The sequence below is a fragment of the Streptomyces sp. NPDC046557 genome, assembly GCF_040645975.1.
GTDB lineage: Bacteria > Actinomycetota > Actinomycetes > Streptomycetales > Streptomycetaceae > Streptomyces.
Genome location: NZ_JBEYZH010000001.1, coordinates 609,564 through 665,625 on the forward strand (window position 1 = coordinate 609,564; position 56,062 = coordinate 665,625).

The window sequence follows — 56,062 nt, forward strand, 5'->3', positions numbered from 1 at the left end:
CGGAAGACGTGGCCGGAGACCAGGCCGCCCCTACCTCGTCGCCGGCTGCCCTGACCAGTGGTCAGGGTGGAAGCGGACACGGTGCCCATGACGCTCCCTCCGCATAGGCGTCCGGCCAAATAACCGGTACCCATGGTCACTTCAAGCGGATCTGCCCGAAATCTAGGCTCATATCCGTGGTCACCGAGCTGCTCAGCGTAGCGGCTGGACGGGGCTGAGCGCCGCCACCGGGGACCCGCCCGATACCCACTGAAGACGGTAGGGAGCATCGTTGTGCAGCCGCTGAGCGAGTCCGAGATGAAACGGATCACAGAGGTCATCGACCGGGCCCGCGTGCCCTACCACACGCGCCCGTCGGCCGAGGATGTCGCTCGCCTCGTGGATGACCTCATCACCTGTGGGCAGCGGCTGCGCGAGCGCGTCGCCGCGATCGCGGTGTCCCGGCGCTCACCCCGGGCTGCGGGCGCTCTCGCCGACTGGGAGTATTTCGTGACGGCGGGCCCTCTGGACCCGGGGGGCTGCGCGAACTGGAACTACGCCCGCGGCCTGGGCCGCATCGTGTGCTCCATGGAGAAGGCCATCAGGGAGTACCAGCCGAGCACCGCGCTGTGACCGAACACGCTCGCCGGTTCCTGTACGTCGTGATCGTGCTCGGAACCCTCGCCGTGATCGTCGTCGGCACCCACTGACGACAGCCCCTGCCGGGGTGAACCATCCGGTCCCCGACGGACGGAAATCGGAAATGGGCCCTGGCAGGGGACGGCGGGGGCCCGCCGGGGCGGGGCGGCGGGTCCCCGGGTGCCGCTAGGCCTCGTAGAGCCCCTCGATCAGGTCGGCGTACTTCTCGCGGACCACGCGGCGGCGGAGTTTGAGGGACGGCGTGAGTTCGCCCGACTCCGGGCCCCACTCCTCGCCCAGCAGTCGGTACCGCTTGATCCGCTCCGTACGGTTGAGGCGGGCGTTGGCCGCCTCCACCGCACGGGCGACCTCCTCCCGGACCTCCGGGTGGTCGGCGAGCGCGGCCGGCGAGGTGGCCTCGATGCCGCGGGCCGCGGCCCAGACCGGGGCCAGCTCCGGGTCCAGGACGAGCAGGGCGACGAGGTAGGAGTGCCCGTCGCCGTGGACGAACGCCTGGCCGATCAGCGGGTGTTCCTTGACCGTGTTCTCCACCAGGGCGGGCGAGACGTTCTTGCCGTTCGAGGTGATGATCAGTTCCTTCTTGCGGTCGGTCAGCCAGAGGAAGCCGTCGTCGTCGAGCCGGCCGATGTCGCCGGTGGGGAACCAGCCGTCCTCGTCGCTCGCGGACTCCACCGAGCCGTCGGGGCGCAGATACCCGTCGAAAACGGTGGCGCCCCGGGTGAGGATCTCCCCGTCTGCGGCGATCTTGAGCTCGACGCCCTCGATCGGGCGGCCCACCGAGCCCAGCCGGAAGCCGTCCGGGCTGTTGACGGTGCACACCCCGGCCGTTTCGGTCAGCCCCCAGGCGTCCATGATCGTGATGCCCCAGCCCGCCCAGAACCGCACCACGTCGATCGGCATCGGCGCGGTGGCACTGGCCGTCCAGACCAACCGGTCCATTCCGGCCAGGCCGAGGAGCGGGTCCAGCGCCAGCTCCTTGGCCCGGGCGTACGAGGCTTCGAGTGCGGCCGGGACCGGCTCGCCGCGCTCGCGGTGCCCGGCCACGGTCCGGGCCACCCCGTTGGCCTCCTCGATGGCGGCCCGCTGCTCCTCGGGGAGCCCCGCCAGGACGGCCCGTACCGCCGCCGCCAGCTTCTCCCAGACCCGGGGCACGCCGAAGAACTGCACGGGGCGCAGCTCGCGCACGGCGTGCGCGACGGCGGCGGGGTCGGCGACGAGGCGGACGTGCGCGGCCCGCAGCAACGGCAGGTAGATCCCGAGGATGCGCTCCGCGATGTGCGCGAACGGGAGGTAGCAGATGTGCTCGGCGTGCTCGGGCAGGTCCGTGCGCCGGTCGAGGCGGACCGCCTGGAGCATGATGTTGCGGTGGGTGAGCCGGACGCCCTTGGGGTCGCCGGTGGTGCCGGAGGTGTAGACGACGGTCAGCGGGTCCTCGGGCAGCGTTTCCCGCCATGCCTTCTCGAACGCTTCGGCGCGCTGCGGCGGGATGCCGGTCGCGCGCAGGGAGCCGTAGGCGCGGTGCGGGCCCGCGTCGGCCGCCTCGGCGACGACGAGGCGTGCCAGGGGCACGCCGGGGTCGTCCAGCAACGGCTCCCAGCGCGGGAGTTCGCTGGCGCCCTCGACGACGGCGAGCCGGGCCCCGCTGTGCCGGGCTATGTGGGCGACCTGCTCGGGCGCGGAGGTTCCGTACACCGAGACGGGGACGGCGCCGAGGTGGACGAGGGCGAGGTCGGTGAGCCAGTGCTCGGGGCGGTTGCCCATCATCAGCAGCACGTGTTCGCCGCGCTCGACGCCGAGGGCCGCGTACCCGGCGGCGAGGGCCGCGACCTCCTGGCGGACCTCGCCCCACGAGAGGGTCCGCCAGCCGGCTCCTTCCCGCCAGGAGAGGGCGGGGAGATCCCCGTGGTCCCTGGCGTTGCGGGTGAGCAGGTCGGGGAGGGTGAGCTCCTCGGGCCGTCCGGGCAGGGGGAGTGTCGTGGTCATGGGCAGCTCCTGGCCGTTTCACATCGTTGGTGCGACAGCAATACTGTTGAACCCAAGCTGTGGAGCAGAGAGCGAGGCGCAGACGATGGCCGACCAGGCACCCGAGCCGATGCTCACCGTCGACGAGCTGGCCGCCCGGGCGGGTGTCACCGTCCGCACCGTACGGTTCTACAGCACGCGCGGCCTTTTGCCCCCTCCCGTGATCGGCCCCCGCCGGGTGGGCCACTACGGTCCCGAGCACCTCTCCCGCCTCGCGCTGATCGAGGAGTTGCAGCACCAGGGCATGACGCTGTCGGCCATCGAGCGCTATCTGGACGCGCTGCCCGACGACCTGAGCGCGCACGACCTGGCGATCCACCGGGCGCTGGTGTCGTCCTGGGCGCCGGACTCGGCACTGGAGTCCTCGCGCGAGGAACTGGAGAAGCGGGCGGGGCGGGCGCTGACGGAGTCCGACGTCCGGCGGCTGACCGCGATGAACGTGGTCGCCGTCTCGGGGAACGGGTTCCGGGTGGACGTGGGCCTGCTGCGGCTGGGGGTCGCGCTGCTGGACGTACCGATCGCACACGAGACGATCCTCGCGGCCCGGCGGGTGTTGCTGGAGCACACCCGCTCGGCGGCGCACGAACTGACGGCGCTGTTCCGGGACGAGGTGTGGGGGCCGTTCACCGAGGGCGAGAGCGACCCGGAGCGGGTGGAATCGATGAAGACACTGTCCGCGCACATGCAACCGATGGTGGTCCAGGCGCTGGTGACGGCGTTTCAGCGCTCGCTGCGGGAGGAACTGAGGGCGGCGTTCGCCCCCGAGGGATAGGTTCACGGGCATGGCGATCATTCACAAGACCTCTATGTCACCGGGCAAGCTGGAGCTGCTCGCACCTTGGCTTCAGACCCAACCGTGGTACGTGTCCGCGGGACGCGCGCCCGAGCCGGCCCACGCGGGTGGCTTCCGGCTCGACGACCCGCAGGGCGAAGTGGGCATCGAGTTCATGGTGCTCACCGACGATTCGGGCGACGGGACCGTCGCCTACCACCTTCCGCTCACCTACCGAGGGGCGCCCCTGGAGGGCGCCGAGGCGGCTCTCATCGGCACGTCGGAGCACGGCGTCCTCGGCCGGCGCTGGGTGTACGACGGCACCCGCGACCCGGTCCTCGTCGGGCAGTTGCTGTCGCTGGTGCAGGGCCGGGCCGCGGCGCAGGAGCAGAGCCGGTCGGACACGCCGGACCCGTCGGTCACGACGGAGTTCGACGCGCGGGCCCTGTTGGTCCCGCTCCTCCCCCCGGTCCGGCCGGGGGTCGCGCACACCGAGCGGGACACGGAGATCGCCCTGGGCGACGGCCCGAGGCTCACCGTGACGCGCGTGCTGCGGCCGCACGAGGCGACCGCAGTCCCGGAAGGGGCGATCGGCGGGGTCACGGCGGGCTGGACCTCCCCGGACGGCACCAGCCACCGGGGCCTGTTCGCCGCGCTGTACCCGGCGTAGCCCGGGCGTACGGCTCCGGGGGCGGCGTACCCCCGGAGCCGTATCCGGCGATCAGTCGGCGTACGTCTCGCCGCGCTCCGCCTTGCCCACCAGGGACGCCGGCGGGGTGAAGCGCTCGCCGTACTGCGCGGCCAGCTCGCGGGCGCGGGCAACGAAGCCGGGCAGGCCGCCCTCGTAGCCGTTGATGTACTGGATGACGCCACCGGTCCAGGCCGGGAAGCCGATGCCCATGATCGAGCCGATGTTGGCGTCGGCGATCGAGGTCAACACGCCCTCGTCCAGGCAGCGGACGGTGTCCAGTGCCTCGGAGAAGAGCATCCGCTCCTTCATGTCCTCGAAGGGGATCTCGGCGTCCGGCTTGGCGAAGTGCTCGCGCAGGCCCGGCCAGATGCGGGCGCGCTTGCCCGTCTCGTCGTACTCGTAGAACCCGGCGCCGCCGCTGCGGCCCGGGCGGTCGAACTCGTCCACCATCCGGTCGATGACCGCGTCCGCCGGGTGCTCGGTCCACGAGCGGCCCTCGGCCTCGAACGCCTTGCGGGTCTCGTTGCGGATCTTGCGCGGCAGGGTCAGCGTCAGCTCGTCCATCAGGGACAGCACCTTCGCCGGGTAACCGGCCTGCGCTGCGGCCTGTTCGATCGAGGCGGGCTCGATGCCCTCGCCGACCATGGCCACGCCTTCGTTGATGAACTGGCCGATGACGCGCGAGGTGAAGAAGCCGCGCGAGTCGTTGACCACGATCGGGGTCTTGTTGATCTGCCGGACCAGGTCGAAGGCGCGCGCGATGGCCTCGTCCCCGGTGCGCTCGCCCTTGATGATCTCCACCAGCGGCATCTTGTCGACGGGCGAGAAGAAGTGCAGCCCGATGAAGTCGACGGGGCGCGAGACGCCCTCCGCGAGCCCCGTGATGGGGAGCGTGGAGGTGTTGGAGCAGAGTAGGGCGTCCGGGGCGACCACGTCTTGGATCTCCTGGAACACCTTGTGCTTGAGCCCGGTGTCCTCGAAGACGGCCTCGATGACGGCGTCACAGCCCGACAGGTCGGCGGCCCGGGCGGTGGGCGTGATCCGGGCGAGCAGTTCGGCGCGCTGGGCCTCGGTGGTGCGGCCGCGCGAGAGGGCTTTGTCCAGCAGCTTCTCGGAGTACGCCTTGCCCTTCGCCGCGGCCTCGGGGGTGACGTCCTTGAGCACCACTTCGATGCCCGCGCGGGCGCAGGAGTAGGCGATGCCCGCGCCCATCATCCCGGCGCCGAGCACCGCGACCTTGCGCACCCGGCGGGGCTCGATGCCCTGGGGGCGGCTGCGGCCGGCGTTGACGGCCTGGAGGTCGAAGAAGAACGCCTGGATCATGTTCTTCGCGGTCTGGCCGGTGACCAACTCGGTGAAGTAGCGGGCCTCGATGGTCAGCGCGGTCTCGAAGTCCACCTGCGAGCCCTCGACGGCGCAGGCCAGGATGTTGCGCGGCGCCGGGTACGGGGCCCCGTTCAGCTGCTTCTTGAGGTTGGCGGGGAAGGCCGGGAGGTTCGCGGCGAACCGTGGGTTGGACGGCGTGCCGCCCGGGATCTTGTAGCCGGGGACGTCCCACGGCTGCTTCGACTCCGGGTTGGCGTCGATGAAGGCGCGGGCCTTGGCCAGCATCTCCTCGGGGGTGACGGCCAGTTCGTGGACCAGGCCGTTGTCCAGGGCGCGCCGCGGGTCGTACTGGGTGCCCTGGAGCAGGACCTTCAGCAGCGCGTCCGCGATGCCCATCAGGCGCACGGTGCGGGTCACGCCACCGCCGGCCGGGAGCAGGCCGAGCGTGACCTCGGGCAGGCCGATCTTCGAGCCGGGCGCGTCGAGGGCGATCCGGTGGTGGGAGGCGAGGCAGATCTCGTAGCCGCCGCCGAGGGCCGCGCCGTTGATGGCGGCCACGACGGGCTTGCCCAGCGTCTCGATGCGGCGCAGCGAACGCTTGATCGCGGTGCCGGTGTCGAACGCCACCCGCGCGTCCTCGGGGCGCAGCCGGATCATGTCCTTGAGGTCGCCGCCGGCGAAAAACGTTTTCTTCGCGGAGGTGTAGATGATGCCCCGGATGGAGTCCCGCTCGGCCTCGGCGCGGTCGGCGATCGCCGCGATGGAGTCCTTGAACGCCTGGTTCATCGTGTTGGCGGACTGGCCGGGGTCGTCGAGGACGAGGGTGACGACGCCGGTCTCGTCCTGTTCCCAGCGGATCGTGGTGGACTCGCTCATTTTCGCTACTTCCGTGTCGGAGGGTTCGGTGGTCACAGGACGATTCAGAGACGCTCGACGACGGTCGCGACGCCCATGCCGCCGCCGACGCAGAGCGTGACGAGCCCGTAGCGCTTGTCCCGGCGCTCCAGTTCGTCGATGACGGTGCCGAGGATCATCGCGCCGGTGGCGCCGAGCGGGTGGCCCAGCGCGATGGCGCCGCCGTTGACGTTGACCTTGTCGAGGGAGAGGCCCATGTCCTTGACGAAACGGAGGACGACGCCCGCGAACGCCTCGTTGATCTCGACCAGGTCGATGTCGTCGATGGTCAGACCGGCCTTGGCGAGGGCCTTGCGGGTGGCGGGGGCGGGGCCGGTGAGCATGATGGTGGGTTCGGAGCCGGAGACGGCGGCCGAGACGATCCGGGCGCGCGGCGTCAGGCCGTTGCGCTCACCCGCCTCGCGCGAGCCGATGGCGACGAGCGAGGCGCCGTCGACGATGCCGGAGGAGTTGCCCGCGTGGTGGACGTGGTCGATCTTCTCGATCCAGTGGTACTTCTGCAGGGCGACGGCGTCGAAGCCGCCGAGGTCGCCGATGTCCGCGAAGGACGGCTTGAGCTTGGCGAGGGTGTCGGCGGTGGTGCCGGGGCGGATGAACTCGTCGTGGTCCAGGACCACCAGGCCGTTGCGGTCGGTGACGGGAACGACGGACTTCGCGAAGCGGCCGTCCTTGACGGCCGTCGCGGCGCGCTCCTGGGACAGGGCGGCGTATTCGTCGACGTCGCGCCGCGAGAATCCCTCGATCGTGGCGATCAGGTCGGCGCCGATGCCCTGCGGCACGAAACCGGTGTCCCAGTTGGTCATCGGGTCGGCGAACCAGGCTCCGCCGTCGGAGGCCATCGCCACCCGCGACATGGACTCCACGCCGCCCGCGAGGACGAGGTCCTCCCAGCCGGAGCGGACTTTGGCGGCGGCCAGGTTGACGGCTTCCAGGCCGGAGGCACAGAAGCGGTTCTCCTGGACGCCGGCCACCGTGTCCGGGAGGCCGGCGGCGATGGCGGCGATGCGGGCGATGTCGGAGCCCTGGTCGCCGACGGGGCCGACGACACCGAGCACGATGTCGTCGATGGTGGCCGGGTCGAGGCCGGGGTTGCGCTCGCGCAGGGCGTGGATGAGGCCGACGACCAGGTCGATCGGCTTGGTGCCGTGCAGGGCGCCGTTGGCCTTGCCGCGGCCGCGCGGCGTGCGGATCGCGTCGTATACGTACGCTTCGGTGCTCACTGGTCAAGCCTTTCGAGGGGAGGTTAGCCGAGCAGCGAACGGCCGATGATCTCTTTCATGATCTCGGTCGTACCGCCGTAGATGGTCTGGATGCGTCCGTCGGTGAAGGCCCGCGCGACCCGGTACTCGCTCATGTACCCGTAGCCGCCGTGCAGTTGCAGGCAGCGGTCCGCGACCCGCTTTTGGAGTTCGGTGGCCCACCACTTGGCCATGGAGGCGTGGACGTGGTCCAGTTCGCCGTTGGAGTGGTCCACGATGCAGCGGTCCAGGAAGGCCCGGGTGACGGCGCACTCCGTGGCCATCTCCGCTATCTCGAACCGGATGTGCTGGAGCTTGGAGAGCGGCCGACCGAACGCCTCGCGTTCCCTCACGTACGCGGTCGTGATCTCCAAGAGGTGTTCGGCGGCGGCGATGCCCGCCACGGCGATACCCATCCGCTCCTGGGCGAGGTTGGTCATCAGGTGCAGGAAGGCGCCGTCCCGCTCACCGAGCAGGTTCTCCTTGGGGACCCGTACGTCCTGGAAGAACAACTCGGCGGTGTCCTGGGCCTTCTGGCCGATCTTGTCGAGGTTGCGACCGCGCTCGAACCCTTCCGCGCCGCGCTCGACGACCAGCAGGGACAGGCCGTGCGCCCCACCCTCCGGGGTCGTCTTCGCGACGACGATGACCAGGTCGGCCAGGATGCCGTTGGAGATGAAGGTCTTGGAGCCGTTGAGCAGCCAGTGGTCGCCCCGGTCCTCGGCGCTCGTGCGGATGCCCTGCAGGTCGGAGCCGGCGCCGGGCTCGGTCATGGCGATCGCCGTGATCGTCTCGCCCGAGCAGAAGCCGGGGAGCCAGCGGCGTTTTTGCTCCTCGGTGGCCAGCGAGGTGAGGTACGGCCCGATGATGTCGTTGTGCAGGCCGATCGCGAGCCCGGGCGCGCCCGCCCGGGTGAACTCCTCGGCAATCACTGCGGCGTAGCGGAAGTCGGCGTTCCCGCCGCCTCCGTACTCCTCGGGGACGGCGAGCCCCAGCAGGCCGTGCCGGCCGGCGGCCCGCCAGGCGTCGCGACTGACGACGCCGTCCTTCTCCCACTGTTCGTAGTGCGGCAGCACCTCCTTGGCGAGGAAGGCGCGTACGGTCTCGCGGAACGCCTCGTGGTCGGCGTCGAAGATGCGGCGTTGCATCGGGGCTCCCTAAAGCCGGCTCTTGACGGTTTCGATCAGGCGGGCCGGCTCGGGGCCGACGGGGGTGACGTTGAGCATGGTGACGCCCGCCGCGCGGAACGCCTCGACGCGCTCGCGCATGCCCCAGATCGTCGGGGAGTCGAATCCCCACGCCTCGGCGACCCACACCGCGTCGAGCCCGGCCGTCTCCGGCGCCGCCGCCTCGTCCGCGGCCTGGCGCGGATCGCCCGCGTAGTGGAGCGTCATCGAGAGTTCCATCAGGCACCCTTCCCGAGCAGGCCCGGTACGTCCCAGTCCCGGGCCACGGATTCCGTGTGCGCCCCCGGTTGCGCGGGCCCGCTGGTGACTTCGGCCGGGGTGGCGGAGAAGCGCGGCGCGGGCGCCGGCTGGGTGATCCCGCCGACGTCGGTGAAGGTCCCCCGGGCCGCGAGGTGGGGGTGGTGGGGCGCCTCGCCGAGGGAGAGTACGGGTGCCACACAGGCGTCGGAGCCCTCGAAGACGGCCGTCCACTCGGCGCGCGTCCGGGACTTGAAGCGTGCGGCGACGGCCTCGCGCAGCTCGCCCCATCGGGCGAGATCCTTGCGGGCGGGGGCCTGCTCCGTGATGCCGAGCAGGTCCACGAAGGTGTCGTAGAACTGCTGCTCCAGGGCCCCGACCGCCATGTATCCGCCGTCGGAGGTCTCGTAGGCGCCATAGAAGGGGCAGCCGCCGTCGAGCAGGTTGGCGCCGCGCCGGTCCTGCCAGCCGCCGGCCGCCATCATGCCGTGGATCATGGCGGTGAGGTGGGCCGTCCCGTCGACGATCGCGGCGTCCACGACCTGGCCGGCGCCGTCGGGGGTGCCGGCGTGCCGGAGGGCGGCGAGGACGCCGATGACGAGGTAGAGCGATCCGCCCGCGTAGTCGCCGACCAGGTTCGCGGGGACGGCGGGGGGCTCGCCCGGGTTGCCGATCATGCCGAGGGCACCGGTGACGGCGATGTACGCGATGTCGTGCCCGGCGGTGTGCGAGAGGGGGCCGTCCTGGCCCCAGCCGGTCATCCGGCCGTAGACGAGCCTCGGGTTGCGGGCGTGGCAGTCGGCCGGGCCGACACCGAGCCGTTCGGCCACGCCCGGGCGGAACCCCTCGATCAGTACGTCGGCCCGCTCGACGAGGTCCAGTACCCGGTCGGGGCCGCAGGGGGCCTTGAGGTCGATGAGCACGGAGCGCTTGTTGCGGTTGGTGACGTCGTACGCCGGGTCGACGGCGAGGCCGCCGCCCCCGGGACGGTCCACGCGGACCACGTCCGCGCCGAGGTCGGCGAGGAGCATCGCCGCGAACGGGCCCGGGCCGATCCCGGCCAGTTCGACGACGCGTACTCCGGCGAGCGGGCCGGTACCGGACACTGCCATCGAGCCCCCAGCGTTTCCCCGTGTGAGGTGGGTGAAGTGTGTGACACAACTGATGTAACACCAGTGATGCTAGGAACGTGTTCCACTCAGCACAAGAGCGGGCGCTCAGCCATCTGCCTCCCTCCGCGCGTCGAGCTCCCTGATGTGGCGTTTGAGTGCGACCGTGCGGTAGCTCTCCTCCACCCACTCGCACAGCACCTCGGCGGCCGGTGCCCCCTTCCCGTTCAACGGCAGGGAAACCCAGCCGGCCCGGCCGAGGCCGTAGCCCGTCGGTTCGGCGCCCGGAAAGGTCATCGCGTGGCCGTGCAGCGCCTCGTCCTTGAGCTTCACGGAGAGGCCGGGTGGCCGCGGGCCGTCGGTGTTGCCGAGGAAGACGAAGATCTTCTTGTTGACCTTGACCACGCATTCCTCGGGTCCCCAGGGGAACTCCTCGACCGCCTCGGGCAGCCCCAGGGCGAACTCCCGCACCTTCTGCCACTTGCGCACCGCGGCCTTCATCGACGCCTCCACTTACCGCAGGTCACACCTGCTCGTACGGACAGTCGGCTCTCACGCTAACCTCAGCCACCGACACCAGCCGGGAGGAGCGTCATGAACGAGCGGGTACGCCGTGCGGAACGGCAACGCGCCTACGACCTCGTGCTTTTCGGCGCGACGGGATTCGTGGGGACCCTGACCGCCGAGTATCTCGCCGCCCACGCCCCGGCCGGTTGCCGCTGGGCCCTCGCGGGACGGGACCGGGCCAAGCTGGAACGGCTGCGCGAGCGGCTGGCGACCCTGGACCCGGCGTGCGCGACCCTGCCCCTGATCCGGACGGACGCCTCCGACGCGCGGGCCGTACGGGAACTCGCCGCCTCCACCCGGGTCCTGGCCACGACCGTCGGGCCCTACGTCTGGTACGGGGCGGAACTCGTCGCGGCGTGCGCCGGGGCGGGCACCGACTACGTCGACCTCACGGGCGAGCCGGAGTTCGTGGACCGGATGTACGTCGCCCACGACGCGCGGGCCCGGGAGACCGGCGCACGACTGGTGCACGCGTGCGGGTTCGACTCGATCCCGGCCGACCTCGGGGTGTACTTCACGGTGAACCGGCTGCCGGCCGGGGTACCGCTGCGGGTCGACGGCTTCATGCGCTCCAACGCCCTGCTCTCCGGCGGAACCCTGGCCTCCGGCCTCACCGCGATGAGCCGGGGCCCGCAGACCCTGGCCGCCGCCCGGGAACGCCGGCTGTACGAGCCCCGGCTGCCGGGACGCCGGGTACGGGGTTCCGGGGGCGCGCCGCGCTTCAGCCGCGAGACCGGCGCCTGGGCGCTCCCGCTGCCGACGCTGGACCCGCGCGTCGTGGCCCGCTCGGCGGCCGCGCTGGAACGGTACGGCCCGGACTTCCGCTACCGGCACTACGCGGCCGTGCGGCACCTGCCGTTCGCGGTGGGCTCCACGGCGGCGGTCGGGGCCACGGCCCTGCTGGCCCAGGTGCCCGCCGCCCGGCGGTGGTTGATGGGCCGTTGGGAGCCGGGACGCGGTCCGGACGCCGAGCGGCGGGCGCGCAGCTGGTTCACCGTCCGCTTCGTGGGGTCGGGCGGCGGCCGACGGGTCTTCACGGAGGTCTCGGGCGGCGACCCCGGCTACGGCGAGACGGCGAAGATGCTGGCGGAGTCGGCCCTGTGCCTGGCCTACGACGCGCTCCCGGAGACCTCCGGGCAGCTCACCACGGCCGTGGCCATGGGCGACGCCTTGCTGGACCGGCTCCAGAAAGCCGGCATCCGCTTCCGTGTGGCGGCCGAACAAGCCGCTCAGTGAGTGTCCGCGGCCTCGCGCAGAGCGCGCCGGCACAGCGCGTCGGCACGCCGGGTGGTCTCCGGCAGCCGGTAGCGGGGGCTGAGCGCCAGGGTGTGGGCGCAGGCGTTGTCGAGCGAGACGCGGTGGCCGACGGAGACGTAGACCGCCTTGATCCCGTCCTGGGTGCGCAGCGCCCGCCCGACGACGGCGCCGTCCGCCGCGCGGAGCGGGGCGGCGTCACCGCGCCGGGCGCCGGGCTCCTCGTAGGTGAAGGTGAACGGGTTCTTCGCGACTCCGATGCTCGCCAGTCCGGTCACCACGCCGAGGTGGCAGGCGAGGCCGAAGCCGCGGGGGTGGGCCAGCCCGTAGCCGTCGCAGACGACGAGGTCGGGCGTGACGGTCAGGGCGTCGAGCGCGGACAGCACGGTGGGCAGCTCCCGGAAGGCGAGCAGTCCCGGCACGTAGGGGAAGCTGACGCGGCCCACGGCGGTGCGTTCCTCGACCACCTCCAGGGTGGCCGCGTCGAGGACCACGGCCGCGGCGGCCACCAGGTCCCGTTCGTCGTCGTAGGCGACGTCCACGCCGGCGACGAACCCCGTCCCGGGCGGTGGGCCGGGCTGGTCCAGCACCACGCTCCGGCGCAGTTCGTCCTGTATGGCGCGGGCTTCGGTCTCGTCGGCGGGGGTCTTGGCAGTCGTCATGAGGTGCGAGGGTAGCCTGGCGATCATGTTCGTACTGGAGCTCACTTACACCGCGCCCATCGAAGCCGTGGACGAGCGGATGGAGGCGCACGTCGCGTGGCTCGACCGTTACTACGCGTCCGGTGTCTTCCTCGCCTCGGGACGCAAGGTACCGCGTGAAGGCGGCGTCATCCTGGCCGCCGGCGTCTCCCGCGCGGAGGCCGAGGAGATCGCGGCCGGGGACCCGTTCACCGTCGCGGGCGTCTGCGCCTACCGGATCACCGAGTTCGTCGCCACGAAGACGTCGGCGGACCTGGCGGCGGTACGGGAGACCCTGCCGAAGGCCTGACCCGGACGGCCCGACGGCCCTACGGCCCGGGGCCCCGGGGGCCGGTCGGCCGGGGGGCCGGTCGGCCGGAGGCCGGTGGGCCGGGGGGCCGGTCGGCCGGAGGCCGACCCGCCGGCCCCCCGGCGAGCCCCGCGGGTCGGCCGCGCGGCGGGGGCCGTGTCGCCTCCTTCGGGGACGCGGGGCCGCCGTCGTCACGACCGGCCGTGTTTCACCGCCGCTCCAGCCTGCCCACCCGGCCCTTCTCCCCCGACGCCCAACAGCCGCCGTCCGGCGCGCAGTCGACGGTGTCGTACGAGCCGGCGTCCAAGGCACGCCAGGTCCGTCCCCCGTCCAGCGTCACGTCCGAACCCGTGGGCCCCACGGCCAGCGCCGCGCCGCGTGAGCGCGGGAACCAGGCCGCGCCGGACCGGTAGGCGGGCGGAGGCGTGGTGGACGCCCGCCATGTGCGGCCCCCGTCCGAGGTCAGGGCGGCGGCCCGCGGCGAAGTCTGGTCGGCGCGGTAGTCGCCGCCGACCGCCAGACCCGTCGCACGGTCGCGGAACGCGAGCGCGAAGACACCCTTGGCCGGGTCCCCCGCCGGGACGGGCGAGGGAACGGCGCTCCAGGTGCGGCCCCGGTCGGCGGAGCGCAGCACCCGGGAGACCGCGCCCCCTCCGGTGGCGATCAGGACATCGCGCGGCCCGGCGGCCACCAGGCACTGCCCGCTCGCGGCGAAGCCCGCCTCGCCCGGCAGCGCCTGCGGCATCCCGGCGGCCGGGAGGACCTGCCAGCTCCGCCCGCCGTCGTCGGTGGCGAGGAGGCGGAACCTGCCGTCCACCGGGTCGCTCAGGGCGAGCCCGTGTCGGGCGTCGAAGAAGGTCAGGCAGTCGTAGAAGGCCCGTGGGTCGGTGTTGCGGAAGCTCTCGGTCCATGTGGCCCCGCCGTCCTCGGTCCGCAGGACCCGCGAGGCGTCGCCCTCGCCGATGGACAGCGCGACCGCCCGCCGCTCGTCGAACGCCTCGATATCGCGCAGCTCCAGCCCCTCCGCCACCGCTGCCGGCGGCGAGACGTCGCGCCAACTGCGGCCCCCGTCCGAGGTGCGCAGCACCGTCCCCTTGGACCCGGCCACCCAGGCCGCGGAGCGGCTGACCGCCGCGAGACCGCGGAAGCGGACCGCGTCCTTCCCCGTGGCCTTGAGCGCCCAGCCGGTGCCGCGCGGGTCGCGCGGGGCGTCGCCCGGACCACCCGTGTCCGCCTGCGCGGGCGCGGCCGACAGGGTCACCGCCAGCGCCGCCACGCACATGCCAACTCCCAGAAGTCTCATGGCGCGGGAAGCTAACGCACGCCGGATTCCCCGTCCAGGGTGCGTCGGCGCGCCCCCCTTCCTAGGCTGACGCCATGCCTCTTGAGGACGAGCATCCGCAGCACCCGGCGCAGGACCCGAAGCCCTACGCGGGCCGGCACGTCACCGTCACGTACGAGAGCGCCCGCTGCCTGCACGCCGCGGAATGCGTCGGCGGACTGCCCGAGGTCTTCGACTCCGGGCAACGCCCGTGGGTGCGGCCCGACGGGGCCGCCCCGGAGCGGGTCGCGGAGGTCGTCCGCCGCTGCCCCTCGGGGGCGCTCCAGTACCGGCTCGCCGACGGTCCGGCGGAGGAAGGCGACCGACCGACGAGCGTCGAACGCTCTTCCGCCGGCCAGTTGGTGCTGCGCGGAGAACTGAGCGTGACCAGGCCGGACGGCACCGTCCTCCGGGAGACCAGGGCCGTGCTTTGCGCCTGTGGGGTGAGCGGTAATCAGCCGTATTGCGACCACTCCGGGGCGTGCGGCGATGACTGATCGCCGTGCCACAGCCCTGCCGTACGGTCACTCTGTGCGATCGGACGGTAGCGATCAAGCCACTCGGTGACACAGCTCACTCGGATGCGCCTGCACGGATTTGCACTTTCGGGCGTCTATCCGGTTGCCGGGCCCACCCCAAGCCCGGCAGCAGATCCGCCGCAAGGGAGCGAGCCTTGATCACTGTCATCGAGCAGGCCGTGCAGGCCCGACTGGTCGCGACCGCACCGAAGGTCGAGACCGTACCCGTCACCCTCTGCTACGACCGTTCGGATCCCTTCGCCGTCCGGATGGCCTTCCCCGGCCCGGCGACGCTGGAGGGCGTCGAGGTCTCCTGGACCTTCGCGCGCGAGCTGCTGGAGGCCGGGCTGCGCCGCCCCGCCGGCTCGGGCGACGTGCGCGTACGCCCGTACGACGGTGAGCGGACCAGTATCGAGTTCCACGCACCGGAGGGCGTGGCGATCGTGCTCATGGCAACCCCTGATCTGAACCGGTTCCTGGAGCGGGCCGCGATGGTCACGCCACCGGGACTGGAGCACCTCTACCTCGATCTCGACCACGGCTTGGCGGAGTTGCTGCGCGGCCCCCGCTGACGTCGCTCCCCGCCCGGACGCCGCCCTCTGCCGTTAATGCGTTGCGGGCGGCTCGGGCCGCCCGTAGCTTCGTAGACGCCCCATTGCCGTCGAAACGGAGCAGGACATTGCTCTTCTGAGGTTCGAGACACCGACCACGATCACCTTTCCCCACCCGTCGGCTGTCTCCCCACGTTGCCCGCACCACTTCACGCAACCTGGAGACCTCCATGAGTCATGCCCCCACTTTCATCACCTGCTCCGCCCTCTCCTTCGACTGGCCCGACGGAACCCCCGTCATGGATGGCTTCCACCTGACCGTCGGGCCCGGTCGAACCGGTCTGGTCGGCCTCAACGGGGCTGGAAAGTCGACCCTGTTGAAGCTCATCGCGGGCGAACTGACCCCGTCCGACGGACAGATCTCCGTCGCCGGAACGGTCGGCCACCTCCCGCAGAACCTCATCCTCGGTACCGCGCTGCGCGTCGACGAGGTGCTCGGCATCCGGGCCACCCGCGCCGCCCTGCACGCCATCGAGGCCGGCGAGGCCACCGAGGCGAACTTCACCGCGGTCGGCGACGACTGGGACGTGGAGGAACGCGCCTCGGCCACGCTGGACGCGCTCGGCCTCGCCGGGATCGGCCTCGACCGCACGGTCGGTGAGCTGTCGGGCGGGGAGTGCGTGCTGCTGCGGCTGGCCGCCTTGCTGCTCGCCCGCCCCGACGTCCTCCTCCTGGACGAGCCCACCAACAATCTGGACCTGCGGGCCCGGCGCAGGCTCTACGCGGCCGTCGAAGCCTGGTCCGGTGTACTGGTGGTGGTCAGTCACGACCGGGAGCTGCTGGAGCGGGTCGATCAGATCGCCGACCTGCGTGACGGCGAAGTCCGCTGGTACGGAGGGAACTTCACCGACTACGAGGAGGCGCTGGCCACCGAGCAGGACGCGGCCGAGCGGATGGTCCGGGTCGCGGAGGCCGACGTACAGCGGCAGAAGCGCGAACTCGCGGACGCCCACATGAAATTGGCCCGGCGCAAGCGTTACGGCCAGAAGATGTGGGACACCAAGCGCGAGCCGAAGATCGTGATGGTGGCGCGGAAGCGCGCCGCCCAGGAGTCGGCCGGCAAGCACCGCATCATGCACACCGAGAAGCTGGCCGACGCCCGCGAGCGGCTCGACCAGGCGGTGGAGGCGGTGCGCGACGACGACGAGATCCGCATCGAGCTGCCCGCGACCCGGGTGCCGCCGGGGCGGCGGGTGTTGACGCTTGACGACCTGCGCCCGGCGCACGGGCCCGCGATCACGGGCGAGTGGGAACTGCGCGGGCCGGAGCGGATCGCGCTGGTGGGACGCAACGGCTCGGGCAAGACGACCCTGCTGCGGACGATCTCCGGCCTGCTCGCCCCGGTATCGGGCGAGGCGACGGCGCACGTGCCGACGCGGTTGCTGCCGCAGCGGCTGGACGCCGACGTACTGGACGACGACCGTTCGGTGGTGGAGAACGTGGCGCGGTTCGCCCCGCACGCCACGAACAATCTGATCCGGGCGCGGCTCGCGCACTTCCTGTTCCGGGGCGCCCGGGCGGACCGGCCGGCCGGCACCCTGTCGGGCGGCGAGCGGTTCCGGGCGGCGCTGGCGGCGCTGCTGCTGGCGGAGCCGGCGCCGCAGCTGCTGATGTTGGACGAACCGACGAACAACCTGGACCTGGCGAGCGTGCGGCAGCTGACCGGCGCCCTGGAGTCGTACGAGGGGGCACTGCTGGTGGCGAGCCACGACGTGCCGTTCCTGGAGTCGCTGCGCATCACGCGCTGGCTGCTGCTGGACGCGGAGGCGGGGCTTCGGCCGACCACGGCGGAGGAGGTGCACGAGTCGCTCTGGCACGGCTGAGCACCCACGCGGGGGGGCACAGCGGCCCACCGGGCGGGCGGGATACCGCCCGCCCGGCCGTCAAGACATGAGCCGAGGACCACCGGAGGGCGTGATTTCATTTCCGATTTGCCCGGTCGGGCAGGCTCCCGCATGCCCTCAAACTGCGGAGATAACCGGACGTAATCACCCATAGGCAGGGGTGGGGCTTGGCGGGTCCTTGATGCCGTGCTTAACCTACGACTCCGTAGGCTACGGAACCGTAGGTAATTCGCTTTCCCCCCTGGAGTACCCGTGACGATCACCTCCCCCCACCTCGGCAGCTCGGAGGCGTGGACCGACGCCAAGTTGCTGTTCGCGCTGGAAGAGGTGGTCGAAAAGGAACTCAACCGCCACCTGACGGTCACCAAGGACTGGATGCCCCACGAGTACGTCCCGTGGAGCGACGGCCGCAACTTCCCCGGCTTCTTCGAGGACGGCGAGGCGTGGGACCCGAAGCAGTCCAAGGTCACCGACATCGGCAAGATCGCCCTCGTCGTCAACCTGCTGACCGAGGACAACCTGCCCAGCTACCACCACGAGATCGCGACGCTCTTCGGGCGCAACGGCGCGTGGGGCACCTGGGTGCACCGCTGGACCGCCGAGGAGGGCCGCCACGGCATCGTGATGCGCGACTACCTGCTGGCCTCGCGCGCCGTGGACCCGGACAAGCTGGAAGCGTTCCGGATGCAGCACATGTCGGAGGGCTTCGAGTCCGACAACCGGCACTCGATGCTGCACTCGGTGGCGTACGTGGCGTTCCAGGAGCTCGCGACCCGCATCTCGCACCGCAACACCGGCCACCAGTCCGGTGACCCGGTCTGCGACCGGATGCTGGCCCGGATCGCGCAGGACGAGAACCTGCACATGATCTTCTACCGAAACCTGCTGGGCGCCGCCTTCGAGCTGGCCCCCGACCTGACGATGCAGGCCGTGCGGGACGTCGTGGTCAACTTCCGGATGCCCGGGCACGGCATGCCGGGCTTCGAGCGGATGGCCGCGCAGATGGCGATCGGCGGGGTCTACAACCTGCGGATCCACCACGACGACGTGCTGAGCCCCGTGATCCGGTTCCTGAAGATCATGGACATCGACGGTCTCGGCCCGGAGGGGCAGCAGGCCCAGGAGGAGCTCGGCCTGTTCATGGGCGGCCTGGACTCCGAGGCCCGCAAGTTCGACGAGCGGCTGGCCGCCCGCGCCGCACGCATCGCGGCACGTCAAGCCTGACCTTCCCGACGAGCCCTGGCAGGCCCCGCGCTTGCCGGGGCTTCGCCATGCCCCGCGCGGCCCCGGCTCAGGGCGCGGCCCCGGCTCAGGCGCGGGGGCGCAGGGCGAGGCGCTCGGACTCGGAGAGGCCGCCCCAGACGCCGAAGCGCTCGTCGTTGGCCAAGGCGTACTCCAGACACGCCACCCTTCCCTCGCACGCCCCGCACAGCCGCTTCGCGTCGCGCAGCGAGGAGCCGGGCTCCGGGAAGAAGAACGCGGGGCCGGTCTGAGCGCACAGGGCGAGGTCGTACCAGGCGGGTGCGGCGGTGGTCGTCGGGCGCTCGCTCGTGTTCATCGACATGACGGAGATCCTGACCGTCGCCGATGGACGTCCGATCAACGCCTCATCAACGACGGCCGCGCGGCGCCCCGGCCCGGACGGCTACTCCTGGCGGCGCAGCCAGTCCTCAAGGACGACGAAGTCACCGTCGGTCAGGCCGGTGCGCGGGTCGACGCGGTACGGCAGCGCAGGCCCGGGGTGGTACGCGGCCACCCAGACGCGATCCTCGGACGTGATCTCGTCATCGACCCAGACGAAAGGACGCCCGGCCGCCCACGCGACGAGGGAGCGGGTCTTCCAGTGCAGCCGGCCCACCCCGGGCCCGGCAGCGCCCGGCAGGTCGGGCAGGTCGGGCAGGTCGGGCACATCCAGCAGGGGCAGGTCGGGCAGCCCTAGCCGCCGACCGACGAGCGGGTTGGCGTCCGCACCCCATGTCGTCGCCCACACCGGCTCGCACGGCAGTGTCGCGAGCCGTGGCGCGAGCGCGGGATCGAGCCGGTCCAGCAGCGGGTTGCCGCCGGCGCCGCCCGGGACCGGATAGGTCGGGTAGGCGGCGCCGCCGAAAGGGATCAGCGGGCCGTCGATGTCGAGGAAGAGCAGCGGGTACCGGTCGGAGCGCGTCACCGTCGCACCCTACGCACCGCGGGCCCCCGCTCGACACGGGATGTCAGTGGTCCGCCGGCTTGGCGCGGCTCGGCTGGACGCGTTTGGGTTCGCCCGGCATCTTCGGATAGTCCGGCGGGTATGGCATGTCGCCCAGGCCGTGCTCGTGCTCCTGGCGGTCCGCGAGCTCCAGGACGGTGTCCAGGGTGAACGCGTGCTCATCCATGTCGGCGTGGACGTCACCGAGTTCCGCGAAGCGCCCCGGCATCGTCACGATGTCGAAGTCCCGCGGCTCGGCGTCGTCCACTTCCTCCCAGCGCAGCGGTGCCGACACGGGGGCGTGCGGGCGGGGGCGGACGGAGTAGGCGGAGGCGATGGTCCGGTCGCGCGCCGTCTGGTTGTAGTCCACGAAGATCCGCTCGCCGCGCTCCTCCTTCCACCAGGCCGTGGTGACCTTGCCGGGCATCCGCCGTTCCAGCTCCCGGCCCAGGGCGATCGCACACCGCCGGACCTCCGTGAACGTCCACCGCGGGGCGATCGGGACGAACACGTGCAACCCACGCCCGCCCGAGGTCTTCGGCCAGCCGCGCAACCCCACCTCGTCCAGCAGCGCCCGCAGTTCATGGGCGGCGGCGACCGCGTGGTGGTAGTCGGTGCCCGGCTGCGGGTCCAGGTCGATCCGCAGCTCGTCCGGCCGGTCGGTGTCCTCGCGGCGCACCGGCCAGGGGTGGAAAGTGAGGCAGCCCAGATTGGCGGCCCACAGGACGGCGGCCGGCTCGGTCGGGCAGATCTCATCGGCCGTCCGCCCACTGGGGAAGGCGATGTGTGCGGTCGGGATCCAGTCGGGCAGGTTCTTCGGGGCCCGCTTCTGGAAGAAGGACTCCCCCTCCACGCCTTCCGGGTACCGCTCCAACGTCGTCGGACGGTCGCGCAGGGCGCGGACGATGCCGGGGGCGACCGCCAGGTAGTACTCGGCGACGTCCCTCTTGGTGAGACCGCGCTCGGGGAAGTACACCTTGTCCGGGCTGGACAGCCGCACCGTCCGCCCGCCCGCGTCCAGCTCGATCGCATCACGCGCAGCAGCCATGTCCGCCACGGTAGGCGGCCCCCGCCCGGCCCGCACACCGGGCGGATCCGGCCGGGCGCGCACACCGCGCGGCTCCCGCCGGGCCGCCGCAGAATCAAACGCATGGACCTGCCGGTGATGCCCCCCGTGAAACCGATGCTCGCGAAGTCCGTGACGGCCATTCCGCCGGGCATGCAGTACGAGGCCAAGTGGGACGGCTTTCGCGCCATCGTCCACCGCGACGGCGCCGAGATCGAGATCGGCAGCCGCACCGGCAAGCCGCTCAACCGGTACTTTCCCGAACTCGTGACGGCCTTCAAGGAGAATCTGCCCGACCGCTGCGTCGTGGACGGCGAGATCGTGATCGTCCACGACCGCCGGCTCGATTTCGACCGCCTCACCGAGCGGATCCACCCCGCCGCCTCGCGGGTGAAGATGCTCGCCGAGACGACCCCGGCCAGCTTCGTGGCCTTCGACCTGCTCGCGCTCGGCGACGAGTCGCTCCTCGACACCCCGCTCGCCGCCCGCCGCAGCGCCCTGACCCGTGCCCTCTCCACCGCTCGACCCCCCGTTCACCTCGCGCCCGCCACCACCGACTCCGCACTCGCGCACGACTGGTTCGAGCGGTTCGAGGGCGCCGGACTGGACGGGGTGATCGCCAAGCCCCTGGATCTCCCCTACCGGCCCGATGCCCGCCTGATGTTCAAAATCAAGCACGAGCGTACGGCCGACGTCGTCGTCGCCGGTTTCCGTTTCCACAAGAGCGGTCCGATTGTCGGATCGCTCCTCCTGGGCCTTCACGACGCCCACGGCACCCTCCAGCACGTCGGCGTCTGCGCCGCCTTCCCCATGAAGCGCCGCGCCGAGCTGGTGACGGAGCTCGAACCGCTGCGGATGCCCGACCCGCGAGGGCACCCCTGGGCCGCCTGGGCCGAGGAGGCCGCCCACGAGAGCGCCCGCCTGCCCGGCGCGCAGAGCCGCTGGACGGGCAAGAAGGACCTCTCCTGGGTCCCGCTGCGCCCCGAGCGGGTCTGCGAGGTCGCCTACGACCACATGGAGGGCGACCGCTTCCGCCACACCGCCCAGTTCCGCCGCTGGCGCCCCGACCGCCTGCCGGAGAGCTGTACGTACGCCCAACTGGAGGAGGTCGTCCACTACGACCTCGCCGAGGTCCTCGGCGCGCACGAGGACTGACGGGGCACGGGCGCGGTGCGCGGGTCGCGGACCCGACCGGCGCCGCTTGACAAACGAGATTGCCGAAGCGGCAAATGGTGTCATGCCCACCCGTGATCACGAGCGCCGCTTCGATCCGGTGTCGGACGGCGGTCGGGAGCCCACCGCGGACCTCGCCGACGTCATCACCGCCGTCGGCCCCCGGCTGCGTGCCCTGCGCCGCCGGCGCGGCACGACGCTGGCGCAGCTCAGCGAGGCCACCGGCATCTCGCTGTCCACGCTGTCCAGGTTGGAGTCGGGGCAGCGCCGGCCCACGCTGGAACTGCTGCTTCCGCTGGCCAAGGCCCATCGGGTGGCGTTGGACGACCTCGTGGGGGCTCCGGACACCGGCGATCCCCGTGTCCGACCGCGCCCCTTCGTCCGGCACGGCTGCACCTACGTACCGCTCTCCCGCGAGTTCGCCGGCGTGCACGCGTTCAAACAGATCCTGCCGCCCCGCGACCCGGCGCAGCCCGTGCCCGAGCCGAGGGTCCACGAGGGCTACGAGTGGCTCTACGTGCTCTCGGGCCGGGTACGGCTGTTGCTGGGCGAGCACGACCTCGTCCTCACGGCCGGCGAGGCCGCCAAGTTCGACACGCACACGCCGCACGCCTTCTTCAACGCGGGTACGCAACCGGCCGAGTTCCTGAGCCTGTTCGGGCCCCAGGGCGAGCGCATCCACGTCCGCGCCCGCCCCACCACCGCCTCCCCCTCCCCCTCCCCGGAAGGACGCCCATGAGCCCCGAACCCGCCGCAGGCGCCGAACGCCCCGAACGCGCCGTCCCCCGACCCAACGCGGTCGTCGGCGTCGGCCTCGTGGTGCTCGCCCCGGACGGCCGGGTCCTGCTCGGCCAGGCCCACGACGGCCGCTGGGAACTGCCCGGTGGCAAGGTCGACCCCGGCGAGGGCTTCGAGCAGGCCGCCGCCCGGGAACTCGAAGAGGAAACGGCACTGCGGGCGGCTCCCCGCGACATCGAAGTCCTGGGCGTCCAGCTCGACGCGCGCTCCGGCCTGACCCGCCTGACGGCCGCCGCCGTCACCCGCTCCGCCGAGGGCACCCCCGCCGTCACCGAGCCGCACAAGATCGCCCGCTGGTCCTGGTTCGCCCCGGCCGACATCCCCTCGGCGCTCTACGCGCCCTCGGCGGCGGTCCTGCGCACCTGGCGCCCCGACCTCACCCCCGCCCTCCCCCACGTCTCCTCGCACGACTACCTCGCCACCCCGCGGGACATCCCCCGGGCACAGTGAGGACGGCTCAGGCCGACGCCGGGCGGGGGGCGAAGTTGCCCTCCGCCAGGTCCTCCGCCAGGAGGCGCTTGGCGATCGCGTCCGCCGCCGCCCGCAGGGCCGCGCTGCGGGGCCGGCCGCCGTCCCGCTCCAGCCGGCCGCCCAGCCAGTCGGCCCACGCCGTGGAGATCACCGCGGCCTCCCGCTCCCCCGCCGGCGTGAGCGAGAAGAAGACGCCCTCCCGGCTCAGGTAGCCCTCCTCCACCATCCGGTCGAAGACCGGCAGCAGTACCTCCGGCGGCAGCGACCGGCGGGCCGCGACGAGACCGATGCTCGCGTGCCCGACCGTCCGGGTCAGCAGGTCCACCTGCATCACCGTCCACGCCCCCGCGATGTCCAGTCGGGTGTCGGAGCCGTTCACGATCGCGCGCGCCGTCTCGGGGCCCATGCCCCGGACGAGTTTGCCGACCGCCAGCTCCAGCAGTTTCGCCGAGTCCCCCGAGGCGGTGACCGGTGAGGCGAAGCCCTCGCCCATGTCCGTCGAGGAGGCTCGGGCACTGTCACGCAGCCGGACCTCCTTGAGGAACAGCGCGACGACGAAGCCCAGCCCGGCCACCGGCACCGTCCACAGGAACACCGTGTGCAGGGTCCGCGCGTAGGCGTCGATGATCGGCCCGGCGGCGGCCGGGTCGAGCGCGTGCACCCCTTGCGGGCTCCGCGCTGCCAGGCCCAGCAGCCCCGGGTCCCGGCCGGTGGCACGTGCCGCCTCCGCGACGCCCGCCGCGAGGTGGGGTGCGAGGGTGTTCGCGTAGATCGTGCCGAAGACCGCGGTGCCGAAGGCGCTGCCGAGCGTGCGGAAGAACGTCACACCGGAGGTGGCGGTGCCGAGATCGGCGTAGTCGACGGTGTTCTGCACGGCGATCGTCAGGACCTGCATGCACAGTCCGATGCCGGCGCCGAGCACGAACATGTACAGCGATTCCAGCCAGGTCCCGGTGCCCCGGCCCATCAGGGAGAGAAGGTACAGCCCGACGCCCATCACCGCGCAGCCCACGATGGGGAAGATCCGGTAGCGGCCGGTCTTGGAGGTGACGTTGCCGCTGAAGACGGAGGCGATCAGCAGCCCGATGACCAGCGGCAGCGTCCGTACGCCCGACACGGTGGCGGAATCGCCGTCGACGTACTGCAAGTACGTCGGCAGGAACGTCATCGCGCCGAGCATCGCGAAGCCGACGACGAAGCTGAGCACCGAGCACACGCTGAAGACGGGGTTGTGGAACAGCCGCATCGGCAGCATCGGTTCGGCGGCCCGCGTCTCGACCAGGCAGAACAGGGCGAGGGCCGCGGCGCCGGCCGCGAAGAGGCCGATGATCAGGGGGGAATCCCAGGCGTACTCGTTTCCGCCCCAACTGGTCGCGAGGATCAGCGCGCTCGCGCCGACGGCGACGAGTGCGATGCCCGGGTAGTCGATGACGGGCTTGCCCGTCGCCCGTACCGAGGGGATCGTCCGGGCGGCGGCGATCACCACCAGGATCGCGATCGGGACGTTGACGTAGAAGGCCCAGCGCCAGCTCAGGTGGTCGGTGAACAACCCGCCGAGCAGCGGCCCGATGACGGTGGCGACACCGAACACGGCGCCGATCGCCCCCTGGTACTTGCCGCGTTCGCGCAGCGGCACCACATCGGCGATCAACGCCATGGAAGTGACCATCAGGCCGCCCGCGCCGACGCCCTGCAGTCCCCGCCACAGGATCAGCATGGTCATGTTGCCGGACAGTCCGCACAGGAACGACCCGGTGATGAAGACGACCGCCGAGACCTGGAAGACGAGTTTGCGCCCGAAGAGGTCGCCGAACTTGCCGACCAGGACCGTCGCGACGGTCTCCGCCAGCAGGTAGGAGGTGACCACCCACGACATGTGGGCCGCGCCGCCGAGGTCCGCCACGATCGTCGGCAGGGCGGTGCCCACGATGGTCTGGTCCAGTGCCGCCAGCAGGACGCCCAGCATGATCGTGCCGAAGACGACGTTGCGCCGCCGCCGGTCGAGCACGGGTGGCGCGGCGGCCATGGCGGGGGCTGTGGTCACATCTCGCACTCTCACAGCGCCCCCGTGCCCCCGCATGCGGCGCGGGCCGTTCGGGTGACGGTCGCCCCGGCCGCACGGCGGATCAGCGCAGGTAGGCCAGGCCCGGGTGCTGGGCCGCGTACCCGTCGAGGAGCCGGCGGGCCACGGTCACGGAGTCCACGAGCGGGTGCAGGGCGAAGGCTTTGACCGCGTCCGCGCGCGAGCCGCTCGCCGCGGCGGCCAGGACCTCCCGCTCGACCGCCTTGACCGAGGTCACCAGGCCCACCGCGTGCAGCGGCAGCGGGTCGACGGACACCGGGTGGGCGCCGTTGGCGTCCACCAGGCAGGGCACCTCGATCACCGCCCGCGCGTCGAGCGCCGCGAGGGTGGAGCCGTTGGGCACGTTGAGGATCAGGGTGGCCCGCTCGTCCCGGGCGATGGCCCGCATGAGCGCGAGCGCGACCTTCTCGTAGCCGCCGGACTCCAGGTCGCTCTCCTCGCGCTCGCCGACGCCCGCCGCCTCCCGGTTCTCGGCCATGTACGTGGCTTCCCGCTCGGCCCGCGTCCGGTCCCAGGCGGCCAGCGCCGACCCGGGCGGCTGCCCCTCGCGCCCGGCCCGGGCGTAGAACTCGCGCTGCTGGTCGCGCAGGAAGGCGCCGCGGGTCCGCGGGGCCTCCTGGTAGCCGCGTACGGTGTCGCGGTTGAAGTAGTAGTAGTGCAGGTACTCGTTGGGGATCGCGCCGAGCGAACGCAGCCACTGCGCGCCGAAGAGCCGGCCCTCCTCGAAGGACTCCAACGCCTTGGTGTCGGCCAGCAGCCGGGGCAGTTCGTCGCGGCCCGCCACGCGCAGCCCCCGGACCCAGCCCAGGTGGTTCAGGCCGACGTAGTCGATCCACGCGTCCTCGGGCCGGACCCCCAGCAGGCGCGCGATGCGCCGGCCGAGGCCCACCGGGGAGTCGCAGATGCCGATGACCCGGTGGCCGAGGACCTCGGCCATGGCCTCGGTGACCAGGCCGGCCGGGTTGGTGAAGTTGATGACCCATGCCTCGGGGGCGGTACGGGCGATCCTGCGGGCGATCTCCCGGACCACCGGCACCGTGCGCAGGCCGTACGCGACCCCGCCCGCGCCCACCGTCTCCTGGCCCAGGACGCCCTCGGCGAGGGCGATCCGCTCGTCGGCGGCGCGTCCCTCCAGGCCACCGACGCGGATGGCGGAGAAGACGAAGTCGGCTCCGCGCAGGGCCCCGTCGAGGTCGTCGGTGGCGGTGACGGCGGGGGCGTCCGCCACCCCGGCGGCCTGGTCCGCGAGGACCCGGACCATGGCGGTGAGCCGGGCCGGGTCCTCGTCGTAGAGGGTCACGTGGGTCACCCGGCCCTCGGCGCGATCGCCGAGAAGTGCCCCGTAGACGAGCGGTACGCGGAAGCCGCCCCCGCCGAGGATGGTCAACCGCACGTCCCTACCGCCCTTCGCCAGTGCCACGATGCCAGTGCCACGATGCCAGTGCCACGATCGGTGACACGGCGGCGGCGCGACCCGCCTGGGGCGCCCCGGGCCGGGTCGACTCGGCGCGACACACGATCAAGGTCTCCAGTGTCCCCCGTTAAGGGCGCCGCGGGGGCGCCCGCGTCCGGAATCCACCGGATCCACCGGATCCACCGGAACCCGGCCGTCACGGCAGGCCGGGCCGGACCCTGACCCGTCCCCGACCGCCCGGGCCGGGCGTCCCGACCGGCCCGGCTCCTCGCACGGCGGGTCGTTCAGTCCCCGAGTGACGGCACCGCCCGCAGCCGCGCGCCCTGCTGCTGCGGATACCCCTGGCCGGGCCGCACCGGTCCGGCCGGCAGACCCTGCGGCGCCGAGAGGATCAAGGTCATCCGGGTGAGCCCCATCGCGTCCAGCATCCGGCTGGATTCCGCCACCATCCGGCAGCGCACCAGACCCCAGCCGGGATCGGGGTGGCGCACCGTCCGCACCGCCCCGTCCTGCTCGGCGGCGTCCGCGCCGTGGGTGCTGAGCCAGTGCGGGACGCCGTAGCGGTAAGCGGCCTCCATGAACGGGTCCCGGGCCACTTCCTGACGGATGCTCCGCAGTCCCTCGTCATCCGGGGCGCCGGCCAGCGCGGTCGCGAACCTGGCCAGCAGCGGGACGCACCAGGCCGGTTCGTGGTCCTCCAGCACCGCGGCGGCGTCCGGGTGGAACAGCACGAAGCGCAGGAAGTTGTCGTCCGGCAGGGCGGTGGGGTGCGGGCGGACCGACTGGAAGAGCTTGTCGAAGGCCGAGTTGGTCAGGGCCACGTCCCAGCGGTGGTCAACCAGGAAGCTCGGGTAGGGCACGGCCTCCATGAGGGCCGCGTAGTCGCACAGGTAGTCGCGCTGGGCGGGGTCCTCGGGCAGCCGGTTCTCCTCGGCGGCCCGCCAGGTGGGCGGCGGGTCCCGGTCGACCATGACCCGGAACAGCCAGAAGCACTGCCGCTCGCTCATCTCCAGGGCCTCTGCCAGGGCGAGCAGTTTGCGGTCCGTCCATTCCTTGACGAGTCCGCGTTCCCAATTGCCGTACGCCCGCACACTGATGCGCAGCCGTGCGGCGAGGTCTTCCTGGCTCAGGCCCAGTTCCTCGCGGCGCTGGCGCAAAAGCTCCTTGCGTCGCTCCGACCGCACTGCGCCACGGGCCGAGTCGTCGCCCGTCAGGCGTTCCTCGCCGGCTCGGGCGAGGCCATCGGACGGGCCCACCGCTGCGAGATGTGGCACCGAGAGCTCCCCCTCCTCACGGTCTGGATCTTCATTTCCGTGTGGCGATCCTGCTACCGACTTCATTCGAGTGTCAACTATTGTGGCAATTCCAGCCTGACGACAGCTCATTCGCGCCACAGCTGTGGCAAGTTCTGGCCCTCCAGGGGGAGACCGGATAGATTCCCTGGGGCCGACCCCGTGCCCGTATTGACCCCGCGCGATCTAGGAGAACCACTGGTGACAGACGGCTTCCCGGCTCCCGTCGCGGTGGCCAACGCGTCTCTGGCAGCCACCGTCACGCGGGTCGCCGAACTCGCGGGCAAGATGGGCCGCGACCTGAACCAGGTATTCGACCTCCGCCGACTCTCCGAAGCCTCGGGTGTCCCGACGGACGTGATCAAAACCCTGCTCGACGGTCGGCGCGCCGGCGAACCCGACCTGCAGACCCGCTTCCTCCAGCGTCTCGACCTGCTCCGGCGGACCAGGGTCAAACCCAACGGCCGCCGCTACACGCAGCAGGAGATCGCGGACGGCGCCGGGATGTCCCGGCAGCAGGCCGGCGCCCTGATCAACGGCGACCGCCGGCCCACGATGGAGCACTGTGACGCCATCCAGCGCTTCTTCGGGGTACACGCCGGCTTCCTCACCGCCCACGACGCCGACGCCCTCACCGACGCCCTCCAGCGCACCGAGCAGCAGCTGCTCCAGGACTTCGCCGGTCGCGAGCGTGAAACCGTCCCCGCCGAGGCCGCATCAGCCGGCGATCCGCTGGCAAGACTCCTCCAGAACCACGGCGTACGGGGCATCGCCTGGCGCGCCGCCCAACTGCCCAGCGACAAGCACCGGGACAAGGTGACCGAATGGCTGGACATGCTCCTCGAAAGCGTCAAACCGAACGAATCATGACCCAGTCGAAAGTCTGGATCTGAATCCTTGAGTCCTGATCCGGATCCGCGCCGACGGGGAGAACGGTGAGCATAGGCAGAGAGCAGCGGCGGTTCTGCGGGGAACTGGTGGCCGGCATCAAGCTGACCGCCCCCGTGGAGCCTGTGGGCCTCTACGCCGCCCTCTGCGAGGGCATGAGCAGACAACGGGGCCGACCGGTGGAATTCCGGATGGCCGCGTTCCCCCAGGGGACGGCCAGCGGGCTGTGGCTCGACATGGCGGACCGCGATCTCATCGTCATCGAGGAACGCACGGCGCCCGACCACCAACTGGTGATCCTGGGTCACGAACTGTGGCACATGAAGGCCGGCCACTGCAGCCACCACGTCGACGGCGCCGCCGTCGCCGCACGGCTGCTGGCCGGCGAGGCCGACATCGGCGAGACGGTCCGCCGAGTCGCCGCGCGCACCCGCGCCGACGTCCGGGAGGAGACGGAGGCGGAGACCTTCGGGCTGCTGCTCGGCAGCCGCTGCCGCAACTGGCTGGCCGGTTCAGGGGGGCACCGCGCCCCCGCGCAGCGCGACCAGCTCGCGGGCAGGATCGAAACGTCCCTCGGCTACCGGGGGCACAGGAACGAGCTTTGAACGGACAGGACTACTACATCCCCGCGGTGGCGATGGCGGTCTCCCTCGCCTTCAAAGTGCCGGCCCTGCGGGCCGACTGGCGCGACCCCCTGCTACGGTCCGTCTGCGCCCTGCTGACCCTCGCCGGAGCGGTGTTCACCTTCGCCGCCCCGCCGACCATCGTGGCCGTCAACCGCTGGACGGGCGTCTCCAACGTCTCCGCCCCGCTGGTGTACTGCCTGATGACCGCGTTCAGTGCCTCCTGCCTGGTGCTCGTCTTCAACTGGCGCGGCGGCGAGCCCGAGGAGATCCGGCGCACCTCCCGCCGCTGGATCTCCGCCTACTCCCTGGTGATCGGCACGATCGTCGTCGTGTACGCGCTCGGTTCGGCCCCGGTGGAACGACTGCGCGACTTCGACACGTACTACGCCAACACCCCCTACATCCGGCTGATGATCGCCGCGTACCTGTTGGCGCACAACGTCGCCGCCATCACCATGACGGCCATGTGCTGGCGCTGGGCCCTCCAGGTCCGCGGCTGGCTGCGCACCGGCCTGTTCATCATCGTCGGCGGCTATTCCTTCAGCCTCGCCTACGACGCCGCCAAGATGTCGGCCGTCGTCGCCCGCTGGACCGGCCACGACCTGGACGACCTGAGCACCCTCGTCGCGCCGCCGCTCGCCTCCATGGGGGCGCTGGTCAGCGCCATCGGCTTCGTGCTGCCGCTGCTGTGTCAGCGGGTCTCCGACAGTTGGCGCACCTGGTCGACGTACCGGCGCCTGGGCACCCTCTGGCACGAGATGCAGAGCACCGCGCCCGCCGGCACCCCCTCGGTCCGGATGTCCTGGTGGTCCCCGGCGGAGATCAGGGTGATCCAGCGGGAGTCGGACATCCACGACGGCTTCCTGCGGCTGGGCCCCTGCTTCGACCCCTGCCGCCGCGACCTCGCCTACGAGCAGGCCCGCGCGAACGGCGCCGACGAGGCCACCGCCCGCGCCGTGGCCGATGCCGCGATGGTCGCCGCGGCGGTGCGTACGAGCGCCGTCGACCTGGAGGGGACCGGCGGCGCGGACGGCCCGGACGTCCCGGACGGCGGGGCGGAGCGGGTGCACGTCACCGCCGACGGTCCGCGCGACCTCGTACGGATCTCCCACGCCCTGCGGCACTCCCCCCTGGTGGCGGCGGCGCGACGACAGGCCGCCGCCCTCTCGGGCAGCGGCCTGTGAGAGCGTTCGCCGGGCGCTAGCGTGCCGCGGCGATCGTGACCGCCGGGAAGAGGTCCTGGAACGGTCCCGCCGAATCGGTGCCGTCCCGACCGTAGGGCGCGTCGAAGCTCCACACCATGAACAGCAGGAACACGATCAGCGCGCTGAACAGCCCCGCCAGCAGCAACTCGCGGCCCGAGCGGCGGATCTGGAGCGTGAAGATCAGCCCGACCGTGACCACCCCGCCCACCAGCAGCCCGAACCACACCACGCCCGGCAGCGTCGACTCGTCGCTCTGCATCCGCGAGTGCCGGGCGTCGTCGGCGGCGGCGATGTGATCGAGGAGCGGCTGGTACGCCTGCGCCTGGAGTTCGGTGGCCGGGCTCTGGTGGGTGACGTCGGTGCGCAGCTTGCCGAGCAGGTTCGCGCCCTCCGCGGAGGCGGCCTGGCCCGATGTCAGTCGCGGCCAGTCCACGTTGACGGTGTGGGAGACGTAGGCGTCCACCTCCCCGCGGATGCGGTCGCGCACCGGCGTCGGGTAGACGTCGGCGCGCTGGGTGACCTCGTACAGCGACTGCGCCTCGCGCCGCACGCTGTCCTCCGCGGAGCCGCGCGCCTCCCAGACGCCCGCGATGGCCAGGCCGAGGACGATCGCGTAGACCACGCCGACCATCATCGTCATGTACTCGATGACGTCGGGGGTTTCGCTGGTGTCCTCGTCCTCCGCGACCCGGCGGTGCCGGAGCATGGTGCAGGCGAGGACGAGGGCGCAGACGAGCGCCATGGCGATGGCCAGGACCAGCCATTCGGACACGAGGGTTCTCCCGTTCGGGGGTCGAAGAGTGGGGGAGCGGAAGGGCTGGTGCTGTGACCGGGAAGGTCCACCCGGTCGCGGCGCCCGGCACTGCACTAGCGGGCGCTCTTGGAGCGGGGGCGCAGCGCGGCGGCGGCGAGCACGGCCGGGGTGGTCACGACGACCATCAGCATCATGGTCGACATGCCGTTCGGGCCCCTGCGCTCCAGGGCCGACGGGTGGTACGTCGGCACGTGGAAGGCGGTCACGGGCGCGGCGGCCCTGCGCGGGGGCGGAGCGGAAGCCTTGGCCGGGGCCGCCTCCGGCTGCGGCCCGGTGGCCGCCCCGACCGGCGGCGGCTGCGTCCCCTCCCCGGACGCCTCCGCCCGGGCGGGAAGGCCGGGGGCCTGTCCGGGGTGGTGCACGGTCGGCCGCCGCTTCCCGGGCGGGGTCACCCGCGGCGAGGGTCGCGCCGGCGCCCGCACGCCGGGTGGGGTGACGGCCGGGAGCCACACGGTCGGCGGTCGCGGCTGCCCGGCGGGTACGCAGACGTCGACCCGGGCGCCGTGGCCCGCGCCGTCCTCGGCGACCGCCACATGACCGTGCAGCGGGCACAGCGCGCCCACCAGGCCGGCCCCGGCGACGTACTGCCAAGCGGTCACCACGCGACTGGTCCTCCCGATCGGATTCGGCAGCAGGGATGAGGGTTCCTGCTGAAGAAACGATCACGGCCCGGCTACGACACGCACGGGAAGGTCAAGAACGGGCCCGCCGTACGAAGGCGGGTGCTCAGCCGATCGAGAGGGCGGGGCCGGTGACCATGAGGCCGAGGTCGTGGCCCGCGTAGGCGAAGAAGGCGAACATGACGAGGGCCGCACCGCCCAGTGCCATGTCCTTGGAGAATTGGATCTGCTCCATCTGCCGGGCCTGGGGCTCCTGCTCCTTCCAGAAACCGTGCATCAACAGGGCCGCCGCGAAGGAGAACGCGGCGAGCAGGAGGGCTCCGAGGTCGGCCCACAGGCCGACGCCGACGCTGACCGAGCCCACCAGCATGACCAACCCGCTGCCGAGCGTGGCCGCGACGGGGAAGGGTAGGCCTCGCGAGGCGGTGTACCCCGCCATCGCCTTCGTCTTGGTCAGGTGCCCCACGGCGGAAGCGGTGAAGAGGGCCACGAAGAGCAGGCGTCCGATGAGCACGAGCACATCCATGACGACCTCCGTAGAGCGCTGTGTCGCTCGTTCACGCGGCTTCTGCCCTTGTCGGGCGCCCTTCATCCACGCCCATGCGCCACAGCGCCGTTCCGGGACGGTGAAGGGGCGCGACCCTGCGGGTCGCGCCCCTTCACCTGCCGTCTCACCTGGGGCGTTACGCCTCCGGGGAGCCGCCGAAGCGCTCACGGTAGGACTCCAGGTCCTCCTCGGTGATCTTCGCGAAGAGCACCGGCGGCACGGTGAACGGGGTGCCCGCCGGGACCGCGTCCAGGGACGCGGCCTGCTCCGGGGTGACCCAGGTCGCCGTGTCGTCGGCGAGCGCGAACGCGGAGCGCATGGCGCGCGCCGATGCGGGGATGAAGGGCTCGGAGACCACCGAGTAGAGGTGGATGAGGTTCATCGCCGTGCGCAGGGTGAGGGCCGCGCCCTCCGGGTCGGTCTTGATCTCCAGCCAGGGGGCCTTCTCCTCCAGGTAGGAGTTGCCCGCCGACCACAGCGCGCGCAGCGCGGCGGCGGCCTTGCGGTACTGGAGCGCCTCCATGTGGCCCTCGTACTCGGCCAGCAGTTCGGCGATCTGGGCGCCCAGCCTGGCCTCGACCTCGCCGGCCGCGTTGCCCGCCGGGACGTCGTCGCCGAAGCGCTTGCGGGAGAAGGACAGCACGCGGTTGACGAAGTTGCCGAGGGTGTCGGCGAGGTCCTTGTTGACCGTGGCGGTGAAGTGCTCCCACGTGAAGGAGGAGTCGTCGGACTCGGGCGCGTTGGCGATGAGGAAGTAGCGCCAGTAGTCGGCCGGCAGGATCTCCAGCGCGTGGTCGGTGAAGACGCCGCGCTTCTGCGAGGTGGAGAACTTGCCGCCGTAGTACGTCAGCCAGTTGAACGCCTTGACGTAGTCGACCTTCTTCCACGGCTCGCGGGTGCCGAGCTCGGTGGCGGGGAACATCACCGTGTGGAACGGGACGTTGTCCTTGGCCATGAACTGGGTGTAGCGCACGTCCTCGGCCTCGTACCACCAGGACTTGTAGTCGCGGTTCGCCGGAGCGGCGTCCTGCGCGGCGTCTGCCCACTCCTTGGTTGCGGCGATGTACTCGATCGGGGCGTCGAACCAGACGTAGAAGACCTTGCCGTCGGCGGCCAGCTCGGGCCAGGTGTCGGCCGGGACGGGAACGCCCCAGTCCAGGTCGCGGGTGATCGCGCGGTCGTGCAGGCCCTCGGTCAGCCACTTGCGGGCGATGGAGGAGGCCAGCTGCGGCCACTCCTCCTCGTGCTCCGCGACCCAGCTCTCGACCTCGTGCTGGAGCTTGGACTGGAGGAGGAAGAGGTGCTTGGTCTCGCGGACCTCCAGGTCCGTGGAGCCGGAGATCGCCGAGCGCGGCTCGATCAAGTCAGTGGGGTCCAGGACCCGGGTGCAGTTCTCGCACTGGTCACCGCGCGCCTTGTCGTAGCCGCAGTGCGGGCAGGTTCCCTCGACGTAGCGGTCGGGCAGGAAGCGGCCGTCGACCGGCGAGTACACCTGGCGGATCGCGCGCTCCTCGATGAAGCCGTTCTCCTGGAGGCGGCGCGCGAAGTGCTGGGTGATCTCGGCGTTCTGCCGCGAGGAGCTGCGGCCGAAGTAGTCGAAGGACAGCTGGAAGCCGTCGTAGACCGCCTTCTGGGCGTCGTGCGCCTGCGCGCAGAACTCGGCGACCGAGAGACCGGCCGCCTTCGCGGCGAGTTCGGCCGGCGTGCCGTGCTCGTCGGTGGCGCAGATGTAGAGGACGTCGTGGCCGCGCTGGCGGAGGTACCGGGAGTACACATCCGCCGGAAGCATCGACCCGACCATGTTGCCCAGGTGCTTGATCCCGTTGATGTAGGGAAGCGCGCTGGTGATCAGGTGTCGAGCCATCCTCGGATGCTCCATTTCATCTGTGCGGTAGGTGCGGTGACAACGGGCCGTGACGGATTGTGATGCTGTTCATCGTATCGAACCGCCGAAAGGCCCGGCGCCGCGTTTTCCGCGGGTGGACATACGCAAAAGCGAGGGCAGTGACCTCTCCGTCACGGCCCTCGCGCTCGGGTCATGCTACAGGCGCGGCGGCGGGAACCCCGACGCGTGACCGGAGCGTGGACGCGGTGGGGAGCGAGGGCCGGTCCCATCGCGTCGGCGCCGTATTGCCGGGTGGGAGCGCCTGCCGGGGGGCATATGCGTATGCGCTGGTTGAGCCGTCACCCGATCGAAGGAGATCACCAGTCGATCGTCACCGAACGCTTTGCTTCCAGGTTTCCTCTCTGCGCCCTTCGAATGCGCCCGCGCTGACAGGCTGACGGCGAGAACGCCGGGCAGACGGATGCCCGGTGCGCGAGGTCGCGGTGGACGAGGGCACGGCTCGACGACGAGGTTCTCGCAGGGCATCCGGCGGATTCAGGGGACGAGGTGGAGCGGTGAGCGATGGCGGACCGGAGGAGTCCGGCGGTGCCGTGGGACTGCCGAGCCGGCGACGGCAGCCGACTCCGATGACCCAGTGGGATCCGCCCGCACGTCTTTCCTATTGGGCTTTCCACACCAATCGGCGGCCCGCGTACATGCGTTTCGCGTATCTTCAGCTCGGCTCCGACGCGGCCGCCGAGGACGCGGTGGACGCCACCTTCGACTCGATCATGAACGAGTGGCTCCGGATGCTTCACATGGACCGCCTCGACGCCTACGCCTGGACCGTCCTCAAGCAACGGATCGTCGACCGCCAGCACCGCCGCACCCCCTGCCCGCAGCCGATGGACATCAGTGCCTTCGAGGCAGCCCTCAAGGAGGTCCACACCGACCAGTACGAGGTCCTGACCGACACCATCCGCTTCTACTCGGCCGTCTCCCGGCTCGCCGAGCGGCAGCGGGACGCGGTGCTGCTGCGCTACGGGCTTCAGTGCAGCCCCGGTGAGGCCGCCGCAGTGATGGGTGTCGACGAGGCCACGGTCCGTTCGCAGCTCGGGCAGGCCCACCGTCGGCTCGCCCGCCTGCTCGACGCGTCCGCCGAATCATGAGGCCCCGAGAGGGCCGGGACTGCGACGGCACCCCCCGCTCGCTGGCCGAGTTCCTGGACCGGGCGAGCGTTCGCGACCGCTACCCGCACTACGACCTCGGCGCGGCGGAAGCCCGGCTGCTGCGCCTCCCGCGCACCGGCCTGGGGCACGCCCACGGTCGCACCCGGCGCCGCTCCGGCTACGGCTGGAGCGATCCGGCGCGGGACATGCCGCTCGACGCCGAACGGGCCCGGCGCGACCTCAAGGCCGTCTGTCTCGCCGTCGTGTGCGAACCGAAGGCCGAGGCACGACTGCGCTCCTTCACCGACCGCGGCCACACCGACCTCGTCGGGGCCGCGGTCTTCGGCTGTCTGCTGCACCTGGCCGGGATGCGCGAGGGCGCCCGCTTCTGGTGGCAGTTCGCCGCCGGCTCGGGCCGGGCACGGACCGCACCGGCCGCCTACTGCCTCTTCCTCGACCACTCGCGACGCGGCGAGCACCACGACGCCCGGATCTGGGCGGTCGAACTGGGCCGTCGCGGGTTCCGCCCGGGCGGCCGCCGTGACCTGCGGGAGGTACGGCTGTGCGCGCAGGCGGCCGTCCTGCGCTACGTCGGCCAACTCGACGACCCCGACCTGGGCCCGGTGCCGCTGCCCAAGCCGGGGCTGGCCTCGGTGATCGCCGCGTTCCGCCCCCCGGCGGTACCGGCGGAGCCCACCCGGTTGGGTGCCGGCCCACTGCGCCACCCGTCCCTGACGGCGGCGGCCCGGGTCAGCGGCTCCGGCGCCGGCCCGGGGGAAGCACTGGCGGAGGCCCGCCGCGCCCTGGCCGTCGTACGGGTCCTCGAACGGCATCCGCTGGGCGTCCGGGCCGGCCGGCTCGCGCGGGAGGCGGGGCTGGCGGAGGCGGAGCTGCGTCCGCTCCTGTCGATGCTGTGCGAGGAGGAGTACGCGTACCGTCCGGGCGCGGAGGTCTACGGCCGGGGGCCGGCCCTGGACCGGCTCGCCGCACCCGGCCGTACCGGCCTGGCCGAGCAGTTGCAACGGACCCTGGCGCTGGCGCGGGACAGCGCGGGCGCCGCCGTCTACCTCAGCCGGTACGCGGACGGCGAGGTCCGGATCACGCAGATGGCGGACGGGCCCGGGACCCCGCCGGTGCGGGAGTGGGTGGACTTCCGGGCCGCCGCGCACGCCAGCGCCGTCGGCAAGTGCCTGCTGACCCAGCTCGACCACGACACGCGGGCCGATCACGTGGCCCGGCACCGCCCGGCGCGGCTCACCCGGCAGACCATCACCGACAGCCGGGTCCTGTTCAACGCCCTGGACGCGATGGCTCCGGGATCACCCGTCTTCGACCTGCGCGAGTACTCACCGGGCGTCGTCTGCGCCGCCGTCCCGATCGCGGCGGGCGACGCCGCGGGAAGCCTCGCCCTCTCGCTCCCCGCCACCCACGCGCACCGGCTGCGGCAGGCCACCGGGGCGCTGCGCCGCAAGGCCGTCCCGGTGCTCCTCGCGCTGCTCCTGACGGGGGCGATCCCGCCCGATGCCGCGGATGTGCCGAACCTACCGGACACCGGGTCCCCGGCGGAGCCGGTGGGCGGCCCTGTGCCGCAGCCGGCGGCGGGTGCGGCGGGCATCACCCCGGAGGTCCTGCGCCATCTGCGGAACATGTTCCGTACGCCGCTGACCGGGGCGGCGACCGCTTCCGCCCCCGGCGGCCCGCACCTGGTCAGCGACTCCGCCTCGGCGGCCGCGTACCTCTTCGACGCCGCCCTCGACAGCGGGCCGCCGCGCCTGGCCCTGCCGCGCACCTTCGGCCCGCTCGGCCCGGGGAGCCTGTCCACGCCCGGCGGGCTGGTGGTGCTGCGGGCGTGGGACTGAGGCGTCAGCCGCCCGGGGTGAAGGAGTCCAGGGCGGCGTCGAAGTGGCCGCGCGCCTCGGCCGCCCGGCCGACGGGCGCGGAGACCCAGACGTCGTACATGCGGCCGTTCTCGTCCCAACACAGGTCGAAGGTGTGCCGGGCGCCCTCGGTTGTGGTGAAGCCGTTCCAGGTGAACTCCCAGAGGGCGGCGGGCAGTCCGTTGTGGGTGGTGGGGACGACCGAGGCGTTGCGGTAGCCCGGGTTGGTGTCGGCTCCGCCCGCGTCGGAGGCCCGCATGACGGCGAGCGGACCGCCGGAGACCGCCGGCTTCGTCTTGACCCCGATGCGGAACGCACCGTCCGGGGAGACGTAGAAGACCCGCTCGGAGTCGGTGCCGCGCTGGTAGCCCTGGGGGACGGCGATGCCGAACCCTTCCGGGTCGGCCATGGTGACGTAACCGGCGGGCGCCCGCTTGGCGGTCGCGGCGGCGGGCCGGGAGGACGACGACGTGGCCGGCGCCGAGGGGGTCGGAGTCATGGCGTGCGGGGACGCGGGGGCGGCGCTCGCGGGCGTCGGCGAGAGCGCCGTACCGGCGGCCGGCCCCTGTGAACCGCCCCGGAGCAGCGAGGTCACGGCCAAAGTGGCCACCACCGCCACGGCGACGAGGGCGGCCGACAAGGCGGCCCGCAGCCCCGGCCCGACCGCTCGCGACGGGACCACGGCGGCGGTCGCGGGCGCGGGCGCCGGCAGGGGGGCGGTCGCGGGCAGGGGCGCGGGCGCCGGCAGGGGGGCGGTCGCGGGGGCGGGTGGGACCGTGGGCGGCACCGCGTCGACGGGCTCGGGCCCGGCCGGGCCGTACAGCGGAATCCGCCCCGTGGCCACGTACGCCGACAGCAGCCGTTCCGCCTCGGCCGCCCCCAGCCGGCGCTCGGGGTCACGCTCCAAGAGCCCGCGGATGACCGGACGCAGCGGACCCGCCTGCGCCGGCGGTTCGATCTCGTCGTGGACGACGGCGTGCAGGACCCCGCCGAGCGAATCGCGGTGGAAGGGCGACTTCCCGGTCAGCGCGGCGCACAACAGCACGCCGAGCGACCACAGGTCGGAGGCCGGACCGGCCGCCGCGCCCCGCATCCGCTCGGGCGAGGTGTACTCGGGCGAGCCGATGAACGCGCCGGTCTCGCTGATCGTGGTGACCCCGGCGAGGTGGGCGATGCCGAAGTCCGTGAGCACCACCCGCCCCGTCCCGGCCTCCATCAGGACGTTCGCCGGTTTGACGTCGCGGTGCAGCACCCCGCGCGCGTGCGCCGCGCCCAGCGCGCCGAGCAGCGCGAGGCCGGTCCGCGCCGTCTCCTCGACGCTCAGCGGCCCGCCGGCGGAGAGCCGCTCGGCGAGCGAACCGCCGTCGATGAGCTCCATCACGATGTGCGCACTGCCCTCATGGTTCACGACGTCATGGACCACGACGACGTGCGGATGCCTGACCTGTGCGACGGTCCGGGCCTCGCGCAGGGCTCCGCTGGTCTCACGGTCACCGTCGAGGTGGAGTTCCTTGACGGCGACGGCCCGCCCGAGCAACTCGTCCTCGGCGCGCCATACGGTGCCCATCCCACCCCGGCCCAGCCGCTTCTCCAGGCGGTAACGACCGCCGATCACAGCACTGTTGCGTGGCTCGCCCTGCGACACGTTCTCCCCCTAGACCCGTTCCCGGCCATGATGCCGCACCGGGCATCGCCTGGGGGGAGCGGACGCAGGGGGCGCAAACGCAAAAGAACCCCACCGGAGTGGGGTTCTTCGCTGGTGTCCGAGGGGGGACTTGAACCCCCACGCCCGATAAAGGGCACTAGCACCTCAAGCTAGCGCGTCTGCCATTCCGCCACCCGGACCAGGTGGTCGGCCCCGGTTTCCCGCGGCGACATGGACAACAATAGCAGGGGATCGAGGTGGTTCCGACCAGGTATTCGGTCCGGGAGGCTGCCGGCGCACCGCGCTGACCTGCGGGCATGGCCCGGCCGGTGGGTCAGGGGCAGTGGATGACCTGTCCCGCGTACGAGAGGTTGCCGCCGAAGCCGAACAGCAGGACCGGGGCGCCCGAGGGGATCTCGCCGCGCTCGACCAGTTTCGACAGGGCCATCGGAATGCTCGCGGCGGACGTGTTGCCGGAGTCCACGACGTCCCGGGCGACGACCGCGTTGACCGCGCCGATCTTCGCGGCGAGCGGCTCGATGATGCGCAGGTTGGCCTGGTGCAGGACGACGCCGGCCAGCTCCTCCGGGGTGATGCCGGCCTTCTCGCAGACCTTGCGGGCCAGGGGTGGCAGCCGGCTGGTGGTCCAGCGGTAGACGGCCTGGCCCTCCTGGGCGAAGACCGGGGGCGTGCCCTCGATCCGGACCGCGTGGCCCATCTCCGGCACCGAGCCCCACAGCACGGGGCCGATGCGGGGCTCCGCGCACGCCTCGACGACGGCCGCGCCCGCGCCGTCGCCGGTCAGCACACAGGTGGTGCGGTCCGTCCAGTCGGTGATCTCGGTCATCTTGTCGGCGCCGATGACCAGGGCGCGGGTGGCGGCGCCCGCCCGGATCGCGTGGTCGGCGGTGGCCAGGGCGTGCGTGAACCCCGAACAGACGACGTTGATGTCCATGACGGCGGGCCCGCTGCTCATGCCCAGCTTGGCGGCGACGCGGGCCGCCATGTTGGGCGAGCGGTCGATCGCGGTGGAGGTGGCCACCAGGACGAGGTCGATGTCGCCGGGGAGCAGCCCGGCGTTCGCGAGGGCCTTGCCGGCGGCCTGGTAGGCCAGCTCGTCGACCGGCTCCTCGGGCCCCGCGATGTGGCGGGTCCTGATGCCGACCCGCGAGCGGATCCACGCGTCGTTGGTGTCGACCATCGCCTCGAGGTCCTCGTTGGTGAGCACTTTCGCGGGCTGGTAGTGCCCCAGCGCCACCACACGTGAACCGGTCATGGGCGCGATCCCTCTCGTACGACTGTCAGGTTCACCCAGCTTTGCCTGCTACCGGCGGGTACGGGTGCGTGTGACCCGACAGGATTAAGGGCCCGTAATTTGGAGAATTCAGAGGATCTTCCTGCCGGGGGCGTCCGGAACGGCGCATCCGGGAGAATGGGCGCGGCAGGTACGGGACGACCCGTACGCACGTCAGAGCGGTAGCAGCGACAGAACGGTGGACAGATCACATGGGACGGGTCACCGAACGCCGTCGCGTCGTCCGGATCCGCGGCGGTGTGGCCGGGACCCGGCCGGACACGCTCGTGGCCGAGGAGCCGCTGGAGATCCGGCTGAACGGCAAGCCGCTGGCCATCACGATGCGCACGCCGGGCGACGACTTCGCGCTCGCGGTGGGCTTCCTGGTCAGCGAGGGCGTACTCGCGCACGCCTCGGACGTGCAGGCCGTCACCTACTGCGAGGGGGCGACGGACGAGGGGACGAACACCTACAACGTGGTGAACGTGCACCTCGCGGCCGGGGTCGCACTGCCCGACATCTCGCTGGAGCGGAACGTCTACACCACCTCCTCCTGCGGCCTGTGCGGGAAGGCCAGCCTGGACGCGGTCCGGACGGCGACCCGCTTCCCGGGGCTCGCCGCGGACCCGGTGCGGGTGAGCGCGGCGGTCCTCGGGGAGCTGCCGGACCGGCTTCGCGCGGTGCAGAAGGTCTTCGACCGGACCGGCGGCCTGCACGCGGCGGCCTTGTTCTCGGCGCGGGGCGAGCTGCTGGACGTACGGGAGGACGTGGGCCGGCACAACGCGGTGGACAAGATCGTCGGCCGGGCACTCCAGGACGGGCGGCTCCCGCTGGGCGGGGCCGTGCTGCTCGTGTCGGGTCGGGCCTCCTTCGAACTGGCGCAGAAGGCGGTGATGGCCGGGATACCCGTGCTGGCCGCGGTCTCGGCCCCGTCCTCCCTGGCGGTCGACCTCGCGCTGGAGTCGGGGTTGACCCTGGTGGGGTTCCTGCGCGGGCAGGACATGAACATCTACGCGGGCGAGGAGCGGGTGACGCTCTGAGGCCCTGAGGCCGGTCGGCCTCACCCTTGGAGCGCCTCACCTCTTGGAGCGCCCCCGGCGGGTTCCGCGGGCGGCCGGCTTCTGGTCGGGGGCCGGGGGGGCGATGCGGTGCAGGTCCAGGGTCGCGGGCAGCGGGCTCGCGCCCGGGCCGCCGGACTCGGCCCAGGCGATGATCTCGTCGGTCGCGGTGTCGTCGAGGGCCCAACCGAACCAGGCCGCCTTGGCACCCCGGCGCCGGGCCTCGCTGGTCGGCTGGACCACGATCACGTTGGCCTGGGCGCAGGGGCCGAGGCAGTCGCTCGTACGGACCGCCAGGCGCCCCCCGGAAGCGGCGGCGGCCTCCCGGAGCCGGGCCAGTTGGCCGGCGTGGTCGGTGCCGGGGTTCTTGCGGGGGTCCCCGCAACAGCAGCCTCGGCAGACCACCAGGGTGCACGGGCGTTCGGCATGGGCGGAGAGCGGGCGTATCCAGGTCACCGACGCACGTTACCGGGCCCGCGCGGTGGGGTGTTGGAGCGTTCGGGAGACGTCCGCCACACGGTCGGTGGGCAGTTCGGTGCCGGCGCCGGCAAGCGGGTCCCGGGCACGGCGGCGGGCCAGTACCGCACAGACCATCAGCTGCATCTGGTGGAACAGATCAAGGGCAGCGCCGCCAGTGCGGCCTGCGGGCCGAACAGCACGCCGGCCATGGGCAGTCCGGCGGCGAGGCTCTTCTTCGATCCGGCGAACTGGATGGCGATGCGGTCCTCGCGGCCGAAGAGCGGGCTGGTCGCGGCGGCCCGCGCGGGGCTGGGCGTGATGGCGCACACCCGGGGTCTGGTCCCGCCGGGTCTGGTCCGGGTCGGCGGGCTTCCCGAACTGCGGCCGGTGGAGTTCACGCGCTCCAGGGGCGGCGTCCGAGCCCGGCCTCGGACGCCCTGGCCGCCGCCGTCCTCGCCGGCGGCGACCGGCTGAGCCGACCTGCCTGAGCCGCCCGGCCCGAGGTGACCGATCCAAGCCGCCCGGCCCGAGGTGACCGGCCCGAGGTGACCGGCCCGAGGTGACCGGCCCGAGGTGACCGATCCGACCACCGCCACCGGGCCGCGCCATCGGACCATCGGGCCGCCCCCGCCCAGGTCACACGCGCCCCCAACGGTCCGGGGGGATCTTGTGGAGGTTTCCCAAGGGGTGCCGGTCCTCCCGGTCCGTGGGATAGCGTCGCGGCGCCGCACGAAGAGGAGCGGGATGTTGCGCGAGTTCACCGTCCCACCCGTGGTCGCAGGAACGCCGTCCGGCGGCCTGGCCGACATCGTGTTCCAACATGCCCGCGAGGACCCGGGCCGGGTGGTGCTCGGCCGCAAGACGGACGGCGTCTGGGGCGACGTCACCTCCGGCGAGCTCGCCGAGGAGGTGCTGGCGCTCGCGAAGGGGCTGCTGGCCCAGGGCGTCGGCTTCGGCGATCGGGTCGCGGTCATGTCGCGGACCCGGTACGAGTGGACCCTGTTCGACTTCGCGCTGTGGGCCATCGGCGCCCAGCCGGTACCGGTGTACCCGACGTCCTCCGCCGAGCAGGTGCACTGGATCCTCCACGACTCCGCGTGCACGGGCTGCGTGGTGGAGAACGAGGACCAGGCCATGACGGTCGGCTCGGTCATCGAGCGGCTCCCCGCCCTGCGCCGGTTGTGGCAGCTCGACGCCGGCGCCGTGGCGGAGCTCGTCGCGGACGGGGCCCAGGTCGCTCCCGACGTGGTGCACCGGCACCGCCGGGCGGTCACGCCGGACGCGGTCGCCACCGTCATCTACACCTCCGGCACCACCGGCCGCCCCAAGGGTTGTGTCCTCACGCACGAGAACTTCATGTTCGAGGCCGACACGATGGTGACCCGCTGGGAGTCGGTCTTCCGGGCGGGGGCGGGCGAACAGCCGTCCACCCTGCTCTTCCTGCCGTTGGCGCACGTCTTCGGGCGGATGGTGGAGGTGGCCGCCGTCCGCGCCCGGGTCAAGCTCGGGCACCAGCCGGTGCTGGCGGCGGCCGAGCTGTTGCCCGATCTGGCCGCGTTCCGGCCGACCTTCGTGCTGGGGGTCCCGTACGTCTTCGAGAAGGTGTTCGCGGCGGCCCGCCGCAAGGCGGAGGCCGAGGGGCGCATCGGTGCCTTCGACCGGGCGGTGGACACGGCAGTGCGCTACGCGGAAGCGCGCGAGCAGAAGGCCTTCGGCACCGGCCCCGGCCCGTCCGCCGGCCTGCGCATGGAACACCAGCTGTTCGAGAAGCTGGTGTACGGGAAGGTCCGCCAGGCGATGGGCGGCCGGGTGCGTCATGCGATGTCGGGCGGGTCGGCGATGTCGCGCCGGCTGGGGCTGTTCTTCGACGGCGCGGGCATCACGGTGTACGAGGGCTACGGCCTGACGGAGTCCAGCGCGGCGGCCACCGCGAACCCGCCGGGCGCGACGAAGTACGGGACGGTGGGCCTTCCCATCCCGGGCGGCACCGTGCACATCGCCGATGACGGGGAGGTCTGGCTGCACGGCGCCCACGTCTTCTCCGGCTACCTGAACGACCCGCGCGGCACCGAGGAGGTGCTGCGCGGCGGCTGGCTGGCGACCGGGGACCTGGGCCGGCTGGACGAGGACGGCTACCTGACCATCACGGGGCGCAAGAAGGAGATCCTGGTGACCTCCAACGGCAAGAGCGTCTCGCCGACGGCCCTGGAGGAACGGGTGCGTTCGCATCCGCTGGTGTCGCAGTGCGTGCTGGTGGGCAACGACCGCCCGTACATCGCGGCGCTGCTGACGCTGGACGTGGAGGGCGTCGCGCACTGGCTGTCGATGCGCGGTCTGCCGCAGCGGGCCGCGGCGGAGCTGGTGCACGACAAGGACTTGACGGCGGAGGTGCGGCGGGCCGTGGTCGCCGCGAACACCCTGGTCTCGCAGGCGGAGGCGATCCGCACGTTCCGGGTGCTGACCGGGCAGTTCACGGAGGAGGGCGGGCTGCTGACCCCTTCGTTGAAGCTGAAGCGCAGGGCGATCGAGCACGCGTACGCGGTGGAGGTCGCCGCCATGTACGAGCGTTGACGGCGGGAATACGCCGCCGGCGCGGCCGGTTGTCGCCCGACGACGTGCGCCGTGGGCGCACCGGCACGACCGTCGCCGGAGCCCGGACCGGCGCGCCCCCACCCGTCCCGATCGCGAGGAACGACCCGACGTGAACCAGGTCCCCGGCATCAAGCTCAACAACGGCACCCTCATGCCCCAGCTCGGCTACGGCGTCTGGCAGGTCCCGGACGACGAGGCGGAGCGGGCGGTGGGCACGGCGCTGGAGGCGGGCTACCGCAGCGTCGACACGGCCGCGATCTACGGCAACGAGACGGGCACCGGCAAGGCGCTCGCCGCGTCCGGTCTGCCGCGCGAGGAACTGTTCGTCACCACGAAGCTGTGGAACGGGCCGTCGCGGCGCTGGGGCCGGGACGAGGTGCTGCGCGCGTTCGACGAGTCGCTGGACAAGCTGGCGCTGGAGTACGTCGACCTGTACCTGATCCACTGGCCGCGTCCGATGCGCGACGACTTCCCCGGCATCTGGCAGACCTTCGAGGAGATCGCCGCGAGCGGCCGCGCGAAGGCGGTCGGCGTGTCGAACTTCCGCCCGGCGGACCTGGAGCGGCTCGGCGAGACCTCCGATCTGGTTCCTGCGGTGAACCAGATCGAGCTGCACCCGCTGTTCCCGCAGACGGAACTGCGCGCGGTGCACACCCGGCTGGGCATCACCACCGAGGCGTGGTCGCCGCTGGGGCAGGGCAAGGACCTGCTGACCCTCCCCGCGGTCGCCGCGATCGCCGCGAAGCACGGGCGCAGCGCCGCTCAGGTGGTGCTGCGCTGGCACCTCGGGTCGGGGCACGTCGTCATTCCGAAGTCGGTCACCCCGGCGCGCATCCGGGAGAACCTGGACCTCTTCGGCTTCGAGCTCGACGCCGAGGACACGGCCGCGCTGAACGCCCTGGGCTCCGGCCCCTCGGCCCGCCGGATCGGTCCCGACCCGGCCGTCTTCGACGTCTGAGGGGCCGGCGTGAGCGTCCCGCGGGGGATCTACCGCATCCGCAACGTGGGCGGTGGTCTGCTGCTGCGGGTGGAGAGCGGGAATCGGGTGGCGGTCGCCCCGGCGGGGGCGGAGTGTCCGGCCGGCGCGCAGGAGTGGGAGGTCTCGCCGGTCCACAGCGGCGGCGGGATCGTACACATCGTCAACGTGCGCGCCGAACGCCGCCTCGATGTCGCGAACGCGTCGACGGAGAGCGGCGCCCGGGTGCAGGTGTGGAGGCCGAACGCCTTCGGCGCACAGGAGTGGATCGTCGAGGAGCACCTCGACGATCCGGGCGTGGTCTCGCTGATCGCGTGTGTCAGCGGGCTGTCGCTGGAGGTGGACGCGCAGGGCCGGGCGCGGCAGGGCGAGGACGCGGACTCGCCGGCGCAGTGGTGGCGTCTGGAGCCCCTCTGATCGACGACGTGGGTCCGGCCGCCGGGTCCCTGACACGTCCCCCGGGCACCCGGCGGCGAAGAAACGCCGGGCGTCGGCGGCAGCGGGTCGTCAGCGGGCGGCGAAGCCTCTGACGAAGCCCTGGAGGCGGTACGTCGGTTCGGGACGCGGGGTGTCCTGGTCGGGCAGCCGCTTCAGCCGGTCCGCCAGCTCCGGCGCCGTGATGCCGCGGGGGCTGATCCGGGAGGCGTAGCGCCCGGCCAGCAGCGCCTCGGCCGCGCCGCGCGGGGTGCGGCCCTGGCCGTGGCCCGCGAACAGGGCGTCCCCGTACGGCCGCAGCCCCGCATCGGCCGCGTACGCGGTGATCCGCGCGGCCGCGTCCGCGGCGGCGCGGGTCAGGTGGGGGGCGAACACCTCGTCGATGTCGCTGTCCACGTCGTGCGCGGCGTCCTTGTCGACGGTGGTCAGGAAGACCCCGCCGGGGCGCAGCACGCGCCCGGCCTCGGCGACCACGGCCGCCGCCGCGCCCGGTTCCCGCAGCAGGTGCAGCAGCCACACCGCGCTCACCGCGTCCGACGAGGCCGCCGGCAGGGGCAGCCGGTCCGCGCGGGCCAGGACGACCGGAACCCCGCGCCGCGAGGCCGCCGCGGCCATCCCGTACGAGGCGTCGGCGCCCAGGACCCGCAGGCCGCGCCGGATGAGCCGGCTGGTGACGATGCCGGTTCCGCAGCCCACGTCCACGAGGGTGGCGGCGGTGGGCGGGAGGAGGCCGAGGACCGCCGCGGCGGCCGCCTCGGCGCGCGGGGCGCCGCCGCGGGTGGCGTCGTAGACCTCCGCCTCCGCGTCGTAGTCGACCAGCGGCGCCGGCCCCGCTGCCGGCATCAGCGGGCCCCGTGGGCGGGGGCCAGCGCCTCCAGGCGTTCGGCGAGGGCGAAGTCGGTCTCGGTGACCGCGTCGCCCGCGCTGTGGGTGTTCACCGACACCCGGACCGAGTGGTAGCCGAGCGTGAGGTCCGAGTGGTGGTCCAACTCGTCCTGCACGACGGCGATGTGGGCGACGAGCGCGCTCGCCGCGAGGTGACTGCCCAGCCGGTACGTGCGCTGGATCCGGTCGTCCTCGTAGGCCCAGCCGGGAAGTTCCCGCAGCCGGTCCTCGATCTCCTTCTGGGAAAGCGGCTCACCCGACATCCACACGCTCCTTCACGACCGGTCGGCCCGACTGCCTGACGTGGTGTCAAGGTTCCCACACCAAGCGCCCCGGGGAAGGCCCCGCGCACGGCGCGTGCCGTTTCTTCCCGCCGGCCGCGCGGCTCCCCTGGGCGCGTCTCCCGCCCCCGATCCGCCGCGGTCGCGGGCGTTCCCGGTGGGTTAACGTCGGGCCATGACCTCTGCGAGTGTGGGCGCGCTGCTGCGTACGTGGCGGGAGCGGCGCGGGATCAGTCAGCTCGAACTGGCGGGGCGCGCCGATTCCTCGTCCCGGCACATCAGCTTCGTGGAGAACGGCCGGTCCCGGCCGAGCGAGGAGATGGTGCTGCGGCTGGCGGAGCACCTCGACGTACCGGTACGGGAACGCAACGTCCTGCTGGTGGCGGCCGGTTTCGCGCCCCGGTACGCGTGCACCCCGCTGGACGCGCCCGAGATGGAGGTGCTGCGCCAGGGGCTGGAGCGGCTGCTGACCGGGTACGAGCCGTATCCGGCGCTGGTGGTGGACGCCACGTACCGGGTGGTCGCGGCGAACCGGGGCGTCACGATGCTGCTGGCGGGGGTGCCGGAGCGATTGTTGGAGCCCCCGCTGAACGTGATGCGGCTGACCCTGCACCCGGAGGGGCTCGCGCCACGCATCCGAAACCTGCGCGAGTGGCGCGGGCACCTGCTGGCGCAGATGGAACGGCAGATCGCGCTGGGCCGTTCGGAGCCGCTGCGCGCGCTGTACGAGGAGGTCTCGGCGTACCCGGTGGCGGGCCGGGCGGGCGACGACGAGCCGGCGGAAGCGGTCCCGTACATCGCGCTCCCGCTGGTGATCGAGCACGACGGGCACGTCCTGTCCTTCGTGTCGTCCGTCTCCACCTTCAACACGCCGCTGGACGTGACCGTCGCCGAGCTGGCCGTCGAGACCCTCCTGCCGGCCGACCCGGCGACGGCTGAGTACCTGCGCTCGGCGGGCCCCTGAACCGTCCGCGCGGCGGGTCGGGGGCGGGGCAGGGCCCCGGAGCCGAGTGCGCGGCCCCGGAACCCGGTGACCCCACTGTGCCGAGCGGGCCCCGCCCGGGTCGATTACCTCAGAGCTCCGCGAGGTCGAGGCCGGCCTGGGCGGCGGCCGCCCGGACGGTCTGCTCCAGCAGGACGGCGATGGTCATCGGGCCGACACCGCCAGGCACCGGGGTGATCAGCGAGGCGCGGGCGGCGGCCGACTCGAAGTGGACGTCACCGACGTTGCCCTCGTTGTAGCCGGCGTCCAGGACGACCGCGCCCGGTTTGATGTCCTCGCCCCGGATGAACTCCGCCTTGCCGACGGCGGCGACCAGCACGTCGGCCTGGCGCACGATCGACGGCAGGTCGCGGGTGCGGGAGTGACAGTAGGTGACGGTCGCGTTGCGCTCCAGCAGGAGCATCCCGGCCGGCTTGCCCAGGATCGCGCTGCGGCCGACGACCACGGCGTGCTTGCCGGTCAGGTCCACGTCGTACGCCTCCAGCAGCCGCATGATGCCGCCGGGCGTGCACGAGACGAAGCCGGGCAGGCCGAAGCCCATGGCGGCGAAGGAGTGCATGGTGACGCCGTCGACGTCCTTGCCGGGGGCGATGGCCTCGAAGGCGGCGCGCTCGTCGATGTGGTGCGGCACGGGGTGCTGGAGCAGGATGCCGCTGATCCGCGGGTCCTCGGAGAGCGCGGTGAGCGTGGCGACGAGTTCCTCGGTGGTGGTCGCGGCCGGCAGCTCCACGTGGCGGGAGGTGATCCCTGCCTTGGCGCAACGGTTCTGCTTCATCCGGACGTAGGTGACGGACGCCGGGTCCTCACCGACCAGCACGGTCGCCAGGCAGGGTGCGGTGCCGGTGCGCTCGGTGAGCTTCGCGGCGTACCCGGCGGTCTGCTCCGAGATGCGGCGGGCGAGGGCGGTGCCGTCCATCAGCCGGGCGGTACGGTTCGGGGTGTCGGCCTGGGCAGTCGTCATAGGGGTCTCCTGAGCGTCGCTGCGTATCGCGGTTCGCCCAGGCGCGCGGCAGTCGACGTACCGGAGCACGCCGGGCCGCTCCCCGGTGGTGATCCACCCGAACGCCAGTCACGGCCCGCCGTCCACTCTAGTCGACCCGCCGGGCGGACCCCGTCGGGCAGGCCCGGGCGGGCCGTGTGGCAACCCGTGGATCACCCGGCCCGAGCTGGGGGGACCCACATGACACGCACTTTCGACGATCTCGTCGCCGAGGCGGATTCCGTCTCCGTGGACGGCTGGGACGTCTCCTGGCTCGACGGCCGGGCGACCGAGCAGCGGCCCTCCTGGGGGTACCAGAAGCTGCTGGGCGAGCGACTGGCCGGCGTCCGGTCCGCCCTGGACATCCAGACCGGCGGCGGGGAGGTGCACGCGGGCGCCGGGCCGCTGCCCCGGCTGACGGCGGCCACCGAGTCCTGGCCGCCGAACGTGGCCAAGGCCACGCGGCTGCTGCACCCGCCCGGCGCGGTCGTGGTCGCGGACGCCGACGAGCCGCCGCTGCCGTTCGGCGCCTGGAAATCGTCGATCTGCGCTCCGAGCGACTTCGCACGGAGTTCCACGACATCGGAGCCGTGATCTACTTCTTGAGGAAGGTGATCCGGATGGTGCCGGGCTTCACGGTCGGGCACTGCCGCGACCGGCTGCGCGCACTGCACGAACGGATCGAGCGTGAGGGCCCGTTCGTCGCCCACACCGCCCGCTTCCTCATCGAGGCCCGCGAAGCGGGTTGAGGAAGGCGGTAGAAGGCGGGAGGGGGCGGACGGATCGGGGCCGGATCGGGTTGCGCGGACACAGCGTGGCGCAGGTCACTCAATTCAGCGCGTAACGAATCGACTCGGGCGTGCGATGAACCGACAGGTGTCCTCGCGCGGCCCGGAATGCAGAGCCCCCTGGGGTCTGTTTCCCGAGTTCGCGCGATGATGTCCCGCCCACCCCTTAATTGTTCGCAACGAGAGGCTCCTTGTGTCGCTCAGCCCGTCCCGTACGTTCCCTCCGGAGATCGCCGAATCGGAGGCCCTCGTCGCGCTCGTCGAGCGCGGCCGCGAGCAGGGTCACATCAACGGTGACGATGTGCGTCAGGCTTTCGAGGCCGGCCGCATCCCGGTGGACCAGTGGAAGCGGGTCCTGCGCAGCCTGAACCAGGTCCTGGACGAGGAGGGTGTCGCACTGCACGTCAGTGCGGCCCCCGCCACGAAGGCCGCCGTGAAGAAGCCCCGCAAGGCGGCGGCCGCGCCGGCCCGCACCGTGACCAAGAAGGCGGCGGCCGCGCCGCGCCCCATCGGTGCGCGCAAGGTCTCCGCCGCCGCGACCCCTGCCACCGCTGCGGCGATATCCGCTTCGCCGGCCACCGCCGCCGAGGACGAGGTGACGGCCGAGGCCGCCGCCGAGCCCAAGAAGCGCGTGGTCAAGAAGACCGCCGCCAAGAAGGCCACGGCCACGAAGAAGACGGCCGCGGCGAAGAAGACCGGCGCCAAGGACTCCGACGAGGCCGAGACCCCGGCCGTCGAGGGTGAGGACTGGGCGGTCGAGGACCTCGCCGACGAGGCCGAGGAAGAGACTCCCAAGGCCGGCGGCACCCAGGGCTTCGTCCTGTCGGACGACGACGAGGACGACGCCCCAGCGCAGACGGTCATGGTGGCCGGCGCGACCGCCGACCCCGTCAAGGACTACCTCAAGCTGATCGGCAAGGTGCCGCTCCTCAACGCCGAGCAGGAGGTCGAGCTCGCCAAGCGCATCGAGGCGGGCCTGTTCTCCGAGTACAAGCTCGAAGAGGAGGACGACCACAAGCCGGCGTTCAAGCGCGAGCTGGAGATCCTCGTCGAGGACGGCCGCCGTGCGAAGAACCACCTGCTGGAGGCCAACCTCCGTCTCGTGGTCTCGCTGGCCAAGCGCTACACGGGTCGCGGCATGCTGTTCCTGGACCTGATCCAGGAGGGCAACGTCGGTCTGATCCGCGCCGTGGAGAAGTTCGACTACACCAAGGGCTTCAAGTTCTCCACGTACGCGACCTGGTGGATCCGGCAGGCGATCACCCGCGCCATGGCCGACCAGTCGCGCACCATCCGCATTCCCGTGCACATGGTCGAGATCATCAACAAGCTGGCCCGGGTCCAGCGCCAGATGCTCCAGGACCTCGGCCGGGAGCCCACTCCGGAGGAGCTGGGCAAGGAACTCGACATGACCCCGGAGAAGGTCATCGAGGTCCAGAAGTACGGTCGCGAGCCGATCTCCCTGCACACCCCGCTGGGTGAGGAGGGCGACAGCGAGTTCGGTGACCTCATCGAGGACTCCGAGGCCGTGGTCCCGGCCGACGCGGTGTCCTTCACCTTCCTCCAGGAGCAGCTCCAGTCGATCCTGGGCACCCTCTCCGAGCGTGAGGCGGGCGTCGTCTCCATGCGGTACGGCCTCAACGACGGCCAGCCGAAGACGCTGGACGAGATCGGCCGCGTGTACGGGGTCACCCGTGAGCGCATCCGGCAGATCGAGTCCAAGACCATGTCGAAGCTGCGGCACCCGTCGCGTTCCCAGGTGCTGCGCGACTACCTGGACTGAGCGGGCCCGAACCGGAACCGGCCCGGCCCCCGTACCGTCGTGTACGGGGGCCGGACCGGTTCTTCATGTCACGACGTCGACCGCCGGGACCGTCGCGCGGCCATCACGGCGTGGCAGAGGACACCCGCGAAGAGGAAGAGGACGCCCTGGTAGACGGCCGCGTACCCGGCGCCCGCCACCAGCCACAGGGAGAAGGCGAAGGCGAGGCAGGCCAGGGCGGCGTCGCGGACCAGCCGGCCGCGCCGGACCCGGGAGGGCTGCCCGGAGGCCAGGAAGTGGATCTGCGCGGCGGTGGACAGCAGGTAGGGGACGGTCGCCGTGAAGGTGGTGACCAGCACCAGGACCTCGAAGACCCCGTCGCCGCCGGCGGTGTAGTTGTAGACGGTCAGCGCGGAGGCCAGGACGGAGGTCACGAGGACGCCGGCCACCGGCACCCCGCGCCGCTTGGTCTCGAAGACCTTGGGGAAGAGTCCGTCCCGGGCGGCGGCGTACGGGGTCTGGGCGCTGAGCAGGGTCCAGCCGTTGAGGGCGCCGACCATCGAGACCACCGCGGCGCAGGCGACGACGGTGCCGCCCCAGGTGCCGCCGAACATGGCGTCGACGGCGTCGGAGAACGGCGCTTGGGAGGCGACGAGCTTGTCGTGCGCGACCAGTCCGAAGACGGCGAGGGTGCCGAGCAGGTAGACGGCGGCGGCGCCCGCGGTGCCGAGGACGGTGGCCCGGCCGACGTTGCGGGCGGGGTCGCGGACCTCACCGGCGCTGACGGCGGCGGACTCGACACCGAGGTAGCTGAACAGCAGGATCGCGGCGGAGGCGGAGACCGCGCCGACGGGGCTCTGCCCGGTCGCCTGGAACGGTCCGAGGTTCGCCGGGTCGAAGGAGAACAGGCCGCCGACGGCCACCAGCAGGAGCGGTACGAACTTCAGTACGGTGGAGACGAGTTGGACGGCGCCCACGTACCGGGTGCCGGCCAGGTTGGCGAGCGCCGGCAGCCACTGGACGGCGAGGGCGCCCAGGCACATCGACCACGTGTGCGCGCCGAGCGCCGGGAAGAGCACGCGGAGGTAGCCGACGGCGGCCACGGCGAGGGCCGCGTTGGAGACCCAGGTGGTGATCCAGTAGCTCCAGGCGGCGAGGAACCCGGCGAAGTCGCCGAAGGCGGCGCGGGCGTAGACGTACGGGCCGCCGGTCTGCGGGAGCCGCTCGGCGAGGCGGCCGAAGACCAGGGCGAGGGCGATCGCGCCGAGGGTGAGGACGCCGAAGGCGACGAGGCTGATACTGCCGAACGGGGCCACCGAGGCGGGCAGGAGGAAGATGCCGCCGCCGATGATGTTGCCCATGACCAGGCAGGTCGCGATCGGCAGACCGAATCGGCGGGCGTGCGGGCCGCCCGCGCCGTCGGCCGGGGTGGTGGCCGGACTGTTGGCGGCCGGGGCGGTTTCCGGGGCGTGCAGGGTGGTGCTCACGGGTGGTGCGCCTCAGGTGTCTCATATGCCGGACGGGTCGGCATATCGTCGTGCACACCGGAAGCCGTACCAAATCAGCGGGTTTCGTCCTGTACGGGCACCCCTGCGGACGGAAGGATTCCGCTCGGGGCGGCCTCCGGCCGAGAATCCTCCGTGAGCGCGTCGACCGCCGCCCACACTCGCGCCGCGCCCTCCACCGGCACCTGTGGCCCGTCCGCCTCCCGCAGCCAGCGCCGCAGGACGTGGTGCACGGCCTCTGCGCCCACCGGTTCGGGCCCCGGATCGGACAGCTCCGGCGGCCACATCAGGAACGGGCGTTCCTGCTCGCCGCCGAGACCACCGTGCGAGCCGATCTGCTCCTCGAAGGCGTGCACCTCCCCCGTCCCGGGGTCGTAGGCCGAGTTGACCATGATGTCGGCCACGTGCGGGAAGGAGTTCGTCCGCCGGACGACCTCCGCCGCGCCGAGGCCGAAGTCCGCCAGCAGCGCCTCCGCCTCGCCGGGCCGGTCGAGCCGGGCCACCGCGCCGCCCGGGCCCAGCACCTCCCCGTCCACCAGGAGGAAGCCGACGCCCGGGTGGTTGGCCAGGGTCGGCAGCAGGGCCGGGTGGACGCGCTCGATCCAGGCCCGGCCGGCCCTCCCGGGTACGTCCGGGAAGGAGATCAGCCCGAGGTTGCCCGACGCCAGGACCACCGGGTCGGAACCGGTCACCGGGTGCGCCTCGTCGCCATCCTCCACCGGCCGGCGGAGGGCGGCGAGCACCGCCGCCCGCGCCTCGGCGCCGCTGCGGGTGTGACCGGCGCGGCGGGAGACCGGCAGCCCGCAGGCCGCCCGGACCAGGTCCTTCAAGGTGAGCCCGTACCGGCCGAGGAAGGTCTCCCCCGGGCTCTGGCCGTGGTCCGAGAGCAACACGATGCGGTAGGAGCGCGGGGCGTGCTCGGCGACCCGGGTGATCAGCGCGAGGCCGCGGTCGAGGCGCGCCAGTACCCGGTCGGTGTCCCGGCCGTGCGGACCCGAGTGGTGCGCGACCTCGTCGTAGGCGACGAGGTCCGCGTAGACGGCGGCGCGGCCGGCGAGCATGTCCCCGACCACCGCCGCCACGACCACGTCCCGTTCGACGACGGTCGCGAAGGCCCGGATCAGCGGGTACAGGCCGCCTCGGCCGACGCGGGGGTGCTGCCGGCGCACCCGGGCCCGCAGCGACTGGCCGATCTCCCGCACCACCTCGGCGACGAAGGAGACGGCGGTGCGGACGGCGTTGGCGGGGTCCGAGAAGTACGCGAAGTAGCCCGCGCGGGACCGGTTGGCGCGCCCGCGCCGGGCGGAGAGGGACAGGACCAGCGCGAGCTGGTCGGCGCCCCCGCTGAACAGGTTGCCCCGGCTGGCCCCGTCGAGGGTGAGCAGGCCGCCGTCGCCGGTGCGGGCGATGGCGCGCCGCTGGAGTTCGGCGGCGCAGGCGGGGCGGTTGCAGACCATCACCTGGCCGGTGTCCTTCTCGTACCAGCGGAAGGCCGGCACGTCGAAGGTCGAACCGTGCAGGATGCCGAGCTGGCCGGCGCCGGTCTGGCTGGACCAGTCCGTGCGCCAGGGCATGAGGCGGTGGTCCCGCTCCAGCAGGCCGGCAGCCGTCGGCATCAGGCCGCGCTCCAGCGCGCGGCGCAGTTCCTCGTGCCCGACCCCGTCCAGTTGCAGGAAGACCAGGCCGGGCGCCGCCCGGCCCGGGCCGCCCGGCCGGGTCCCGCGACCGCGCCGGCGACGCCGGTCGGCGAGCCGGTAGAGCCTGCGGCGGTAGGCCTCGTCGTCGCGTACGGCGAGCGCGGTGGACGTCGCCGACGCCACGGCGGACATCGCCGCGGCGACGACGACCGCCGTCTCGGGGGCCACCTCGCCGTGGCCGTCGGGGATCAGGCCGATCGCGATCAGCAGCAGCGAGCCGTTGAGGAAGAAGACGAGCAGGCCGAGGACCAGCGCGGGCACCAGCAGCAGGGCCCGGACCACCAACGGCCACACCAGCGCGCTCAGCAGGCCGAAGGCACCGGCGCCCAAGGCGGCGGTCAGGCCGATCCGGGTCAGGCTGTCCCCGCCGGGCCCTTCCGCCTGGAGGCGGAAGTCCGGCAGGACGCCCGCGAGCAGGAGCATGGTGAGCGTCGACACCGCCCACACGAGAATCACCCGTACCAGCGCACTGGCCGCCGTGCGCCACCACCGCCGTCGCCCCACGCCGTGCCCCCGTTCCCGGTCTCCCCTGCCAGCGTCGCACGGGTCGACTCGTCCGGGAGGGGCGCGCGGCGGGGCGCCCGGGGGAACGGGTCTACCTCTGATCTTGGCCAGTGCTCCGCCCTTCAGGGCGGGGGTGAAGGCCGTCTTTGGCCCGGAGGCGTGGAGCGCAGGAGTGCTCCGCGTCTTTGGGGTGACGGTCAGAGGGCCGCTGCTGGTTTTCGATGTACTGCTTGACGACGCTCTGGGGTGCGCCGCCGCATGATCCTGGGAAGTGGGAGCCGGACCGGAAGTGTCCGCCCCCACAGGGACCGGCGGACCTGCGCTTTGTACTCCTGGCGGAACCTGCGGGAGCCGGCGTCCTTGAAGAAGTTGCCCGGCTTGGAAAGCTGGACCTTGGGTGGGGACTGCGGCACACCTACGACCAGATCTCAGGACTGCGCGCGAAAGCCAAGCGCCGGGCCCTGGACTGGCAGCACCAGACGACCACCACGATCGCCCGCACGTACGGCACGCTCGTCGTCGAAGCACTCACCATCACGAACATGGTCAAGTCGGCCAAGGGAACCATCGACGCACCGGGGCAGAACGTCGCCCCAAAAGCCGGGCTGAACCGATCCATCAACGCCGAGGCATGGGCCCGCACCGTCACCATGCTCGCCTACAAGAGCGCCCGGCACGGCGGAACCCTCCACAAGGTCCCCGCCCCCCACACCTCCCAGCGCTGCTCCGCGTGCGGCTTCACCACGCCCCGCAACCGGGAGAGTCAGGCCGTGTTCGTGTGCAAGAACCCGCACTGCGGCTGGTCGGGCAACGCCGACCACAACGCGGCCCGCAACGTCTTGCACCTGTACCGGATGGGCCACGCGCTCGTCCCGGCTGCCGGGAGGGCAGTCGTCAGGCGCGCC

The 56,062-nt window shown here is 72.4% G+C and carries 49 protein-coding genes, 1 tRNA gene, 6 pseudogenes and 1 riboswitch (2 of these 57 only partly in view); of the genes and pseudogenes, 26 read left to right on the forward strand and 30 right to left on the reverse strand.

Annotated features, from left to right (window positions below):
• Positions 1-89: the beginning of a helix-turn-helix transcriptional regulator gene (locus ABZ934_RS03000; protein WP_361307854.1), read on the reverse strand. It extends 1,030 nt beyond the left edge of the window; 89 of the gene's 1,119 nt are visible here — the first part of the coding sequence; the start codon lies at positions 87-89; its stop codon lies beyond the left edge, outside the window.
• A 184-nt stretch (positions 90-273) separates the two neighbouring features.
• Here ABZ934_RS03000 and ABZ934_RS03005 point away from each other — a divergent pair, with 184 nt between their 5' ends.
• On the forward strand, positions 274-612 hold the full coding sequence (locus tag ABZ934_RS03005) for a hypothetical protein (protein WP_361307856.1): 339 nt from the start codon (positions 274-276) through the stop codon (positions 610-612).
• Positions 613-804: 192 nt separating this feature from the next.
• On the opposite strand, the gene ABZ934_RS03010 is transcribed toward ABZ934_RS03005, so the two are convergent.
• On the reverse strand, positions 805-2,622 hold the full coding sequence (locus ABZ934_RS03010) for an AMP-dependent synthetase/ligase (protein ID WP_361307858.1): 1,818 nt from the start codon (positions 2,620-2,622) through the stop codon (positions 805-807).
• Positions 2,623-2,707: 85 nt separating this feature from the next.
• Between ABZ934_RS03010 and ABZ934_RS03015 the strand changes: the two genes are divergently transcribed.
• A complete protein-coding gene (locus ABZ934_RS03015) occupies positions 2,708-3,433 on the forward strand; it encodes a MerR family transcriptional regulator (RefSeq protein WP_361307860.1) in 726 nt (241 codons plus the stop codon).
• 10 nt (positions 3,434-3,443) lie between these two features.
• A complete protein-coding gene (locus ABZ934_RS03020; protein ID WP_361307862.1) occupies positions 3,444-4,103 on the forward strand; it encodes a 1,4-alpha-glucan branching protein in 660 nt (219 codons plus the stop codon).
• 51 nt (positions 4,104-4,154) lie between these two features.
• On the opposite strand, the gene ABZ934_RS03025 is transcribed toward ABZ934_RS03020, so the two are convergent.
• The 6 genes and pseudogenes from ABZ934_RS03025 to ABZ934_RS03050 all read right to left on the reverse strand — a co-directional run bounded on the left by ABZ934_RS03025 (position 4,155) and on the right by ABZ934_RS03050 (position 10,637).
• The gene (locus tag ABZ934_RS03025; protein ID WP_361307864.1) at positions 4,155-6,326 is read right to left on the reverse strand and encodes a 3-hydroxyacyl-CoA dehydrogenase NAD-binding domain-containing protein; all 2,172 of its coding nucleotides are present in this window, start codon (positions 6,324-6,326) and stop codon (positions 4,155-4,157) included.
• Positions 6,327-6,370: 44 nt separating this feature from the next.
• Positions 6,371-7,585 (reverse strand): acetyl-CoA C-acetyltransferase, encoded by a 1,215-nt coding sequence (locus ABZ934_RS03030; protein WP_361307866.1) that lies wholly within the window; start codon positions 7,583-7,585, stop codon positions 6,371-6,373.
• A 23-nt stretch (positions 7,586-7,608) separates the two neighbouring features.
• A complete protein-coding gene (locus tag ABZ934_RS03035) occupies positions 7,609-8,751 on the reverse strand; it encodes an acyl-CoA dehydrogenase family protein (protein ID WP_361307868.1) in 1,143 nt (380 codons plus the stop codon).
• A 120-nt stretch (positions 8,752-8,871) separates the two neighbouring features.
• A pseudogene (locus tag ABZ934_RS03040) lies at positions 8,872-9,009 on the reverse strand (LLM class F420-dependent oxidoreductase); the annotation flags it as partial.
• Positions 9,009-10,139 (reverse strand): CaiB/BaiF CoA-transferase family protein, encoded by a 1,131-nt coding sequence (locus tag ABZ934_RS03045; protein WP_361307870.1) that lies wholly within the window; start codon positions 10,137-10,139, stop codon positions 9,009-9,011. The pseudogene ABZ934_RS03040 and the gene ABZ934_RS03045, both read right to left, overlap by 1 nt.
• Positions 10,140-10,244: 105 nt before the next feature.
• On the reverse strand, positions 10,245-10,637 hold the full coding sequence (locus ABZ934_RS03050; protein ID WP_361307872.1) for an MmcQ/YjbR family DNA-binding protein: 393 nt from the start codon (positions 10,635-10,637) through the stop codon (positions 10,245-10,247).
• A gap of 93 nt (positions 10,638-10,730) precedes the next feature.
• Here ABZ934_RS03050 and ABZ934_RS03055 point away from each other — a divergent pair, with 93 nt between their 5' ends.
• On the forward strand, positions 10,731-11,939 hold the full coding sequence (locus ABZ934_RS03055; protein WP_361307874.1) for a saccharopine dehydrogenase NADP-binding domain-containing protein: 1,209 nt from the start codon (positions 10,731-10,733) through the stop codon (positions 11,937-11,939).
• Here the strand turns inward: ABZ934_RS03055 and ABZ934_RS03060 are convergent.
• A complete protein-coding gene (locus ABZ934_RS03060) occupies positions 11,933-12,619 on the reverse strand; it encodes an endonuclease V (RefSeq protein ID WP_361307876.1) in 687 nt (228 codons plus the stop codon). The two genes, ABZ934_RS03055 and ABZ934_RS03060, sit on opposite strands and share 7 nt — an antisense overlap.
• Before the next feature lie 25 nt (positions 12,620-12,644).
• On the opposite strand from ABZ934_RS03060, the gene ABZ934_RS03065 reads away from it, so the two are divergent.
• On the forward strand, positions 12,645-12,947 hold the full coding sequence (locus ABZ934_RS03065; RefSeq protein WP_361307878.1) for a YciI family protein: 303 nt from the start codon (positions 12,645-12,647) through the stop codon (positions 12,945-12,947).
• A gap of 208 nt (positions 12,948-13,155) precedes the next feature.
• Here ABZ934_RS03065 and ABZ934_RS03070 read toward each other — a convergent pair whose 3' ends face one another.
• Entirely contained in the window at positions 13,156-14,250 is a 1,095-nt protein-coding gene (locus tag ABZ934_RS03070) for an oxidoreductase (RefSeq protein ID WP_361307880.1), read from the reverse strand.
• Positions 14,251-14,324: 74 nt separating this feature from the next.
• Between ABZ934_RS03070 and ABZ934_RS03075 the strand changes: the two genes are divergently transcribed.
• From ABZ934_RS03075 to ABZ934_RS03090, 4 genes are all read left to right on the forward strand, one after another.
• Positions 14,325-14,765 carry a (4Fe-4S)-binding protein gene (locus ABZ934_RS03075; RefSeq protein ID WP_361307882.1) on the forward strand — a complete coding sequence of 147 codons (441 nt, stop codon included), beginning with the start codon at positions 14,325-14,327 and terminating at the stop codon, positions 14,763-14,765.
• A gap of 176 nt (positions 14,766-14,941) precedes the next feature.
• Complete coding sequence (locus ABZ934_RS03080; protein WP_361307884.1) at positions 14,942-15,358, forward strand: SsgA family sporulation/cell division regulator; 417 nt, start codon at positions 14,942-14,944, stop codon at positions 15,356-15,358.
• Between the two features lie 209 nt (positions 15,359-15,567).
• Complete coding sequence (locus ABZ934_RS03085; RefSeq protein WP_361307886.1) at positions 15,568-17,220, forward strand: ABC-F family ATP-binding cassette domain-containing protein; 1,653 nt, start codon at positions 15,568-15,570, stop codon at positions 17,218-17,220.
• Between the two features lie 273 nt (positions 17,221-17,493).
• Positions 17,494-18,465, forward strand: coding sequence for an acyl-ACP desaturase (locus tag ABZ934_RS03090; RefSeq protein WP_361307888.1), 972 nt, complete (start codon positions 17,494-17,496; stop codon positions 18,463-18,465).
• 85 nt (positions 18,466-18,550) lie between these two features.
• Here ABZ934_RS03090 and ABZ934_RS03095 read toward each other — a convergent pair whose 3' ends face one another.
• The 3 genes from ABZ934_RS03095 to ligD form a co-directional block, all read right to left on the reverse strand.
• Positions 18,551-18,805, reverse strand: coding sequence for a WhiB family transcriptional regulator (locus ABZ934_RS03095; protein ID WP_361307890.1), 255 nt, complete (start codon positions 18,803-18,805; stop codon positions 18,551-18,553).
• 81 nt (positions 18,806-18,886) lie between these two features.
• Positions 18,887-19,408: a hypothetical protein gene (locus ABZ934_RS03100; protein ID WP_361307892.1), complete on the reverse strand. Its 522-nt coding sequence runs from the start codon at positions 19,406-19,408 to the stop codon at positions 18,887-18,889.
• Between the two features lie 43 nt (positions 19,409-19,451).
• Positions 19,452-20,474: a non-homologous end-joining DNA ligase gene (gene ligD, locus ABZ934_RS03105; protein WP_361307894.1), complete on the reverse strand. Its 1,023-nt coding sequence runs from the start codon at positions 20,472-20,474 to the stop codon at positions 19,452-19,454.
• A gap of 102 nt (positions 20,475-20,576) precedes the next feature.
• Here ligD and ABZ934_RS03110 point away from each other — a divergent pair, with 102 nt between their 5' ends.
• From ABZ934_RS03110 to ABZ934_RS03120, 3 genes are all read left to right on the forward strand, one after another.
• Positions 20,577-21,647: an ATP-dependent DNA ligase gene (locus ABZ934_RS03110; protein ID WP_361307896.1), complete on the forward strand. Its 1,071-nt coding sequence runs from the start codon at positions 20,577-20,579 to the stop codon at positions 21,645-21,647.
• An 82-nt stretch (positions 21,648-21,729) separates the two neighbouring features.
• A complete protein-coding gene (locus tag ABZ934_RS03115) occupies positions 21,730-22,404 on the forward strand; it encodes a cupin domain-containing protein (RefSeq protein WP_361307898.1) in 675 nt (224 codons plus the stop codon).
• Positions 22,401-22,913, forward strand: coding sequence for an NUDIX domain-containing protein (locus tag ABZ934_RS03120; RefSeq protein WP_361307900.1), 513 nt, complete (start codon positions 22,401-22,403; stop codon positions 22,911-22,913). The genes ABZ934_RS03115 and ABZ934_RS03120 overlap by 4 nt, the downstream gene beginning before the upstream one ends.
• A gap of 7 nt (positions 22,914-22,920) precedes the next feature.
• On the opposite strand, the gene ABZ934_RS03125 is transcribed toward ABZ934_RS03120, so the two are convergent.
• The 3 genes from ABZ934_RS03125 to ABZ934_RS03135 form a co-directional block, all read right to left on the reverse strand.
• Complete coding sequence (locus tag ABZ934_RS03125) at positions 22,921-24,960, reverse strand: MDR family MFS transporter (protein WP_361308695.1); 2,040 nt, start codon at positions 24,958-24,960, stop codon at positions 22,921-22,923.
• A 100-nt stretch (positions 24,961-25,060) separates the two neighbouring features.
• The gene (locus ABZ934_RS03130) at positions 25,061-26,410 is read right to left on the reverse strand and encodes a 6-phospho-beta-glucosidase (RefSeq protein WP_361308697.1); all 1,350 of its coding nucleotides are present in this window, start codon (positions 26,408-26,410) and stop codon (positions 25,061-25,063) included.
• A 305-nt stretch (positions 26,411-26,715) separates the two neighbouring features.
• Positions 26,716-27,705, reverse strand: coding sequence for a helix-turn-helix domain-containing protein (locus tag ABZ934_RS03135; RefSeq protein WP_361307902.1), 990 nt, complete (start codon positions 27,703-27,705; stop codon positions 26,716-26,718).
• Positions 27,706-27,924: 219 nt separating this feature from the next.
• On the opposite strand from ABZ934_RS03135, the gene ABZ934_RS03140 reads away from it, so the two are divergent.
• From ABZ934_RS03140 to ABZ934_RS03150, 3 genes are all read left to right on the forward strand, one after another.
• Positions 27,925-28,593 carry a helix-turn-helix transcriptional regulator gene (locus ABZ934_RS03140; RefSeq protein WP_190185069.1) on the forward strand — a complete coding sequence of 223 codons (669 nt, stop codon included), beginning with the start codon at positions 27,925-27,927 and terminating at the stop codon, positions 28,591-28,593.
• 65 nt (positions 28,594-28,658) lie between these two features.
• A complete protein-coding gene (locus ABZ934_RS03145; RefSeq protein WP_361307904.1) occupies positions 28,659-29,216 on the forward strand; it encodes a toxin-antitoxin system, toxin component in 558 nt (185 codons plus the stop codon).
• On the forward strand, positions 29,213-30,421 hold the full coding sequence (locus ABZ934_RS03150) for an MAB_1171c family putative transporter (RefSeq protein WP_361307906.1): 1,209 nt from the start codon (positions 29,213-29,215) through the stop codon (positions 30,419-30,421). The genes ABZ934_RS03145 and ABZ934_RS03150 overlap by 4 nt, the downstream gene beginning before the upstream one ends.
• A 16-nt stretch (positions 30,422-30,437) precedes the next feature.
• On the opposite strand, the gene ABZ934_RS03155 is transcribed toward ABZ934_RS03150, so the two are convergent.
• The 4 genes from ABZ934_RS03155 to metG form a co-directional block, all read right to left on the reverse strand.
• Complete coding sequence (locus tag ABZ934_RS03155; RefSeq protein ID WP_361307908.1) at positions 30,438-31,214, reverse strand: hypothetical protein; 777 nt, start codon at positions 31,212-31,214, stop codon at positions 30,438-30,440.
• Positions 31,215-31,309: 95 nt separating this feature from the next.
• The gene (locus ABZ934_RS03160; RefSeq protein ID WP_361307910.1) at positions 31,310-31,858 is read right to left on the reverse strand and encodes a hypothetical protein; all 549 of its coding nucleotides are present in this window, start codon (positions 31,856-31,858) and stop codon (positions 31,310-31,312) included.
• Positions 31,859-31,982: 124 nt separating this feature from the next.
• Entirely contained in the window at positions 31,983-32,402 is a 420-nt protein-coding gene (locus tag ABZ934_RS03165) for a DoxX family membrane protein (protein WP_361307912.1), read from the reverse strand.
• Between the two features lie 157 nt (positions 32,403-32,559).
• On the reverse strand, positions 32,560-34,287 hold the full coding sequence (metG, locus tag ABZ934_RS03170) for a methionine--tRNA ligase (protein WP_361307915.1): 1,728 nt from the start codon (positions 34,285-34,287) through the stop codon (positions 32,560-32,562).
• A gap of 677 nt (positions 34,288-34,964) precedes the next feature.
• Between metG and ABZ934_RS03175 the strand changes: the two genes are divergently transcribed.
• Together ABZ934_RS03175 and ABZ934_RS03180 are read left to right on the forward strand one after the other, a co-directional pair.
• A complete protein-coding gene (locus ABZ934_RS03175) occupies positions 34,965-35,417 on the forward strand; it encodes a sigma-70 family RNA polymerase sigma factor (RefSeq protein ID WP_361307917.1) in 453 nt (150 codons plus the stop codon).
• A 782-nt stretch (positions 35,418-36,199) separates the two neighbouring features.
• Positions 36,200-36,919, forward strand: a pseudogene (locus ABZ934_RS03180) (IclR family transcriptional regulator C-terminal domain-containing protein); the annotation flags it as partial.
• A 361-nt stretch (positions 36,920-37,280) separates the two neighbouring features.
• Here the strand turns inward: ABZ934_RS03180 and ABZ934_RS03185 are convergent.
• The 3 genes from ABZ934_RS03185 to ABZ934_RS03195 form a co-directional block, all read right to left on the reverse strand.
• Complete coding sequence (locus ABZ934_RS03185; protein ID WP_361307919.1) at positions 37,281-38,939, reverse strand: serine/threonine-protein kinase; 1,659 nt, start codon at positions 38,937-38,939, stop codon at positions 37,281-37,283.
• 112 nt (positions 38,940-39,051) lie between these two features.
• Positions 39,052-39,139 (reverse strand) — tRNA-Leu (locus ABZ934_RS03190).
• 134 nt (positions 39,140-39,273) lie between these two features.
• A complete protein-coding gene (locus tag ABZ934_RS03195; RefSeq protein WP_361307921.1) occupies positions 39,274-40,215 on the reverse strand; it encodes a beta-ketoacyl-ACP synthase III in 942 nt (313 codons plus the stop codon).
• Positions 40,216-40,445: 230 nt separating this feature from the next.
• On the opposite strand from ABZ934_RS03195, the gene fdhD reads away from it, so the two are divergent.
• Positions 40,446-41,273 carry a formate dehydrogenase accessory sulfurtransferase FdhD gene (gene fdhD / locus ABZ934_RS03200; protein ID WP_361307923.1) on the forward strand — a complete coding sequence of 276 codons (828 nt, stop codon included), beginning with the start codon at positions 40,446-40,448 and terminating at the stop codon, positions 41,271-41,273.
• Positions 41,274-41,309: 36 nt separating this feature from the next.
• Here the strand turns inward: fdhD and ABZ934_RS03205 are convergent, their stop codons facing one another.
• Positions 41,310-41,747: a (2Fe-2S) ferredoxin domain-containing protein gene (locus ABZ934_RS03205; RefSeq protein ID WP_361307925.1), complete on the reverse strand. Its 438-nt coding sequence runs from the start codon at positions 41,745-41,747 to the stop codon at positions 41,310-41,312.
• Positions 41,748-41,756: 9 nt separating this feature from the next.
• A pseudogene (locus ABZ934_RS03210) lies at positions 41,757-42,028 on the reverse strand (bile acid:sodium symporter); the annotation flags it as partial.
• 1 nt (position 42,029) lies between these two features.
• On the opposite strand from ABZ934_RS03210, the pseudogene ABZ934_RS03215 reads away from it, so the two are divergent.
• The 4 genes and pseudogenes from ABZ934_RS03215 to ABZ934_RS03230 all read left to right on the forward strand — a co-directional run.
• Positions 42,030-42,238 (forward strand): annotated as a pseudogene (locus ABZ934_RS03215) (LysR family transcriptional regulator); the annotation flags it as partial.
• Positions 42,239-42,497: 259 nt separating this feature from the next.
• Positions 42,498-44,321, forward strand: a complete 1,824-nt coding sequence (locus ABZ934_RS03220; protein WP_361308699.1) for a long-chain fatty acid--CoA ligase — start codon at positions 42,498-42,500, stop codon at positions 44,319-44,321.
• Between the two features lie 130 nt (positions 44,322-44,451).
• Positions 44,452-45,300, forward strand: a complete 849-nt coding sequence (locus ABZ934_RS03225; RefSeq protein WP_361307927.1) for an aldo/keto reductase — start codon at positions 44,452-44,454, stop codon at positions 45,298-45,300.
• Between the two features lie 9 nt (positions 45,301-45,309).
• Positions 45,310-45,735 carry an RICIN domain-containing protein gene (locus tag ABZ934_RS03230; RefSeq protein ID WP_361307929.1) on the forward strand — a complete coding sequence of 142 codons (426 nt, stop codon included), beginning with the start codon at positions 45,310-45,312 and terminating at the stop codon, positions 45,733-45,735.
• Between the two features lie 90 nt (positions 45,736-45,825).
• Here ABZ934_RS03230 and ABZ934_RS03235 read toward each other — a convergent pair whose 3' ends face one another.
• Both ABZ934_RS03235 and ABZ934_RS03240 read right to left on the reverse strand, forming a co-directional pair.
• Positions 45,826-46,572: a class I SAM-dependent methyltransferase gene (locus tag ABZ934_RS03235; RefSeq protein WP_361308701.1), complete on the reverse strand. Its 747-nt coding sequence runs from the start codon at positions 46,570-46,572 to the stop codon at positions 45,826-45,828.
• Positions 46,573-46,595: 23 nt separating this feature from the next.
• Positions 46,596-46,901, reverse strand: coding sequence for a 4a-hydroxytetrahydrobiopterin dehydratase (locus ABZ934_RS03240; RefSeq protein WP_361307931.1), 306 nt, complete (start codon positions 46,899-46,901; stop codon positions 46,596-46,598).
• A 193-nt stretch (positions 46,902-47,094) separates the two neighbouring features.
• On the opposite strand from ABZ934_RS03240, the gene ABZ934_RS03245 reads away from it, so the two are divergent.
• Positions 47,095-47,883 carry a helix-turn-helix transcriptional regulator gene (locus ABZ934_RS03245; protein WP_361307933.1) on the forward strand — a complete coding sequence of 263 codons (789 nt, stop codon included), beginning with the start codon at positions 47,095-47,097 and terminating at the stop codon, positions 47,881-47,883.
• A gap of 109 nt (positions 47,884-47,992) precedes the next feature.
• On the opposite strand, the gene ABZ934_RS03250 is transcribed toward ABZ934_RS03245, so the two are convergent.
• Complete coding sequence (locus ABZ934_RS03250; protein WP_361307935.1) at positions 47,993-48,883, reverse strand: bifunctional 5,10-methylenetetrahydrofolate dehydrogenase/5,10-methenyltetrahydrofolate cyclohydrolase; 891 nt, start codon at positions 48,881-48,883, stop codon at positions 47,993-47,995.
• Between the two features lie 28 nt (positions 48,884-48,911).
• Positions 48,912-49,005, reverse strand: a riboswitch (ZMP/ZTP riboswitch).
• Positions 49,006-49,102: 97 nt separating this feature from the next.
• Here ABZ934_RS03250 and ABZ934_RS03255 point away from each other — a divergent pair.
• Positions 49,103-49,650 (forward strand): annotated as a pseudogene (locus tag ABZ934_RS03255) (hypothetical protein).
• A gap of 232 nt (positions 49,651-49,882) precedes the next feature.
• Complete coding sequence (locus ABZ934_RS03260) at positions 49,883-51,472, forward strand: RNA polymerase sigma factor (RefSeq protein WP_361307937.1); 1,590 nt, start codon at positions 49,883-49,885, stop codon at positions 51,470-51,472.
• 68 nt (positions 51,473-51,540) lie between these two features.
• Here ABZ934_RS03260 and ABZ934_RS03265 read toward each other — a convergent pair whose 3' ends face one another.
• Positions 51,541-52,836 (reverse strand): amino acid permease, encoded by a 1,296-nt coding sequence (locus ABZ934_RS03265; protein WP_361308703.1) that lies wholly within the window; start codon positions 52,834-52,836, stop codon positions 51,541-51,543.
• 176 nt (positions 52,837-53,012) lie between these two features.
• Positions 53,013-55,109, reverse strand: a complete 2,097-nt coding sequence (locus tag ABZ934_RS03270; RefSeq protein WP_361307939.1) for a phage holin family protein — start codon at positions 55,107-55,109, stop codon at positions 53,013-53,015.
• Positions 55,110-55,567: 458 nt separating this feature from the next.
• Between ABZ934_RS03270 and ABZ934_RS03275 the strand changes: the two are divergent.
• Positions 55,568-56,062, forward strand: a pseudogene (locus ABZ934_RS03275) (transposase); its annotated part runs 30 nt beyond the window's last position; the annotation flags it as partial.

Excerpts from the sequence above, each read along its gene's own strand:
- ABZ934_RS03010 (WP_361307858.1), bottom strand. The coding sequence starts at position 2,622 with ATGACCACGACACTCCCCCTGCCCGGACGGCCCGAGGAGCTCACCCTC.
- ABZ934_RS03015 (WP_361307860.1), top strand. The coding sequence starts at position 2,708 with ATGGCCGACCAGGCACCCGAGCCGATGCTCACCGTCGACGAGCTGGCC.
- ABZ934_RS03020 (WP_361307862.1), top strand. The coding sequence starts at position 3,444 with ATGGCGATCATTCACAAGACCTCTATGTCACCGGGCAAGCTGGAGCTG.
- ABZ934_RS03025 (WP_361307864.1), bottom strand. The coding sequence starts at position 6,326 with ATGAGCGAGTCCACCACGATCCGCTGGGAACAGGACGAGACCGGCGTC.
- ABZ934_RS03035 (WP_361307868.1), bottom strand. The coding sequence starts at position 8,751 with ATGCAACGCCGCATCTTCGACGCCGACCACGAGGCGTTCCGCGAGACC.
- ABZ934_RS03045 (WP_361307870.1), bottom strand. The coding sequence starts at position 10,139 with ATGGCAGTGTCCGGTACCGGCCCGCTCGCCGGAGTACGCGTCGTCGAA.
- ABZ934_RS03050 (WP_361307872.1), bottom strand. The coding sequence starts at position 10,637 with ATGAAGGCCGCGGTGCGCAAGTGGCAGAAGGTGCGGGAGTTCGCCCTG.
- ABZ934_RS03055 (WP_361307874.1), top strand. The coding sequence starts at position 10,731 with ATGAACGAGCGGGTACGCCGTGCGGAACGGCAACGCGCCTACGACCTC.
- ABZ934_RS03060 (WP_361307876.1), bottom strand. The coding sequence starts at position 12,619 with ATGACGACTGCCAAGACCCCCGCCGACGAGACCGAAGCCCGCGCCATA.
- ABZ934_RS03065 (WP_361307878.1), top strand. The coding sequence starts at position 12,645 with ATGTTCGTACTGGAGCTCACTTACACCGCGCCCATCGAAGCCGTGGAC.
- ABZ934_RS03070 (WP_361307880.1), bottom strand. The coding sequence starts at position 14,250 with ATGAGACTTCTGGGAGTTGGCATGTGCGTGGCGGCGCTGGCGGTGACC.
- ABZ934_RS03075 (WP_361307882.1), top strand. The coding sequence starts at position 14,325 with ATGCCTCTTGAGGACGAGCATCCGCAGCACCCGGCGCAGGACCCGAAG.
- ABZ934_RS03085 (WP_361307886.1), top strand. The coding sequence starts at position 15,568 with ATGAGTCATGCCCCCACTTTCATCACCTGCTCCGCCCTCTCCTTCGAC.
- ABZ934_RS03095 (WP_361307890.1), bottom strand. The coding sequence starts at position 18,805 with ATGTCGATGAACACGAGCGAGCGCCCGACGACCACCGCCGCACCCGCC.
- ligD (WP_361307894.1), bottom strand. The coding sequence starts at position 20,474 with ATGGCTGCTGCGCGTGATGCGATCGAGCTGGACGCGGGCGGGCGGACG.
- ABZ934_RS03110 (WP_361307896.1), top strand. The coding sequence starts at position 20,577 with ATGGACCTGCCGGTGATGCCCCCCGTGAAACCGATGCTCGCGAAGTCC.
- ABZ934_RS03115 (WP_361307898.1), top strand. The coding sequence starts at position 21,730 with ATGCCCACCCGTGATCACGAGCGCCGCTTCGATCCGGTGTCGGACGGC.
- ABZ934_RS03120 (WP_361307900.1), top strand. The coding sequence starts at position 22,401 with ATGAGCCCCGAACCCGCCGCAGGCGCCGAACGCCCCGAACGCGCCGTC.
- ABZ934_RS03125 (WP_361308695.1), bottom strand. The coding sequence starts at position 24,960 with ATGGCCGCCGCGCCACCCGTGCTCGACCGGCGGCGGCGCAACGTCGTC.
- ABZ934_RS03165 (WP_361307912.1), bottom strand. The coding sequence starts at position 32,402 with ATGGATGTGCTCGTGCTCATCGGACGCCTGCTCTTCGTGGCCCTCTTC.
- metG (WP_361307915.1), bottom strand. The coding sequence starts at position 34,287 with ATGGCTCGACACCTGATCACCAGCGCGCTTCCCTACATCAACGGGATC.
- ABZ934_RS03175 (WP_361307917.1), top strand. The coding sequence starts at position 34,965 with ATGCGTTTCGCGTATCTTCAGCTCGGCTCCGACGCGGCCGCCGAGGAC.
- ABZ934_RS03195 (WP_361307921.1), bottom strand. The coding sequence starts at position 40,215 with ATGACCGGTTCACGTGTGGTGGCGCTGGGGCACTACCAGCCCGCGAAA.
- fdhD (WP_361307923.1), top strand. The coding sequence starts at position 40,446 with ATGGGACGGGTCACCGAACGCCGTCGCGTCGTCCGGATCCGCGGCGGT.
- ABZ934_RS03240 (WP_361307931.1), bottom strand. The coding sequence starts at position 46,901 with ATGTCGGGTGAGCCGCTTTCCCAGAAGGAGATCGAGGACCGGCTGCGG.
- ABZ934_RS03245 (WP_361307933.1), top strand. The coding sequence starts at position 47,095 with ATGACCTCTGCGAGTGTGGGCGCGCTGCTGCGTACGTGGCGGGAGCGG.
- ABZ934_RS03250 (WP_361307935.1), bottom strand. The coding sequence starts at position 48,883 with ATGACGACTGCCCAGGCCGACACCCCGAACCGTACCGCCCGGCTGATG.